The following is a 56,859-nucleotide window of genomic DNA, read 5'->3' as shown; positions in this document are numbered from 1 at the left end:
AGCGATCGAGAGATATCACTGAGAATACGGGGATGGGAGTGGTTATTTTCGCAATTGTCATTATCCTCAATAGCTATAGTGGGGTAATTGGCTATCTGATTTTAATGTGTGTTCCGTCTCACTCAAAGACACTAGTTGGTAGCTCTTAACTATAGAGTGATAGATGCGTCCTGCTTCTGTATCAGCTTAAGAAACAGAGTAGCGAAATTTGTAACTCATTAAGTCGCGTGAATACTGAATTAACAGAGAAACTTAAATATGCCTAACGTTGAAATTGATAAAAACGAACTTCATGCTAGAAACGAAATGTGGCAAGCATTTTTGACTGCTTGGCCTTATGAACGGGTTATGGCTATGACCCTCGAAGAATACAGTAATCCGGGTAGTAAAGACTCTTTTAGTTACTGGATTGAGTTCGGTACAACCAATTTAGGCTCAATTAAAGGGGGAGACTCAAGTAAGTTTGGGATCTATCGCCGAAAAAGTGCTCCTAAGGGCGAGCGTCCTCATATAGTCCACGGTGAAGCCTATAGTTGGAAAAGGAACTTAGGTGAAACGGAGCAATTAGCTTTCCAAGAAATAAAATCTCAACTTATACATGTCATTGATGCAGTGAAACGTGGTGATCTGGATGTTATTCAAGATTCGCCCTTACCAAACACGATAAAGTGGAAAACGGCTTTTTTGTATCAAGACCAAAGTTCTCCTAAGGTACTCGCCATTTTTAAAGAAGCGGTTTTTCAGCGCGCTTGTAAGAGCTCTGATATCACCATTGCTCAAGCGAATAATGAATTGTTGGCATGTAAGCCAGAAGGTGTAGATGCTGCGAGTTATACATATCACGTATGGAATTTAAACCAACCGCCAGAAGATGAAATAATTGAACAGCTAAAAGAACACTTAACGCTGGATATTCTTAATGGAATGAACAATGACAAGCTAGAGCTGCTCCACACGTTGACGGAACTTGCTAACGAATCATCACTCGATATCTATCCGACTACAAAGACCGATCAACTTAAAATTGGTCGTCAAGGTAAGCCTGTTGAAGGCAAAGCGTCTGCCACTTTTGCTATTCTCAACTTTTCAAAGCGAAACATTGAAGTAGCGATTGGTGAGCGCAGAGAAAATCTAACGCTGGCGTTGATCGATGAGTTAGAGAAAACTCTGCCAGAGTTCGTGGAAGCCAACCCTGTAGAAAGAGCAGGGCATTGGCCATGTGATTATTTGTTAACAGAGGAGCATGTGTTGACAGAGAAGCGCACGTCGACATTAAAAAGTGAAGAGTTAGATAGAGCGGCAAATCTATCAAACGAGCTCATCGTTCCTATGAATCAAATTCTTTATGGCCCACCAGGCACCGGTAAAACTTACCATCTACAGCAGATTGAAAAACAGTACATAAGTCAGGACTTACATTCTGAATTGTTGAACAAACGTTACAGCATGACAACGTTCCACCAGAGTTATGGTTATGAAGAGTTTATTGAGGGCTTAAAGGCTGAAACAGATGAAAACGGTAACATTAGCTATTCTGTGGTGCCGGGTATATTCCTTAAACTATGTCAACGAGCGAAAGCGGATCCAAACCATCGCTATGCTATTTTTGTCGATGAAATTAACCGCGGTAACATTTCAAAAATCTTCGGGGAGCTCATCTCATTAATCGAGCTCGATAAGCGCGCAGGTTGTTCAAATGAAATGTCTATCAAGCTGACTTATAGTGGTAAAGAATTTAGCGTACCTGCCAACGTTGACATTATCGGCACCATGAATACGGCAGACCGTTCGTTAGCAATGATGGACACAGCGTTGCGCCGCCGTTTTGATTTTGTCGAAATGATGCCTAACCCCGGTCTGCTCCAAGGGTGTGTTGTAAAAGGAATCAATATCGAGCGACTTTTGATCGTTCTAAATCAACGTATTGAGATACTCTATGACCGTGAGCATATGCTGGGCCACGCCTTTTTTATGCCGGTAAAACACGCTTTAGAGAATCAAAGCGAAGATCAGGCGTTTGAGGAGCTGGTTTCAGTCTTTCAAAATAAAATCATCCCGCTACTGGAGGAGTATTTCTTTGAAGACTGGGAAAAAGTCCGTTTGGTATTGGCTGATAACCAAAAGCAGTCTCAACCCGATTTACAGTTTGTAAAGAAAGCTGAACTGAAAAACGCCGATTTGAACGTCTTATTTGGTAAGAACCACGAGCTTGATCAATACGGGCAAACTCAGGTGCGTTATTCATTGGCCAAGCCTGAAGACACAATGTGGCACAAGGTTAATACCTATGTCGCAGTGTATGACGATGTGAGCGTGTTCGGTACAACGGCTGGCTCACACGGCACCGACTCTAATGAACCAGCCCCTAATAATACAGAGCCAAAAATGGGTGAAATGGATGCTTACGACTTAGGTAAGTCATAAATCATGCATACCACTGTTTTTGAATATGGCTGTTTGTGTGCAAATCATGAAGGGGAAGTGTATGGCTTTACCCTTATCTCACCAGAGAGTTTTGAGTATTTAGAACAACTGTGCCTTGGTCCTGCTAACCGAGAAACCGCTCAGCTTCTTCAACTTCGTGTTCGGCATGGAATAAAGGTACTTCAGGTTAAAAATTATGTGGGTGTTTTGTGCACCCCAGCGGGTGAACACATTGAGATCCTACCTAAAGTAGGAAAGAAATCAGAGTGTACTGAGAAGGGGATCAATCAGTCACGAGACATACTGTTGATGATGTTAAAACGGTTAGGGGAATTTCGATGCCTCTCGTCGTCAAACTCGAGTGTGATGTCTCGTGAAATGCCTCTGCTTGAAGTGTTTATTCGCCAATTTCTCGACAGTGTTAATCATCTAGCCAAGCGCGGTTTAAGAAGTGATTACTCCTCGGTTCAGGATAATTTGCCGTTTCAAAAAGGTAAGCTATTCGTCTCAAAGCAGCTTCGTCATAATTTGGTGAATAAGCATAAGTTCTTTGTTGAATTTGATGAGTTTTTGCAAGACAGACCCGCGAATCGCTTGATTCGCTCTGCGTTGAACAAACTAACGTCTATTGCGCGAACCGCTGGGAATCAACGTTTACTCTGTGAGCTTCAGTTTGCTTTTGCTGATATTCCTTTAAGTGTCGACATTAAACAAGATTTTATGCGCCTAAAAATGGACAGGGGGATGAGCGATTATCAAACCCCTTTAGCCTGGTCTAGGATCATACTAGAAGGTATGTCGCCATTAAGTATGAAGGGAGAGGCCCAAGCTCTATCGTTGCTGTTTCCGATGGAGACGGTGTTTGAAAGTTATGTTGCTTCGGTACTGAGCAGCGCACTGCCTGAAGGCGCGGAACTATCAACGCAAGCAAGATCTGAGTATTTAGTTTCTCACAATCGCCACGATCAGTTCATGCTAAAGCCAGACCTGATTGTGACTAAGCCGGACAAAGTTCAAATCGTGCTCGACACCAAGTGGAAGCTGATTGACGTTGATGCCCATAACTACGGTCTATCTCAGTCTGATTTATACCAAATGTTTGCCTATGGCCATAAATATTTGCCAAAAATAGGCGGAGATCTAGTATTGATTTACCCGGCTCATGATGAATTTGAAAAACCGATTGAGCATAGCTTAGATTTTAGCGACTCGTTAAAACTGTGGGTTGTGCCGTTTAAGCTTGAAGTGAATGGAACATGCCGAATAGTTTGGCCCGATTCATTTCAGCCCCTTTAGTCACGGCTTTCAACGTGACTTTCAACATTGTTTCTACATTAATTTTTGATGGCTTGATGGCGTTTCTCAAGCTTATGAACTCAATATTCAGGCAAGGCTTGGTTATTCTTTGGGTAAATTTGGTCCCATCACATAGTTTCTTTAAGGGTGCATAATGAGTAATAAAAAGAGAGCCAACAAAGCCATTCTCAAGCGTTATGAAGAGACTATTGATTCAATTCGTCAGCTTCATGTACAGCTATTCCCTGAAGAGTATGACGTTAACTACGACAGTAATGTAGAAATTAGGCAACGCAATAAAGGTATCAACCCGATGAGTGAGGATTACCAAAAGGAAGTGAATCTTCGCCGTAAGTCTATGGGCGTAGAGCCGTACATGGGTTGTGTGGGTGTGGGTGAAGTTGAAGGCCTAATTTCAAGTCAGCAGTATTGTCGAAACAAGCTTCAAAAATCAGTAGATAACTAAAAAGAGAAGAGATATATGTCATTTCGTTTTTTTCGCTCGTTTGGTGGCAGATGGCTGCGCTTCAACATTTCTAAACGAGGCGTGTCGTGTACCTTAGGTAAAAAAGGGTTAGCAACGGCAACCTTGAATAGCAGAGGTCAAATTACAAAGAACATTAATACCCCTGTACAAGGGCTTAGTTATCGAAAAACGACGTCACTCTCGAATAGAAAGAAGTCTAATTCAAACAAAGTATTAACCGAAGCGCAATCGGCTAAACGTAATTCTCGTCCGTTCGGCACACATAAATACAACCGGCGAGAGTTAGAAGCTTTGCATCTACAAGCAATCCAGAGAATTGCCAAATTAGAAGCTCAATTGGAAGCTAACGAGCACTCGCCTTCATAACCTTTACTTGCATCTATTACGAACCGTCCCTCGAATACTCTATTTGGAATCACCAAACATGGCATTAATTGAACCGAAACACATTGACCTAGTATTTACAGATCTAAAGCTGTATGGATTGCGTGGCAATTCGGCCCTATGGCGACTATTAAAGGATGAGTTAAGTAAGGCACAGAGAAACCTAACGAGCAATGAACTTATAAGTTGGGTACATAACTTTACTAAAAAACAGATCGTTACCTCGATCAAGGCTGAGTTAGAACAAGGCCAAGTAAACTCGCTTAATGAATGCCTACTGGGAGCCTGTGGAGACTTTGCCAAACTCAAGGTTTTACGTGATTTGGCTCAAGAAGATGACAGCAGCGCTGAAAATGAACCCAAGGACTTTACTTGGTTAGACGAGTTTATCGACATCCTTCTAACCAATGGTGATGTGGAACATGATATTTATGTAGAGGCCTTTAATCATGGTGGCATGTCCGGGGGCGGTTTCAATTTAGAGTGTTGGAAATTAAGTATGTTGCCAACGATTAAAGATCGCTGTCACCAAATAGAAGAAGGCTTGGACTTTCGCCAGCAGAATGACATAGAGGAATTGTTGTTCATTGGGGATGTCCACGGGCAAGTCAATAAACTCGATGAATTGCTCTCTCATTACGGTTGGGATGATGAGTCCGCGAAGTTGGTGTTTGTAGGTGATCTCATTGATAACTCGTTAGAGAGCGATGTTGATCATCGTTCACTGCTCAATAAAGTAAAACACTGGGTGGATGAAAAGAAGGCGTTTTGTCTTCTTGGTAATCATGAGTTCAATGCGATTGGGTGGGCTTTACAAAAGGGCGATGGCAGCTATTGTCGTGACCGCACTAAGACCGGCAACATTAAACAGCATCAATTGTTTGTTAAACAAGTCGGTGAAGACAGTGCTGAACATGAAAAATGGATTGAGTGGTTTAAAACGTTACCGTTGTACTTAAATTTTGGTGACATGACGGCTATTCACGCTTGCTGGCATAATGAGTCTATTCAGCAGTTGCGGCCTTATCTAAACGGTGATAATTCGTTAAAAGAAGAGCATTGGTATGATGCGTTCAATAGTGAACATGAATTATACCAACTTATTGAAATCTTGTTAAAAGGGCCTGAAGTGACGCTACCCAAAGGAAGCGTATTTTTAGATAAGAATGGCATTGAACGTAGCCAGATTCGTGTGGCTTGGTGGAAAAATGCCTACTCAGTGGACAATTGTCAAGATCTAGCCGTGGTATCTAAAGAACAGAGAGAACGCATACCAGCAGTTCAGCTAGCAAAGGGTTCAATGAAGTATAATCAGGCCCCATTAGTACCTGTTGTTATCGGTCATTACACATTAGAGCCAACACAGTTTCCTCAGACCTTAAGTGACAAAGTCATTTGTGTAGATTTCAATGCCGCTAAGAACGGATACCCATTGGTTGCCCTTCCTACGTGGAGTGACTTCTCTGAAAATATTCAAGAAAATACAGACTTCTGTTTTGTTGGTGAGCCAGCACCAAGCCGCATAGTCAGCAGAGGAGTCATGAGCATGCTTGATGGCATGGTAAAAGGTTGTCCCAAGATGATCCAAAACGATGAATTTGAAACGTATGTTTCTAAGACATTGTTGGAAGAGTGGGATCCAATTGGCGTTCATGACCCCGATTACTTCGATGAAGACTTGTCTGATGAATACAGCAGTTATGAAGAGATTGTCTCTCGACTCGCCCAGGCAGGTGATATTGAGTTATTGGCGGCATACCTAAAACTGACGGAACAACATGTCATTGGTATTGAAAGACAAAATGCGGAATATCAGTGTTCAAAGGTTGCTTATGAGCTGGTTAATAAATGGTTTGCGATCCAAGAAAGACTGAGGGTTGGTTGTTTTAGTTAAGTTAAATAAGGTGCAGTGGTTAGGCTATGGTGACTGATTTTATGTTAGTTAACGTGCTTTTCGAGAGGTACTTCGAACTCGATAATAAACCGACTCATAGCCTGACGCCAGTTTTGAATGGGGATCGTCAATTTCTTGCTGGCGGCTTTTGCTAGAGGCACTTTTCAAGCGTAATTCTATCCCATAGAGTTTTTGGATTTTAGCAAGTACTTTATCTGCTTTACCCTTACCTTGAAGCTTCATAGCATCCATGAATTTACGACGAGTATGAGCGAAGCAACTGACATTGGTGACTTGATGAAGCTCATCATAGGCGCCAATGCCACTTCAGCCGAGTCTGCGCCCGAACAGTATAGCCATATGTAACACTATTTATCTTCCTTGAGTACATTGATTGGTCTTTCATCCGCCTTGACCGCCACTTGTTGAAGCCAAAAAGGAGTCTATCAAGTTCGAATACACCTCATCTCCTTTTAGTTGGATAGTTATCTTATTACTCTTGCTGGTCAATTAGAATGGGGGTATGGCGCTTACCATCTAGCACTGATAAATGATTATTTTCTACTAAAAATCAAAGTTCAGACTAAAATCGAAGTAGCTTTTTTCTTTTGGGGCTTCATCGCTAAAGTAATAGTTGTACGAAATAGTAGGCTTAATACCGAGTATGTTTAATGTGATTCCTGGAGATATATATTGTTCAGGTTCATCGTTATGGTACCTTTCAAAATAATGGCTTACTTACTAAATCAGTATTATTCGCAACATTTGCTCCAATGTCGGCAATGGCAAGTGGTATTTTCCTGCAAGAGGCCGTTGTAGCGAACGCTGGTACAGTTGGAGCAGGTGACGGTGTCTATATTCAATCTGCTGCCGCCCAATGGCGAAACCTTGCGACGATGTCGCATATGGGTGAGCAGCTAACAACGGTTAATGTTTCTGTATTTGATTTGGAAATGAAATATAAACCTGAAGGATTAGGTTCAACAACCCCAGTTTTAGGAGGCAAGGCTAGTACGGTATCACCGACCCTTGGTATATTTCATTCTCAACAAATAAATGAAAAGATACATTTAGGTTTAGGAGTTGGAGTGGCTGATGGTTCTGCGCTTGACTATGGCACACAGTGGGCAGGAACTGTGCTTCTCAATGACATTGACCTTGCAGTGGCGCAAATTAACCCAAGTGTTGCTTACACGCTCGATGAGCGTTGGTCATTCGGTGCTGGTTTACAAATGAGTTGGGCAAGCCTTGAGCAGACAATGGGGGGAGGTCAGGTTTCTGTAGAAGAGTCATCTGACTGGGCATTTGGTTATAATTTTGGTGTTATGTTCCGTCATTCTGATGCTCTTGACTTTGGCTTCAGTTATCGTTCAAAAGTACAGCATGAGTTCGATGCAAAGGTTAAAGTTGAAGGAGACCTATTCGGTAAGCCGGATTCTGGGAAAGTTAATGCAGAAATCGATGTACCAGCCATTGTAGACTTTAGCATGCGTTATGGTGCCAATGCCGATCTAAACCTTCTTGCAAGCGTCCAATTCCACCGCTGGTCTGATTGGGACCAAACGACGTTTAATTTTGCAGGTGGCAGGAATATGAGTATTAATCGACAGTGGGATGACGTTTGGCATCTAGCATTGGGTAGTGACTATCGTCTTAATGACGATTGGCGTATAAAAGCCGGTATTTCCTATGAAACCTCTCCGCAAGATGATCCAAATATGCAGTGGGTCGACCTGCCTGTAGGCGAGCAATGGCGTTATTCAGTCGGAGCATCTACCGAGTGGAATGGTTACACGCTCGATATGTTCTACGAGTATGCGGATTTGGGTACGACAGATATTAATATTGCAGATCTGATGATAGGTAAATTTGATGGACGTATTCACTTTATTGGTATGAATGTAACCTTTTAATTTCTTTTCATCTCTCAGCCGCTTTTGGTAGCGGCTGTTCCTTGCCACAGCTCTATCAATCTATCCTAAAGATCGTACAACTCGCTCAATCAATTCACTTAACCATACTAGTTTAGGAGAGTACCGATGCGAAGTCTTCATCACTAATGCTACTTCTATATTAATTTGTAAGTCTGATTCTTGAGGAGCAAGGTGGTGATAGCGAAACGTATAACCAAAGTTCATCATTTGATCCATTAACTGCTGATTATCAATGATTACTGTTGCATCAATATCAGGTCGTACTGCTTGGTAATAATTGGTTTGCTCGTTTAACCCTGGGATAATCATTTTTATATACTCCCCACTCTCGTTACCTTCGAAGTAAGCAGAACCTGTATGAATTCGGCGTTGATAAAGAGTCTGAGGTTTATCTGAGAGGGTATGTAGTCCTACATCTACATCATTTTCAACAATTAAGCTTTCACTGAGTTTATTCCACGCTCTAAGTTCAATGAGAGCGCCTGTTTCTTTACGAATTTCATCAATTAGTAGTTTTCCACATTGAATAAGATAGGGTTCAACCATATGAACAGTGATACGCTCTAGTTTTTCTGGGAAAAATTCACTGGGTTCTAGAGCTTTATTGACTTGTTCGAATGCTATTCTTAATTTTGGTTCGATCGATATAGCATATGATGTAGGGGAAAGCCCTTCTCCACTTCTAGTAAACAGAGGGTCATCTAAGTTCTCACGCAATTGTGCGAGAACTTTTGAAACATATGATTGAGAGCGGCCTAATTTTTGAGCTGCTCTTTGCGTTGAGTGGCATTGCATTAATGTAAGAAACACATTCAAAGCATTGAAGTCGCGCATTATATAAAACTCTAATTGTTCCTTTCTATACTATGTATACTAGCTTACTACCTAAACAAAACATACACTTGAGAGTCATTTATTACTGATGAATACTGTAATTATTTCTTGTTGAGCGCTTTACATAGTAAAGGTGATTGTCTGCAGCTTTAAACAAGCTTTTCTCACAGTTCTCGTTATCACATAATGATGAACCACCGATGCTTACTGTTAATCTATCGCCATCAGGATGTGGTAGGTTCAGTTCTTGTACTTTAGACATTACATTTCGACAGATTTTTTCTAAGCCTAGCTTGCCAGTGTTTGGTAGGATGAAAGCAAACTCTTCTCCGCCATATCGAGTGACTATATCTGCAGGTCTTCTCGCACAAGCTTCCCCTAAGGGGAAGCTCAAGTATTAATAGCGAGAGATGGGAACTTTATTGAGAGTTACAGCGCTTTTTCTAAGCCCGTTAGGAATCGAGAAATGTCTTCTGCGCTGATGTCACGGTGAGTAACAAAGCGCACTGGGTTGCCTGGCGACATAGTAATGCCTTTTTCACCTAACTCTCGTGCGATGCGGTTGATATCAACAGACTCGTCTAACTTAGCGAACACGATGTTCGTTTGAATGAAATCAGGGTTAACCGAGAACCCCTCCAGCTTGCTTAGGCCAATCGCTAGGTTTTTTGCGTTTTCGTGGTCAGCTTTAAGCTGAGTAACGTTCTCAGTCAGCGCCATTTTACCTGCTGCAGCAAGGATGCCTGCTTGGCGCATACCGCCACCGACTATTTTACGTAGTCGACGTGCTTTAGCGATGTACTCTTTACTACCAAGTAGCAGAGAGCCAACTGGAGCACCCAAACCTTTCGATAAACAAATCGTCATCGAATCGAAGTGTTTTGCGATCTCTTTAACGTGAACGTCTAACGCGACTGCCGCATTGTATACGCGTGCGCCGTCTAAGTGCATTTGCAAACCATGTTGGTTTACGAACTCACGAGCTTCCGCTAGGTAAGACATTGGCAGTACTTTGCCATTAATCGTGTTTTCTAGGCTTAGAAGTTTAGTACGAGCGAAGTGGCTGTCGTCCGGTTTAATAGCAGCGGCAAGCTTTTTGAAATCAAGAGTGCCGTCTGGGTTGTTTTCGATTGGTTGAGGTTGAATCGAACCCAGTACCGCAGCGCCGCCGGCTTCGTATTTGTAGTTGTGCGCTTGTTGGCCACAAAGATATTCATCACCACGTTCACAGTGTGCCATTAATCCAAGAAGGTTGGCTTGCGTGCCTGAAGAGGTGAACATAGCGGCTTCAAAGCCTGTTTCGTTGGCTGCCCACTGCTCAAGTTCGTTTACTGTTGGGTCATCACCATATACATCATCACCGACTTCTGCGTTTGCCATTACATCGCGCATTGCTTGTGAGGGTTTAGTTACGGTATCAGAACGAAAGTCCATGTTTCTCTCCTAGAGTGTTATAGGTAGCCGCAGAGTTGGGCTTTACTTAAACAAGCGATAGTTTTTGTATCGGTGATTTGATCGTGTCGTATTTTGTCGTGCAGTTCTTCCAAGCTCAGCTCGATCACTTCTATGACTTCATCCTCGTCACATTCAAAGCGGGTAGTGAGGCTAAGGTCTTTTGCAACGAATAGATGCTGTATCTCATCGCAGAAGCCAGCTAAAGGCGTAACTTGCCCTAAGCTTTGAAAAGAAGTTGCACTGTAACCTGTTTCTTCTTCCAATTCGCGCTGCGCGCATTCAAGGGGTGTCTCATCTATTTCCATGGTGCCCGCAGGTAACTCTAGAAGCCACTTTTTGAGAGAAGGGCGAAATTGGTTAATGAGGATAATCTTTCCAGACGAAGTGATAGGAAGAATAACGGCCGCGCCAGGGTGGTTGATTGTTGTATGTTTTACCACGACGTTCGTAGGGAGCGTCACGTTCTCTTCTATAAGAGAAATACTTTTCCATTGATGGATAACTTTACTCATGCAGTCTGGCCACATTCCTTGCCAATTTGTCGATAACTGAAGACGTGCACCACCATAACGTCTATGGTGTCGAAAATAAAAGAAAAATTGGGTTTAGTTACCGATTTCGTTTTGCGCCGTTCGTGATGTTACTCTCATATTTGGAATCTATGATTACATGAAAATTACGACCCTAACCATCTGATATAAATGCAACTCAATAATAAAATACACTTGTAACAAAGTGCTAACAAATGTATAAAAACATATCTACACTCTCAACAGTTAAAAGATTTCCGGAGTAACGCATGAACCCTTCTATTTCCTCACATGCTGACAAAGCGCTACTCTCTGAAAGAATCAATAAATTAGCGCATGCTCTATCCGATGGTGTCTATGAAAGAGAAGACACGATTAAGCTTTGTTTACTGGCGGCTCTCGCCGGCGAAAGTGTATTCCTATTAGGCCCTCCGGGCATCGCAAAAAGTCTTATCGCTAAGCGCCTAATCCAGGCTTTTGATAACAGCAGCTATTTCGAATATCTGATGACACGTTTCTCTACGCCTGAGGAAGTGTTTGGCCCGCTAAGTATCCAAGAATTAAAAGACAACGGTCGTTATGTAAGACTGACCGAAGGTTATCTACCAACCGCACAAGTTGTGTTCCTTGATGAGATCTGGAAAGCAGGCCCTGCAATCCTAAACACGCTGCTTACTGTAGTGAACGAAAAAACCTTCAAAAACGGCAGCGATATTGAACGTGTGCCAATGCGTTTGTTGGTTTCTGCATCTAATGAACTCCCAGACGAAGACAGCGGTCTAGAAGCCCTTTATGACCGTATGCTGGTTCGCGTGTTTGTAAACCGTATTCAAAACAAACAAAACTTCAAATCGATGTTGACGACTGGCACGTCTCAAGAAGCAGTGATTCCAAAAGGTTTGGCGATCACTGACATTGAATATCACCAATGGCAGAAAGAGCTCGACAAGCTAGAGCTGACTGATAACTCGTTTAACAAGCTGTATGAACTGAAAACCATGCTTGAGGAAACAGTTAAGAAGCAAGGTTCAGCATCAGAGTCTGACTTGTACGTATCAGATAGACGATGGAAGAAAGCCGTTAAGCTATTGAAGGCGAGTGCTTTCTTTAGCGGTCGAGACAGTGTGAACCCGCTGGATATCATGCTTCTGCAAGATTGTTTATGGCACAGCCCAGAATCACGTGATGTGGTTCGTAGTGTGGTTAAAGACTTTGCATTGAACCGTGCGTTCGATCAGCAAGAGTCAAAAGCGCAAATCGAAATGTCTCGTGAAGAGCTTGAAGAAATTCAGGACGACGTTGAATCGACGCTGTCTGTGTCTTTATCGATGGAGTCTACCAGTGGCTTGCTACGCAAAGACGTTTACCAGAATGATATCAAGAACGCGAAGATGTACAGCGTGGGTAGCGCGTACAACTTAGTGAAATTGGTTCTGCTGCAAAGCAACATGTCAGTTTCTGAATCTGAGAAAGGCGATAGTCGCTGGGTATACGTAGCCAAAGACGATTTTGACCGTGTGCTTAAAGAAGGCCATGGTGATATTTACGGTTACGTGAACGAAAACAAAAATCTCTGTCGTTTGAAGCTGGATCTTGATGCTTCGAACCAGTTGGTTATCAAAGATATCGCGAATCGCTCGGTATTAGTCAGTGTCGTGACAACTGACGGTTTGGACCAAGAGCTTTACAACAAGTGGCTAACTGGCGCAGAGAGAGCGTTAGAGCAACTCACAGAGGCCGAGTTCAAGTTGAAACGAGTGCGTACTGAGTTCCATGATGCGTTGCCACATAACTACATTGACCCAGAGCTCCCTAAAGCGATGGAATCAAGCTTACAAGCGGTTACACAAGACTTGGAAACCACAAAGGTGAAGAGTAGCAAGATCGCACAGCGCATTAAGTTTATGAGTCAGTACTTCGAGTAAGGGGAGACAAGTATGTTAGGAGCAGACGGCTTAAACCTTGCTTTAATGGTTGCTGACTCAGGCATCATAGATACAGCGATGAATGATCTCATCGCTCGTTCTCAGGTCATGATGGCGGCTGAGAACAAGGGCGTGAAAACGTCGGTAAAAAACCACTTGGTAAAATGGCGCGGTAAAGTGAAAAAACGCGTTACCAAGGTGTGTGAGACCGACCGATTCCAAGAAGAAATAGCACTTTATCAAGAAGTTATTCATTGGGATGAGCCTCAGTTTTTTGATGAGATTGACAGTGTCATCAAAAAATTGGAGTGGCACTCAGCGTTTTACCTTCAAGCCAGACGCCTGATGGAACACAACAAGGGCGTTTATAATGCGATGTTCCCACACTATTTCTGCGACCAGTGGTATCAATCACTGTCCGACGCGATCAAGCAAGCGCAAGTTACCGAACTTGAAACCAGCAAAGAGAAAGTATTAGCCGATCTATACCAGCGCATGGAAACCATGAAAAACATGGATAAAGTGACCGAGTCTGGTGATGAAGGCAGCGTAGGGCGCTTGTGGGATATGGCATCGGCTAAGTTAAGTAAAACTGACTTAACCGTAATGAAGCGCCATGCTGAATTCTTAAATAAGCATAAAGGCCTACAAGAGATCGCCGAAAAACTTGGCCGCATGGCTGGTGAGGAAGATGATCCTTCGCTACACAAAGCTCCTGTAGAAGAACTGCAGATGGTCGAAGAGAAAAGCGATGAAGCGGTTGATGACATTGTCGGGATTCACGAAAGTGATGACCTCAACAAGATGCTTCCAAACGAGACCATGTTCCTAGCTTATCCTGAACTCGAAGTAATCTTCTACAAGCATTTGGCTGACAAGCGCTTACTCAGTTACCGTTCGCAGGGTAAATCTCGTACGTTACGCAAAGTAAAGGCGCAGAAGCCGGATAGCAAGAACGTTGATATTGAGAAAGGCCCGTTCATTGTTTGTGTGGACGCTTCTGGCTCGATGAGCGGCTTCCCAGAGCAATCTGCCAAAGCAATGGCTTATGCCTTGATGCAAATCGCTCTCGCGGAAGAACGAGACTGCTACGTGATTCTTTTCTCTTCTGAGCAGATCACCTATGAGCTAACACGACAAGATGGCCTGCGTGAGGCAAGTGATTTCTTAAGTTACTCATTCCACGGCGGTACGGATTTAGAGCCTGTGTTGATGAAGTCGATTGATTTAATGACGGGTGATAAGTACAAAAACGCAGATTTGATTGTGCTTTCTGATTTTATTGCGCCTAAGCAGTCAGACGAGATGATCGCTCAAGTCGAAAAATTGAAAGAACACAAAAATCGTTTTCATGCAGTGAGCTTATCTAAATACGGTAACCCTCAACTCATGACTATGTTTGACCATTGTTGGGCATATCACCCAAGCTTGGTTGGTCGTTTCATGAAGAAGTGGTAACACCAATACACCTAAATTGAATTCATTTTGCTGTGTGTTTTTTGATAGAAGAGATCGAACATGCAGCAATTTGATTTAAATGTCAGCAAACGGAATTTAAATTCACTTTTTTGTTTGACTATCTCCTCTCAATCCGTAAAGTAGGCACCCGAACACAGCGGAGCGGCTTACTTAAGTCCCTAAAGTGTTGAATTAAAAAGGCGCCTTGGCAGAGTGGCTATGCAGCGGATTGCAAATCCGTGGACCTCGGTTCGACTCCGGGAGGCGCCTCCATTATCTCTCTAGTTTCTAGAGTTGAATAATGAAAATGCGATACTAGCTCAGTTGGTAGAGCGCAACCTTGCCAAGGTTGAGGTCATCGGTTCGAACCCGATGTATCGCTCCAAATTTTGTCATGTTGATTTATTTCGACATTAAGATGGTGTTTTACTTTTCAGTAATCGGCATCGCAATAAAGAATTGCGCGCCCTGGTGGTGGAATTGGTAGACACAAGGGATTTAAAATCCCTCGACGTTCGCGTTGTGCCGGTTCAAGTCCGGCCCGGGGCACCATCTATTTGATTGTTACCTTTTGTTGGTGATTTTCAAAAGAGTTGTTCTCTTAAAACACTATTGAAGGCGCCTTGGCAGAGTGGCTATGCAGCGGATTGCAAATCCGTGGACCTCGGTTCGACTCCGGGAGGCGCCTCCATCATTCAGAAGAAACCAGTCCTAGCGGCTGGTTTTTTCGTTTCTGACTTCCCCAAAAACTTCCTACCTGCTCATTTCAATGTTTATCAAAGAAATCCTTATTGCGTATATACTTGCTCATCAAGTGGTAAGAGAAAGGTCTTATCAACCAACTAAAAATAGAACGTCCAAGGCGAATAAACGTTGGGGTGTTCTCATAGATTCTGCCGTTGTAGAGCCAAAGTACCTTTCCTACATGCCAATACAGTAAAGGTACGGGCGGCATGAAGGTTACGATGTCGATATCACAACAGATGCGGTAAGTCTTCTTACTCAAGTGATAGTGTTTTCGAAAACTCCAATCACCGATCGCAGGTTGCCCAAATGTCACGATTCGCTTAATGCAGCCTGGATACTTTTGATCAAAGTAATCAGCGAAGACACAACCGATAGCGCCACCGGAAGAGTGACCAGTAATAGACACTCTCTTACCTTGCTCTATTAGAGGTGTGAGCGTAGCTTCCAAGCGTTCAATAACGGTTAAGCCAAGCCTATCTTCATTACGACTTGGCTGACTTTCCTGAAACATTAGATGATAGAAGCCAGCATGCACACGATAATTGAGCCCAATTCTTTTGCAGCTTCTTGTCCATAGAGCAAAGGTGAGTAACCAATCTGAGATGCTGTGCGATCCTTTGATAACCACAACCACTTCATCTTTGTCGCTGCTCCACAGCACTCGAATCATGGTTTTGCCAAACTGGTTCTTTATGATGCGTTGTCCATTTGGGTCAAAACCATAGCTAGTTTGCTTAAATACTCTAGGGTAGGCGAGGTTACATAGAACGGCGTAGCGTTCATATTGGTATCGTTTTAATGGCTTCACATGTTTGCTTCTTAATAAGAGTTACTTAGAACTCTAGTCGTTGAATGTGAAAAGCACATGAAAACACCATTTACTTGATTCGTTGAAGAAAAATCGAAATAGGTCGCTGTCGCCTAAGTTAATCCTAGTTAGTAAATAGCGTTGTAAAACTAGAGAACAACGTATAAGAACCGTACAAGCTGCACTAAATTTATTCTTTGGAGAGTGATAATTAATCACTTGAATTAAAAGATAAAATTTATTGTTGACGAATTTTATCCATCCGTTAAAGTACACCTCGTTCTCACGGCTTAGGTCGCTGAGAGATGGTGTTTTTACGTTTCAGTAATCAGCATCGCAAGATTGCGTTGCCCTGGTGGTGGAATTGGTAGACACAAGGGATTTAAAATCCCTCGGCGTTCGCGCTGTGCCGGTTCAAGTCCGGCCCGGGGCACCATCTATCTTGCTTCTACTTTTGAGTAGAGTGATGAACAAAGAGTTGTTATCTTAAATCACTATTAAAGGCGCCTTGGCAGAGTGGCTATGCAGCGGATTGCAAATCCGTGGACCTCGGTTCGACTCCGGGAGGCGCCTCCATTCTCTCTTTTATTTTAGAAAGCTGATGAATGAAAATGCGATACTAGCTCAGTTGGTAGAGCGCAACCTTGCCAAGGTTGAGGTCATCGGTTCGAACCCGATGTATCGCTCCAAATTTTGTAATGTTGATTAATTTCGACATTAAGATGGTGTTTTACTTTTCAGTAATCGGCATCGCAATAAAGAATTGCGTGCCCTGGTGGTGGAATTGGTAGACACAAGGGATTTAAAATCCCTCGACGTTCGCGTTGTGCCGGTTCAAGTCCGGCCCGGGGCACCATCTATTTGATTGTTACCTTTATTGGTGATGCTCAAAAGAGTTGTTCTCTTAAAACACTATTGAGGCGCCTTGGCAGAGTGGCTATGCAACGGATTGCAAATCCGTGGACCTCGGTTCGACTCCGGGAGGCGCCTCCACTATTCAAAGTTAAAAGGCCAGCAGAAATGCTGGCCTTTTTGCTATCTGAAATTCTAAACTCTCATGCTATCTCCAAACTCCCACGTATGCTCATTAATCAGTAGCACCTCTAGGAACAAGCCTTATCTGATCACTTTCATTGCCGGTCTTTTCCTTATGTAAACCTATCATTTGCTGAACAACCAACAGCATCTGTTAACCAATTGTGCCGTTTGTGAGTGGAATTAGTGGGGAATGGAAAAGGGCGACTGTCTTTTGCGTCATTAAGTTCTTCATATTTATACATAGTTGCTCATGATCCTGTAACGCTTTCATGAGTTATTACACTTATTATGACTACAAATGAAAATGATTGTCATTTAACTGCGTTACTGCTAACCTAATGTGAAACTTTACAACATCTTATCTAATGCACGAAAGTGTATATGAAACCTCGATAAACCTTATTAAACCTACGGTTATTCGTTTGCTTCGTATGATAGATCAGCAGATCTACCTCTTTTGTTCTACCCCTTTTGGGTAGTTCGATTTCGTAATTGATTTACATCATATTTTCATTTTCTTTCATAATTCATTATTCGCTCAGTTAAGAAATATATAACCTTCAGGAATTCTTATGAGCAAGATGAAGCTAGTCGTAATCGGTAACGGGATGGTCGGTCATCGCTATATCGAAGATTTAGTCGAGAAGACAGATGTTGCTAACATGGACATCACGGTGTTCTGTGAAGAGCCTCGCGTAGCCTATGATCGTGTACACCTTTCTTCTTATTTTTCACACCATACTGCGGACGAACTTTCTTTAGTTAAAGAAGGCTTCTACGAGAAACACGGCATCAACATGCTGATCGGCGAACGTGCTATTAACGTTAACCGTGAAAAGAAAACAGTTTACTCAAGCACTGGTCGTGAAATCCAATACGACAAACTCATCCTTGCTACAGGTTCATTCCCATTCGTACCGCCAATCAAAGGCAACGAAGGTAAAGACTGTTTTGTTTACCGCACAATTGAAGATCTAAAAGCTATCGAAGCTACGGCTAAGAACTCTAAGTCTGGTGTTGTTGTTGGTGGTGGTCTACTTGGCCTTGAAGCGGCAGGTGCACTTAAAGCACTTGGTGTAACCACACACGTTGTTGAGTTTGCTCCTAAGCTAATGGCTGAGCAGCTTGACCAAGCGGGTGGCAACCAACTTCGTCAAAAAATCGAACGTATGGGCGTTAACGTACATACAAGCAAGAACACGCTTGAGATTGCTCCTGAAGGCACTGAAGCTCGCAACGTAATGCGTTTTGCAGACGGAACAGAGTTAGAAACTGATTTCATCGTATTCTCTGCTGGTATTCGCCCACAAGACAAACTTGCTCGTCAAATGGGTCTAGGTATTGCACCTCGTGGCGGTATCGAGATTAACGATCACTGTCAAACGACAGACAAAGATATCTACGCAATCGGTGAGTGTGCGTCTTGGAACCAAACGTTCTACGGCCTTGTTGCTCCTGGTTACAAAATGGCGACAGTTGCTGTTGACCACGTTGTTGGCAACGAAAGCACATTTGAAGGTGCTGACATGTCTGCGAAGCTTAAGCTTCTAGGCGTGAAAGTAGGCTCTATCGGCGATGCAAACGGTCGTACTCATGGCTGTAAGAGTTACGTTTACCAAAACGAAGAACAAGAAGTTTACAAGCGCCTAATCGTTTCTGAAGATAACAAGAAGCTTCTTGGTGCCGTAATGGTTGGTGATACGTCTGACTACGGTGATCTTCTACAGCTTATGCTGAACGAAATCGACCTACCAGAACACCCAGATGCACTGATTCTTCCTGCGCACGCTGGCGCTGAAAAGCCAACACTTGGCGCAGACTCGCTTCCTGAATCTGCAGTTATCTGTTCTTGTTTCGATGTGACTAAAGGCAAGATCGCTCAAGCGGTTGCTGAAGGTCATCACACAATCGGTGATATCAAAGCGGTAACAGGCGCAGGCACTGGTTGTGGTGGTTGTATTCCACTAGTGACTTCAGTATTAAACGCTGAACTTGCTAAAGCCGGTGTTGAAGTGAAGAACGACGTGTGTGAGCACTTTGCTTACTCTCGCCAAGAGCTTTTCCATCTAATTCGCATCGAAGAAATCAAAACGTTCGATGAGCTACTAGAGAAATACGGTAAAGGCTACGGCTGTGAAGTATGTAAGCCTCTAGCGGGTTCTATCCTCGCTTCTTGCTGGGGTGAACACATCCTTAAGCCTGAGCTAGTGAAACTGCACGATACCAACGATAACTTCCTAGGTAACATGCAAAAAGACGGTACTTACTCTGTTATCCCTCGTATGGCGGGTGGTGAAGTAACGCCTCAAGCACTAAGCGTTCTTGCTGATGTTGCTGCAGAATACAACCTGTACACCAAGATCACGGGTGCACAACGTATCGGTCTGTTCGGTGCTCAGAAAGATGACTTACCAGCTATCTGGAAGAAGTTAATCGCTGCAGGTTACGAAACAGGTCAAGCTTACGCAAAAGCACTTCGTATGGCTAAGACATGTGTTGGTTCAACTTGGTGTCGTTACGGCGTTCAAGATTCAGTGGGCCTAGGCGTGATGATCGAGAACCGTTACAAAGGTATCCGTACTCCTCATAAGATGAAGTTTGGTGTGTCTGGTTGTACTCGTGAGTGTGCTGAAGCCCAAGGTAAAGATTTAGGTATCATCGCAACTGACGCGGGTTGGAACATGTATGTGTGTGGTAACGGTGGTATGAAGCCTCGTCACGCAGACTTACTTGCAAGCGACCTAGACCAAGAAACGCTGATCAAATACATTGACCGTTTCATGATGTTCTACATCCGCACGGCTGCTCCACTGCAACGTACTTCGGTATGGATGGACAACCTAGAAGGTGGTGTTGATTACCTACGTGAAGTGATTGTAGACAACAAGCTTGGCATCAATGACCAACTTGAAACTGACATTGCTGGCCTAGTAGATAACTTTGCTTGTGAGTGGACAGATACAATCAACGACGAAGCTCAACTTAAACGCTTTGCACACTTCATCAATGCTGATGACCGTGATGAAAACGTTGTGTTTGTTGATGATGGCCGTGAACAACACCGTCCAGCGACATTTACTGAGAAACACCCTGAAGCCATTACTTCAAAGCATCAGGGCGACATCATTCACGTAGAATCTGTTTAAGGGGAGACGACATCATGGCATTTACCAAAGTTTGTAAGATCGAAGACATTATCCCAGGTACAGGTGTTTGTGCGTTGGTTGGTGGTGAGCAAGTAGCGGTCTTCCGCCCAACGAAAGCTGAAGAAGTATTCGCGATTAGCAACACAGACCCTTACTTCCAGTCTAACGTGTTATCACGTGGTCTGATTGTAGAGCACAAAGAAGAGCTTTGGGTGGCAAGCCCGCTCAAGAAGCAACGCTTCAACCTGACAACAGGTGCGTGCATGGAAGACGAGAACTTCAACGTGAAAGCGTACAAAGCTCGTGTTACCAAAGGTGCTGTAGAAATCTCTGCTTAATCTTTGGGTGAGTAAGATTTGATAGTTCAAGGGTTCTAGTTCTCGATATTGCCTTAACTCGGTAACTAGAGCCTTTTCCTATCCAATTTTAACTTTTAATTTTACTTTTTTAAGGACAACATTATGTCTCCTGATTACAAACCAGCTGAATTCGTTCAAACGATGATTGATGTGGGTGAAGCGAAAACTAAAACAAGTACTCGCGATCTTCTGATTCGAAGCACTATGGCTGGTATCATCCTTTCTCTAGCGGTTGTTGTTGCTATTACAGCAATGGTACAAACAGGCGTTGGCCTTGTTGGTGCACTCGTGTTCCCAGTTGGTTTCGTTATTCTAAGTGTTATGGGTTACGACCTAGTAACTGGCGTTTTCGGCCTTGCTCCTTTAGCTAAATTCGACAACCGCCCGGGCATCACTTGGGGCCGTATTCTACGTTGTTGGGGTATTGTTGGTCTTGGTAACCTTATCGGTTCTTTGATTGTTGCTTTCCTAGTGGCTGTGTCATTAACAGGTAACTTCTCTCTAGAGCCAAACGCTGTTGCTCAAAAGTTCATTGCTGTTTCTACAGGTCGTAGCTTAGGTTTTGAAAACATGGGCATGGACGGATGGATCACGTGTTTCGTACGCGGTATCTTCTGTAACCTAATGGTATGTCTAGGTGTGATTGGTAACATGACAGCGCGCACTGTGTCTGGCCGTGTAGCAATGATGTGGTTCCCAATCTTCATCTTCTTCGCACTAGTATTTGAGCACACAGTTGTAAACATGTTCCTATTCCCACTGGGTATGATTCTTGGCGCTGACTTCGGTATCGCAACATGGTTGAACTTCAACCTTATCCCAACAATCCTAGGTAACATCGTTGGTGGTCTACTAATGACATGTGTTCCTCTATACCTAACTCACGCTAAAACAGCTCCTTCTCTAGGCGCTAAGTAATTCTGAATACGGTGAAACGTAATTTAGTATGAGATTTAAAGCCCCAACGAAATGTTTGGGGCTTTTTTAGTTCAAATGCCTTAAGCATCATCAAGGTGTTGATTAGTATTAAATACCTGCAATAGATCGTTTTGTTATAATTACTTCTATCTTCGTTAGTATTTAAACTGAATATTTATATCAACACCTGATAGTCTAAGGGTTAAGGATTTGGATAAGTCATCATGAATACAGTGACTTATCACATAGATTGAAGCTTGAGATAAAACAAGCAAACCTTCGGAGCACAGCATGTCAGAAGTATCGTCATCGAATGTTAAAGAAGTAAACAAAGGATTTGTTTCATTGGTAGGTGCAGGTCCGGGCGACCCAGACTTACTTACGCTAAAAGCGGCACGAGTGATTCAACAAGCAGACGTGTTGGTATATGACCGCTTGGTATCAAAAGATATCTTGGCGATGGCTAACCCAGACGCAGAAATGCTGTATGTGGGTAAAAAGCTTGATCATCACTGTGTACCGCAAGATCAGATCAACCAATTATTGGTTACTAAAGCCCAAGAGAATAAGCATGTAGTACGCCTGAAAGGTGGTGACTCATTTATCTTTGGCCGTGGTGGGGAAGAGTGTGAAACTCTGGCTGAGAATGATGTGAGATTTGAAGTTATTCCTGGTATTACCGCAGCCGCTGGTGCTACGGCTTATGCGGGCATCCCGTTGACGCACCGTGACCACGCGCAAAGCGTCCAGTTTATTACCGGTCACTTAAAGAAAGATGGCGAAGATATCGACTGGCAATCTCTTGCTCAACATAATCACACGATCGTGTTCTACATGGGTTTAAAAGAGAGCCCGAATATTCAGAAGAACTTGCTTGATAACGGTATGCGAGCAGATATGCCTGTCGCTATTATCGAAAACGGTACTCGCAAAGAACAGAAGGTGTATCGAGGTGGATTGAGTGACTTAGCTAACCTTGCGAGTGTAGCTAAAAGCCCGGCTTTGATCGTTGTTGGCAGTGTGGCTCAGCTTCATGAAAAACTCGATTGGTTTAACAAGTAACCAAGTCACACTCGATAAAACTGTTTTGAGTTAAATACTGCAGCGGCTGCTTTGTCGCTGCATTTCTTGTTGGCGCATTGGCATTTCGTCGATGATATTGGTGATTTTCTGCCAGTCTGTCTTACCATTCCATCTGTGCTTCTCTTTTCCGTCTTTACCAATCAATACCGCAGTGTGTGACCCTTTAGGGATCTCATAAACGCTGGTTACTGCCTCTAGGTTAAACTCTTCTTCTAACCAAGTGGGTACGGTGTAGCCACTCTCTGCAATCACCATGATAACCACATCACGTTCGTCCAATTGGCAGTTGTTGATCAACACTTCGTTTAGAAACTCTTTGACCACTGAGTCCTCTGTTGGCGCGAAATAGATGACGCTTCGGTGTGGGAGTGGACTGGAATGAGAATAAGCTGGGTAGGCAAGCACTGAGTTGATGGTTAAGCTCATAATTAACACCGTACTGATAGTTAGAACCTTTATAACACTAGACCAAACGTTCGAGTGATTGGCTGCTTGTGCCGCTTTGGTTGTTCCCATGCGTGTGCACGATTTGTGTGTTTGTCGGTGTAGCATAGCCAACCTCCTTTTAATACGCTAAGCCTGAGTACGATTCAGTTGTGACGTGAATGAAGCCCACGAAACGAGTCGCCATCTAACAGCAGAACGAATCGACTTACTTTAAGCATAGTTAGATTTACGCCAAAGGTGTTTACGTCACCACTAAATATACTCAGGTTTACGTTAACGATAACCAACAGGTTCATTTTTATTGAGTAAAGCGACTCGCATTTTACAATTGAATAGAATAGGGTATACGGAAAATCTAAAGGTATGAATTTATGGAAAACATAGCAATTTTGGTCGACGTTCAGAACGTTTACTACACGACTCGCGATAAATACCGTTCTAACTTCGACTATAACCAGTTTTGGTATGTTGCCACGGAAGGGCGTAACGTGGTTGCCGCCAATGCTTACGCAATCTCTAGCCAAGATCCTAAACAGCGTCAATTTCATCATATCCTTCGCGGTGTCGGCTTTAATGTAAAGTTAAAACCATTTATCCAGCGCCGAGATGGCAGTGCAAAAGGTGACTGGGATGTTGGTATCGCTTTAGATGCTATAGAACTCGCGGAAACGGTTGATACGATCGTTCTAGTATCTGGAGACGGTGATTTTGAAATCCTCGTAGAGCGAATCAAGGAACGTTTTGGTAAGCCTGTCGAGGTGTACGGTGTTCCGGGATTAACTGCTCAAAATCTTATCGATTCTGCCTCAAAATTTGTACCGATTGAAAAAGATTTCCTTCTTTAGGGTTAATCTCTCATTTTATAATTGAAATCAATAATAACGATAATTAAAATGCAAACTATTATTATTTATCGGTTTGTATGATGTCGCGCGTTTTAGTTGTTGATGATGATATTCAGTTGTGTGAATTATTGGGTGAAGTGTTAGAAAATGAGGGGTATCACGTTGATACTGTTCATTGCGGTGAGTCCGCGCTTGAGTTTATTCAATCGAACCCTGTCGATTTGGTTTTACTCGATGTAATGCTTCCTAACCTAAGCGGTATTCAAGTAGCAAGACGTATTTGTCAACGTTTTGCTACTCCCATTCTTATGTTGACCGCGCTTAATGATGACGCTTCAATGCTCGATGGCTACCAAGCGGGCGCCGACCAATACATTGCCAAACCTTTCAATGTCCCTGAACTCCTGACTCGTATAAAGGTGATTTTACGCCGAGTAGGCTTTGAGCGTCAGAGACAATCTTTAGCGTCATCTAACCATGGCTTGTGTGAACAGCTCTCTCGTTTACCGTTAACTGGCACTGAAAAAGATCTGCTTGATTATCTAATCAAAAATGACGGTATCGTTGTATCCAAGTCAGATCTGCAAATACATGTTTTGAAGAAAGAGCTTTGCCCCTTCGACCGTAATTTAGACATGCACATTAGTAATATCCGTCGAAAATTGGTGCAAGCAGGCTTATCTAAACAACACATCAAAACCGTTCGTGGTAAAGGTTACAGCTACCTAGAGTCGGTAGGAGCATGAGTGCCAAGCTGATACGCTGCCCGGATTTTATCGCTAAGCGAAAAGATGGTTTAACCTTTCAACTGTTTAGTTATCTGACAGTGATTCTAGTGAGCATTTTGATCCTGCAAGGTGTGGCGGAAAGAGCCTTGATGAAGGCCTTGTTGAAGGTGCCTGAATCCGTCAAAGCTGAAATGCTCGACCTTGCTTATCAAGCTAACGTGCTGATCGAAGAAGGGGACATGGATGAACTTGCCGATTGGGGTAACGCTCAACGCTATTATCTTTTTGTTATTGATAAAGATAACCGTCCAATCACACATCGACACATGCATCCGCACTTCGAATTTAAACTCAAGTACCTGCGTACCTTAGATCATCAGCTCAGTGACCGTGTGAGTAAGCCTATTTTTGGTTTGCCACTGGATAACGGTAAAACACTAGTGATTCAACTACCTCATCAATTCCACCCCGCTAAATCCTTTGCGCCTTATTCCTATATGTTAAAAGCGGTGATTGCTCTGATCGTGTTGTCGCTGTTCTCTATTATTATGGCGAAAAGCCTGCAACAGCCACTCGATCGTTTAAGAGAGGCCAGTCGAAGGCTCGCACAAGGGGACTTCTCGGTAAGTGTGGTCTCTGAACTCGATTCAACCACGCGAGAATTTAATGAACTCGCTCACGACTTTGACCATATGACGTTTGAAATCAAATCATTGGCCGAAAAGCAGCGTCGTTTGATTCGTGATGTCTCTCATGAACTTAGAACGCCATTGGCAAAACAAAATCTCGCATTACATCTTCTACGTAGTAAGGTCGATGATAAGAGCATTGGATTACTTGAACGGATGGAAAGTGAAACAGAAGAGATGAACAAGCTGGTGGGTGAGATCCTCGAATTCAGCCGACTAGAAACGTCTCGTTATGATTCCAAATTAACTTTAATGCACCTTGAACACTATTGTTCGATGCTGATTGCTCAGATGCAAAACGATTTAAAGCCAAACCAAACCCTAGTCGGTGATTTGTTAACGCCAACATCGATGGTCAATGTTGATGAGAGGCTGCTTCTAAGAGTTATTGGCAATCTGGTCGGTAACGCCATTAAATACGCAGGTGAACATGCTCATGTTGTCGTGACTACGTATGAACAAACGACAGATAAACGTTACAGTGTCATATCTGTAGAAGATGATGGTGATGGCATTCCAGATAGCAAGATTGCAGGTATATTCGATCCGTTTACACGCATAGAGTCAGCTCGAGACAAACAGTCTGGTGGTTACGGCCTAGGGCTTGCGATTGTTAAAGAAGCGATGGGTGTGATGAATGGGCACGTTACTGCTGAGAATAGAGAAGGTGGGGGACTCAGGGTCAATCTTATGTTCCCAATCGACGAGTAACTTAAGTACTTTTTCTAGAGATAGTTAATACCGAATACGAATTCAAAAAACGATACTCAATAAAAAACGCCACTGCATCTGCAGTGGCGTTTCTGTTTATACGCTTTTTCTGAGTTAAGGTGTAGCCATTAATTACACCTTAGCTCGAAGGCAAGAGCGTAGCGAAACTAGATTATGCCTGTTGGCGTGATAGCTTAACTTCTTCTTCTTTCTCACCTGCTGCAGGGTCGTTGAAGCGAGACTCATCAAGAGCGCCTTCAGACTTAGCAACGATGATAGATACGGCACTATCACCTGTGATGTTTACAGCGGTACGGATCATGTCTAGAAGACGGTCAACACCCATGATTAGAGCGATACCTTCAAGCGGTAGACCAACTTGGTTCAATACCATCGCTAGCATAACAAGACCAACACCAGGAACACCTGCAGTACCTACAGACGCCAGTGTCGCCGTTAGGATAACCATTAGGTAATCACCCATTGAAAGGTCGATGTTGTATGCTTGTGCGATAAACGCCGTCGCAACACCTTGCATGATAGCAGTACCGTCCATGTTCACAGTCGCACCTAGTGGTACTGTGAAAGACGCTACTTTGTTGTCTACGCCCATACGGTTCTTAGCCGTTTCCATGGTTACTGGAATCGTTGCATTTGAAGATGCTGTTGAGAATGCAAACATGATTGCATCTTCCATCTTACGTAGGAACGTAATCGGGCTAAGGCCTGTGAATCCTTTAAGCATTGCGCTGTAAGTCACCAGACCGTGTAACAGTAGGGTACCTGCAAGTACTAAGAAGTATTCTGCTAGGTTCCAAATCGCACCCAAGCCAAGGCCAGAGAACAGCTTCGCCATTAAGAAGAACACGCCGTAAGGAGCAAGGTTCATCAGCAAAGCAACAAGCTTCATGATAACTTCGTTTAGGTCTGCAAATACAGCAGCGATACGTTCACCGGGTTTACCAGCAGCACTAATAGCAATACCGAATAACACAGCAAACACGATTACTTGAAGTGTCTTGCCCTCAGCCATCGCCTGAATAGGGTTGGTTGGGAACATGTCGATGATTACTTGGCCAAGAGAAGGGGCATCCGCTGATTTAAAAGAGCTCGCAGCAGTCAGATCCGCACCAGCACCAGGTTGGAACAGGTTACCGATCGTCAATGCTAGAGTGATAGCAACGGCTGTAGTACCGATATAAAGTGCAAGCGTTTTGCCACCCATACGGCCAAGAGTTGATAAGTCTTTAAGGGAACTTGTACCACATACTAGTGAAACGAAAACTAGTGGGACAACAAGCATTTTTAAACTGGCGACAAAAATTTGTCCGCCCACTTCAAAGAGTCCGTTAACGATGTAGTTGTTAACAAATCCACTTTCTGCAAAAAGGGATTGAATGGCAAATCCCGTGAATATACCTACGACCATACCGAGGATTACTCGACCAGTCAGAGACATAGGTTTCTTGGTATTCATTTAGAACACTCCTTATTATTTATAACTTTGATACCTTTTCAAAGTGAGCAGGAGATTAGCAGTCGGATAATCAATTCGAAAAACAAAAAATGAGTTTGGAATTATAGATGTGATCAAAATCACTGATAATTGTGTAAATTAAACAAATAAAAACAAAATAATTCACCATTAATTTACATCCATCGAGGGTTTTATACATAAATTTGTCGTTTCAAAGGTAGTAAATAAGAAGATATGATTTTCTTATCAATCTTCACGTCTTCAATTGACTGAGCCTATATCCGTGTTTCAAAAAATTCGGTGGAGATAGCCACTCGATTTACGTCAATGAGCCTTAACTATCTGTATTGAATTGGTTTTGTTGATCTCTTCAAATATGGCTCGCTGATAGGCCTTTACAAAACTTTACGAATGCAAAGAATGTAAATTTAATGCAAATGGTAATAGTTATCACTTATATTCACTCCCGAAACAATTCAGTGGTACCGGTAACGGTTCAGCGAACACATCGAATAAAGAACAAAGTGTTCGTCTAAAAGAATAAAAGCGGAGTAAAGGACATGTTTTCAAAGAGCCCATTGGCTTTAGTGATCGGCGCAGTATTAGCTTCACCAGCAGTATTGGCAGAAACAGTAAAAACAGACGAGCACATGGTTGTTGAAGGTCGTGACTACGGTTACAAAGCCGACACGAACACAACAGCAATGCGCATGGAGGCGACTCAATTAGAGACTCCAGGACAAGTTTCAGTAATCGATGAGCAAATCATCGATGAACAGCGTGCAACAACGCTAGGTGACGTTCTTAAGAATGACGCGAGTGTAAGTGCGGGTGGTACAAGCCGTAACCGTGAGCGTTTCTCTCTACGTGGTTTCTCAGTAGAAAGCTCTTCGGGCTTCCTTAAAAATGGCCAGCAACATTGGTCTCACTACCGTCAGCCAATCGAATTACTTGAGCGTGTTGAAGTACTTAAAGGACCTTCTGGTCTTCTTTACGGTATTTCTGCACCAGGTGGTTTGATCAACATGGTAAGCAAAAAGCCTACTTATGATACACAAGTAAGCTTAAGCCAAGACATAGGCTCGAATGATCATACTCGTACAACTCTAGACGTAAGTGGCGCCCTGAACGATGCAGAAACGCTACGTGGTCGTGCAATTCTATCTAAAGAAAGCTACGGCTCTTGGAGAACATACGGTGACGGTACTGAACCACAAACAGAGCGTTTTATTGGTGGTGTCTTCGTTGATTACGATGTAACTGAAGACGTAATGGTTTCTGTTCACTACGACAAGACCAACGACGAAGGCAGCGTAGATTCTGGTGCACTATACACACTAGACGGCAACCGAGTGGGTAGCGACAAGCATATCTGGGATGCGCAGTGGTCACAGATTGAAAACGATGTTGAGAACGTAGGTTTTGATATTGCTGCTAACCTGACTGACACATGGTCTTTAAAAACAGGTTTCAACTACCAAGATTTTGAACGTATCGATATGGAAAGCTACCCAAGCTTTCAAAATATGAACCCTGATGGTACCGGTACGGTAACTCAAGGTGGTAACTACCGTCACGATAAATGGCGTTTCAGAACCGCTTACGTCGATCTAACGACAACCGCTGATCTTGCTGGCACAGAGCACCAGCTATTATTCGGCGCTAACTGGTTAGGTTACAGCTATTACCGTGGTATGGATCGTTTCAGCAGCGGCGAATACGCACCAGATGCAACGGTACCAGCACCGTCAGTGGGTCCAACATCGCTAGGCAAGATGAGTACTTACGATACTTGGGGTTTCTACATTCAAGATCTGATTACTATCAATGACGAATGGCAAGTTCTTGCGGGTGCTCGTTTCGACCGTAAAGTAAGTGAAGGCGTTGCAGAAGAAAACGTAGCACCTAAGCTTGGCGTGATTTACCACCCAGCATCAAACGGTAGCATTTACGCTTCTTACTCTGAAAGCTTTGAACCACAAGGTGTTGTCTCTAGCGGTAGCCGTAACTACACCAACGATGGCGAACTTCTTGATGCCGCGACGGGTGTTTCTTACGAAGTCGGTACTAAGTGGGAACTGATGGACGAACGTCTATTCGTTTCTGGTGCGGTATTTGATATTACCCAAGAAAACATCTCAATGGATGTAGAAGACACTTCATCAGGCGATTGGACGAAAACACAAGGTGGCGAACAAGTTCACCGTGGTGCTGAGTTAGCCGCGCAAGGCTTTATCTCAGAAAAATTCTCTATGTCTGGTTCTGCAATGTACTTAGATGCTGAAATCACTAACCATGAAACGTATGAAGGTAACCGTCCGGTTGACGTACCTGAGTTTGCAGCAAGCGTTTGGTCTACTTACGCAGCAACAAACGAAGTTGATGTGAACTTAGGTCTTATCTACGAAGGTTCTCGCTACGGTGATAGTGCGAATACGTTCAAGAAAGATGGCTATGCTCGTGTCGATATGGGTGCAGCATACACGCTTAAGTACGACGACTCTCTAGACTTCGTTGCTCGTCTAACCGTTGAGAACGTATTTGACAAAGAATACTTAGCGGGTGGTGGTTCAACTTCTTCGAACCACCAATTTGCAGAAGACGTAGTAATCGGCGAAGGCCGCAACTACATGGCGACTTTACAGGTAAAATACTAATTTGTTAGTAGGGTGCGATTGGTAGCCTAAATGGTAAGGGGAAAGTTTCGACTTTCCCCTTTCGTGATTCTGCTATTTGGTAAAATATCCCTAGTAATGTGAGTGACTTTTAATGATAATGAGAGTGCTTATCAATAAAATTCATTTGACCTTCTTCTTATAGTAAATGACTACAATTATGAATCTTTTAAAATCTAGCCTAGCGCTTGCCATCAGTTTGGTTGCAACGTCTTCTATGGCAAACAGCTTGGATCAAGCTCAATCAATTCAAAACAAGACCAATAACGCGTCGGCTTCGAGTCAAAAGGTTATTGATAAAAGCTCACAAGCGACTTTAATGCTGCAAGCTGAGATTGAGCGTCTGCAAGAAGAAGTTAAAAACCTAGAAATCTATCACGATCACCTTGCTGCATTAGTTGTGAGCCAAAACCAAGAAGCTCAAAGCATTGAAGAGCAGATCGAAGAAATCAAATACACACGCCAAGGTGTCGTGCCATTGATGTATCAAATGATCGATGGCCTTCAACAGTTGGTAGAGAAAGACGTGCCGATTAAGAAAGAACAGCGTCTAGAAAGAGTAGAAAAGCTACAAGCAATGATGACTCGTGCTGACGTAAGTGATGCTGAGAAATACCGTCGCATCCTAGAGGCATACCAAATCGAGATGAACTACGGCATTAAGCTGGGTGTTTACCAAGGTCGTGTCGCATTGGCGAGTGATAAAACAATCGAGGCAGATGTTCTGCACCTAGGTCGTATCTCTTTAGTTGCTCGTAACCTAAATGGCAGTCAATACTGGGCTTGGAATCAAACAGAAGCTCAATGGCAAGAACTTGATTCCTCTATGAAGTCAGAGCTAGATAAAGCGTACGAGATTGCTGGCCAACAAGCTGCTCCAAGCTTGATTACTTTACCTGTTTCTTTAACTGTTGCGGAGGTTAAGTAATGAACTTAAAACCATTAGCAGCATTGCTTTGCATGACATTACTTTCATTTTCTGCATTTTCTGCATTTTCTGCTTCAGACTCGACGGCTCAGCTCATTAACAAAGCAAAATCAGAGAACCGTGCCCAGGCTTCTCACAACGTCGTTCGTGAAGCTGACTTCAAAAAGACTGAACAAGAGCTTAAAGCGATCAAAGCAGAGCTTGAAGCGAAACGTACATCAGTTCAAAACGCGACAGACGTTCTTACTAAAACTTTTAGCGATAATGAAAACAAGCTTGCTCGTTTAGAAGAAAAATTGCGTTTAGAAACGGGTAGCCTTGGTGAGTTATTCGGTGTCGTTCGTCAAAACGCGAAAGAACTAGGCGCAGAGCTTAGCTCAACAGTAAATAGCGTTGATCGCGCTGAGCACACCGCGACTGTTGACCAAATTATCGATGCTAAATCCCTGCCATCAATGCCACAGCTTTCTGGTCTGTGGATGAGCATGGTTGAGCAGATTCAAGCGAGTTCTGAGCTTAGCAAATCTCAAATTGCGTTCATTAATGGTGAAGGTAATACAAATAAGGTTGACGCTTACCGCCTAGGTTCGATTGGTCTTGTTACAGAGCAAGGCTATGTAAGCTGGAACACTCAGCGTGAAGATGCGATCGCTTATCTTAAACAACCACAAAATGGTCCAACGTTAGCGTCACTTTCTTCGTTATCGAATGGTGAAGTATCTAACGTGGTTGTCGATCCTTCTCGCGGGTTTATGTTGGAGCAATTAGCACTTACGCCAAGTTTAACTGACCGCCTACAAGCGGGTGGTGTGGTTGGTAAAGTGATTATTGGCCTACTAGCTATTGGTCTAATCATCGCCTTAGTTCGTGGTGTTTCATTAGCTATCGCACGCCAGAAAATCCGTGCGCAACTTAAGAACCCTGAGCAAGCGGGTAATAACCCACTAGGCCGTGTTCTTGCTGTGTACAACAAAGAACAAAACCAAACGGTTGAAGCGTTAGAGCTGCGACTTTTAGAAGCGGTAGTTGATGAGCAGACTCACCTAGAGAAAGGCCTATCGATGCTTAAGCTATTGGCGGCACTAGCACCGATGTTAGGTCTTTTAGGTACAGTAACCGGCATGATCGAAACATTCCAAGTGATCACACAGTTTGGTAATGGCGACCCTAAAGTAATGGCGGGTGGTATTTCGATGGCACTTGTAACGACGGTACTTGGTCTGGTTGCGGCAATGCCTCTTCTACTGGCACACAACATTCTTAGCACTCAAGCAGAGAACATTCGCAATATTCTTGAGAAGCAGGGTATTGGTCTAGTTGCTGAGCAGGCTGAAAAGACCGTTGAATCAAACGCTGTTGTTTCACCAGTTGGGACTGCTGCGTAATGGATATTTTGTCGGGTTCTCTATTACCAGCGAGTTGGTTAACGAGTGACTGGCTGCTGTCTTTATCAAGCTTTATGGAGCAGGGCGGATTCGTCCTGTGGTGGCTAGCGGCTGTCGTCCTAGTGTATTGGGTGCTTGTGGTAGAACGTGTGCTTTATCTTGCGTTCTACTTTCCTAAGCAACGCCAAGCTTGGATAGCGAAATGGCATGAAAGAGAAGATCACTCTTCTTGGCATGCTAAAGCCATACGTGAAGGTTGGTTAGGGCAAGCGAGTATCTTGCTTAACCAAAACTTGAATTTTATTAAGCTGTTAGTCGCTATTTGTCCAATGTTGGGTTTGCTAGGCACTGTAACCGGTATGATCTCTGTTTTTGATGTTATGGCGACACAAGGCAGCAGTGACCCTAAATTGATGGCTTCAGGTATCTCGTTAGCAACGCTGCCAACCATGGCAGGTATGGTTGCTGCATTAGCGGGCATGTTTGTCCATGCACGTTTAGCGAAAGTGTGTAACCGCTTAGAATTAAAATTAGAAAAATCTTTAAGGAGTCAACGATGAGACTCGGTCGACGTCATTCTAAAAACGAAGAGGCTCAAATAGACCTTACTTCGATGCTTGATATTGTCTTTATCATGCTTATTTTCTTTATTGTGACCAGTTCATTTGTTCGTGAATCAGGGGTAGAAGTCAATCGCCCACAAGCTTCTAACGTAGTTAGCCAAAAGGATGCGGGCATCTTTGTCGCAATTACATCTGCAAATGACATTTTCATTGATAAGCGTGTCGTTGATGTTGAACGTGTACAAGCGACGTTAGAGCACTTGTTGCTAGAACAACCTGATGCTTCTTTGGTTATTCAAGCGGATGAACACGCTTACAACGGTACTGTTGTTAAAGTGATGGATGCCGCGAAAGGTGCAGGTGTTAAAAACATTGCGCTTGCTGCTGATAAGCGATGATCTTGGAGGATCTTCATAAATGATTCGCCTATTTCTTGCTTTACCGCTAGCGGGTGCATTGGGTTTAGCTCTGTTTTCTTTTATGGCTTGGATGGTCGATAATGGCCACCAACGTTCACCAGACGATAGCGAGACGTTAAGTTTCAACATGGTAATGGTGGAACAAGAACAAGAAGTCCAAAGAAGACAACGTGCCGTCCCTGAGAAACCAGAAATGCCAGAGCCACCACCAGAAGCGCAAACGTCTCAGTCACAAGCTGAAGTCACGCCTCTGAATTCGATGTCTTCTTTTCCTTCATTGGATTTGAACACATCCATTGACGGCCTAGCGATTAATGCACCGACATTCTCTGATTTTGGGTCAAACCAACAGGCAATGCCTTTGTATCGAGTAGAGCCTCGTTACCCAGCGAAAGCGTTGAAGCGCGGCGCTGAAGGTTTTGTTAGTTTGTCGTTTACCATAGATGAAACAGGACGCCCAATCGATATTGAAGTGATTGAAGCCAACCCACGTCGCATGTTTGAACGTGAAGCGATACGTGCACTGAAAAAATACAAGTATCAGCCTAAGGTTGTGGATGGAAAATCAACCGCTCAATTTGGTCAAACATTTACCTTTGAATTCAAGTTGGATAAATGATGAAACAGATATGGATATTAATGGGCTTGTTATTATTGCCCCTTACGACACAGGCGCAAGAGCTATCCCAATATACTGCTATTCGTGTTCAAAAAGCGCATAAGCTTGCTCAAGATGAACAGGTTAAACAGGCGATTGAAGTACTTGCAGGTTTAGAGCTTTCTAAAGGTTACGACAAAGCGTACGTAGCTCGTATGTTGGGTGTGTTTTACTGGCAAGATGGCAAAACCGACACGGCAATCAAGCAGCTTACTTATGCGGTCGACAGCAATTTGCTGGTTGATGAGCAAGCTTGGATAACGAAGCGCATGCTGGCTGATTTGTTGTTGAACGATCAGCAGTTTAAAAACGCGCTTCCGCACTATTACGAGTTAGTGAAAACAGCGCCAGAAAAAGAAAAGAAAGACACGCTTTGGATGCGAATTGCACAAGCTGAATACCAAATTGAAAACTGGTCGAAAGTCTTAGTTGCCATCGGTAATCGAGACAAATTCAATTCAAAAGCAGAGTTGTCGCCTCTTTCGCTCAAACTGGGTGCGCAACTACAGTTAAAGCAATGGAAGCAATCTATTCCAACACTGAAAACCTTGATTGAACTTCAGCCAGAAAAAGACAACTGGTGGCGCCAACTTGTGGGCATTCAGTTAAGACTAGAGCGCAACCGCGATGCATTGAACACATTAGCGCTGGCGGATTTACAAGGTGTTGAGCTGAAAAACTCAGACCGCCGACTACTGGCTCAGCTTTATGCTAAACGTGGTATTCCAGAGCGTGCAGCACAAGAGATCGCAAAGTTAGATGACGCGAACAGCGACGTTCAACTTCTGACTGAGCAAGCAACCTACTGGCAGCTAGCGAAAGAGTGGGACAACGCGATTGAAGTGTGGACGTTAGCGTCGAAAAAAGACACGCAATATCATTGGAATGTGGCTCAGTTACTGGTTCAACAAGGTTACTACGATCGTGCTCTGGTTGTTTTGGATAAAGTGAAAGATAAGAACAAGCAAGCCGATGTTGCTTTAGCGAAAGTACGTTCATGGTACAAGCTAAAGAATCTTGATAATGCTCTTGCTCAAGCGAAACGTGCGAACAACATTGAGCCTTCTTCTGAAGCAAAAGGTTGGATTAAATATCTGACTCAGCTAAGAACGGTTAGTGATAACGGCAACGTCTAACAGCTGTTAACACAAAAGAAGACAAGAGAAAGTAGTCAATAGAAAAGGGTGTCATTTGATGGTTCAAATGACACCCTTTTTAATTTTTGGCGGTTAAAGCTTTTTGAACTTTATCGTTCCAGTGCGTCAGTTAAGGCTCGCACATCGTACCGCGGGACGTCGCACTTTGAATCACGCCGCTGGTATCAGCAACCCAATTAATAGTGCAGTCACGATAAGGGTTTTTGAATGCGTGTACTGTATAACCATTGTCTAACGGCCTCTTGGTTTCAATCCAAGCATAGTTTCGAGACGCCCAAAAACTGATAGGGCGTGATCGTTCGGTGAGATAACGTTCTTGTACATCGGTTATGTCTGAACCGATGTATTGTTGAATATGTTCTTCCGTGCTGATTATTTGGCTGGTACACGCCGTCGCTAGCGCAGCAAAAGCCAAAACAAAAATACGCATTTCAAATCCTTTTAAGCTTCATTAGCTATCATCAAACCAGTGATCAAATAGTCCCAACTTTCTATCCTTAAAGCCACAACTGTTACCTTAAACCCATCTCAATCAAGCGTGTTGAGATTGAGTTTTTTTGAGCTTTGACCCTGTTATCGATAACCTCTAATAGAACGAATCAAATCCCTTTAGTACACGTTAGCAAGAATATGCATACAGTTCGATTACTTCCCATGTAATGTTATGTAAATTTCCTTATGCCACTCGGCAAACGTAAACAATGTAAATTGAATGCCAATACGAATGATTATCAACTAAATTGTCGCCATAAAATTTATAGGTATTGGTTTGTATGTCGTTAAAAAGTAGGGCGGTTCAGTCATGGGCTCGTCGACTTCATGTTTATATTTCTATGGCGCTTCTGTTCGTGGTTCTTTTTTTCTCAGTGACAGGTATCACCCTGAACCGACCTGAGTTGTTTGAATCAAGCCAACCCAATATCCAACGCTCTACGCTAACGCTTCCTACGAGTTTATTTACGGTTCAAGACGGGCGTTTAAAAGCTGACGAGACAGCCTTTGAAACGTTTTTGTTTGAAGAAGCCAACCTTTCCGGCGTTCCTTCTGGTTTGGACATCTACGCAGAAATTGAAGACGGTGAGCTGCTCATCGGTGAAGTGTCTATGGACTTCAAAGGACCAGGCTACAACGCTTCCGTGTTTGTTGACGTTACGTCTGAGTTTGTAGAGGTCGAAACCACTAACTACGGCGTTATCGCATTGTTGAACGATCTACATAAAGGTCGTAACAGCGGTGAAGTATGGAAATGGTTTATCGATATCACTGCGCTATTGATGATCTTTTTTGTGCTGACTGGCGTGTGCTTACTGTTACCTAAGAAAAAGACGCTTAATACTTCCATCAAATGGACGGTGTTTGGGTCTGCAATCTCACTTGTTATCTATTTTGTCGCCGTGCCTTAACGCTTGATTCGATTGATGAATCGAATTGAAGAACGAACTTAAGGTTAAACGGATTTAAAAGGTTGTTAAACATGAAAAAAATGAACTGGAGCAAGGCGCTTCTTGCTTTATCTCTTTTGCCAAGCCTAGGTATGGCACAAGCGATTCCTGATACGGCAAAACTGGATGTCAGCTTTGAGCTTCCAAAGATTGATACCTCTATGTATGCGCGTCCTTATGTGGCGGTGTGGGTAGAGAATAGCGAGCGAAAGTCAGTGAAAACCATCGAGCTTTGGGTCGGTAAAGACGAATGGCTAAAGGATCTGCGTAGTTGGTGGAGAAAGGTTGGCCGTTACGATCGTGAACTGGTTGATGCTGTGACGTCTGCAACACGTCCTGCTGGTCAGTACCGTTTCGTTTGGGATGGCAAGAGCGACAGCGGTGAAACGCTAGAACAAGGCGAGTACACGGTTCATATCGAAGTGGTTCGCGAACACGGTGGCCGTAACTACCTTCGCCAAAAAGTATCACTCACAGATTCAAACGCATCTTACGAATTAAAAGCAACGGAAGAGACGGGTGAAATCACCATGAACTACATCGCTAAATAGTAAGTGCGAACAGTAACTAGTAAGTACGAACTAAAACCAAGCTGAACAGAATAGACAGTGGTCATCGTAGGCTCAGATAGAGCGACACGGCTAACAATTATAAATAATGGAATTAAACATGACGAAACAGACAAAAATCAAAGCGCTTGCTCTAGCGGGTGTGATGGCATTCGGCCTAGCAGCCACGACAACGGCACAAGCTCACCCACGTTGGATTTTGCCATCTCACTTCACTGTATCTAAAGAAGGTGGTGATTGGCTAACGTTCGACGTTACTGCGTCTCATGGTACGTTTGTTTTTGATAAGCCTGCTGGCAGCGAAAATGCGCATGTCATCATGCCTGATGGTCGCAGCGAGCGTCCTAACTTTGTTATTCGTGGCAAACGTCGTTCAATCTTCGACTTCTATTTTGAAGAAGAAGGTACACACAAAGTGGCGATCAACAACCAGCCATCTTACTACACGCAATACAAGGCCGGTCGCCGTGACACGGTGAAATGGATTAAAGCAAACAAAGCAGAGCGTGACTCTGTTCTGCCTGAAAAGTCCCGTGACGTGGTAACGCAAATCAGCTTCACTCGCGCAGAAAGCTACATCACAGTAGGTAAGCCAACGGATTCAGTGTTCAAAATTGAAGGCAAGCTTCTTGAAATGAAGCCTGCGACACACCCTTCAGATATCGTTGAAGGCGAACCAGTAACATTCCAGTTTTTCTACAACGGTGAAATCCAGAAAGACGTGAAAGCGGAGATTACTCGTGAAGGTACACTTTACCGCAACCACCAAGAGCAGATTGATGTGGTGAGTGATGAGAACGGTGAAATCACGTTTACTCCGGACGTAGCGGGTCGTTATGTAATGAAAGCGAACTACAAAGGTGAGTTGATTGACAACCCACTGGCAGATAAAGCAAGCGCGAACGTTCACCTAACGTTCGAAGCACTGCTTCAATAGTCTGTGATATCGGGGCTAGATCCCTGATTAATAACCAAAAAACTTAAGGGCTCATTTGAGCCCTTTATCGCTCAGTTTACTTCTGAGAATTTGCACTGTGGCTAGGGTACGAACCATGACAATAAAAACAAAACTTAACGCTTTAATGACTCCTTGCTTAGTACTGGGACTTGGTTTCGCTGCATTACCTGCGCAAGCACATTTTCCACTGATGAGCTGCTGGTTTGAAGGAAAAACTGTTGCTTGTGAAGCGGGTTATTCGGATGGCAGTAAAGCGATTGATTACGCGGTTGAGATGTACGATTACGAAGACAACTTGATTGCAAAAGAGATGACAGACAAACGTTCTATCGTTGAATTCCCACACCCTGACACTGAGTTCTACCTTGTGTTCGATTCAGGCCATGAGTTTCCCGTTGAAGTTGATGTTGTTGAGATCAGCGAAAAATGATGATTCAAAGCGTACGTGCTGATACGGGCGGTAGAGAGGGCAAATGGGTAGGACTGATCATTGTGTTCATCCTTTGCTTTGCAACCGTCACGATCCCATTTCATCAGGCAGAATCTCACGTTAAAGCAGTATTTGATCATCAAATTCTTGTGACTGATGTTGAACAAGAAAACTTGGCGATGCTATCAGAGCTGCGTTTGGCTCATGAAGAAATTCGTGATCTGCGCATGGACTCAGATGGTGAATGGCCGAGTGTTGCATCACTTAAAGATGAATGGGTTGCCCCGTTTGTAGAAGATCAGAGTTGGAAGCGCAAAGGCTCTCATGCTTGGGTACTGGACGAGCGAGGTTATTACTTCTCTACTCCAAGTGAATCTGCGACACCAAGTGTACAAGCTAAACCAACCGATCATGGTTCTGCGGATTCTTTTATTTTAAACGCGAACAGCGTTTCTCCTGAAATCTGGATCTTCTTGGGTGGTGTAGCGAAACAGCCCGCTACTTTTGACCAACACACGCTTGAGTCTACTGGTTGGAAAATGGTTGTGAACGAATCAGAAATTGAACAGCATCATGAAAGCGATGCTCACTAATAATAAGAGAATTACTATGCGAATTATGACTCTGTTCATGTCGTTATTAGCGGTGTTCATGGCACCCAATGCATTGGCAAAAGAATATAAGATCGACAGCGATAAGCTGACGATTGGTATCACGCTTCAGCCTTACTACAGCTACGTAAAAGCAGTAGTAGGCGACAAAGTGAACATTCTTCCTTTGGTTGACGCAGGTTTCAACCCACATAACTATTTACCACAACCCAATGATTTAAAACGATTGAGCCAGATGGATGCAATCGTAGTAAACGGTATTGGTCACGATGACTTCGCGCTTAAAGTGATTTCAGCAGCGCAACGTGATGACTTAGTGGTGATCGAAGCAAACAAAGAAGTGCCTCTACTTCCTGCTCTTGGTCAGTCTGTTGGTCAAGGTGCCGTTAATCCGCATACCTTTGTTGGGCTTTCGACAACGATTCAAAAGGTTTACACCATCGCGAGTGAAGTGTCTAAGCTCGACCCAGACAACGCTGCTTTTTATCGCAAGAATGCGCGTAAATACGCTAAGCAGTTCCGCTTTATGAAGCGTGATGCGATGTTGTCACTGGGCGAACTCGATACATCAGGTATGAAGGTCGCGACCACACATAATGCTTATGGCTACATCCTTCAAGAGTTTGGTGTGGATGTCGCAGCAGTAATCGAACCTGCACACGGTGTCGAGCCAAGTGCTAGCCAGTTGCAAGAGACGATCGAGAAGATCCGCGCATCAGGCATTGATGTTCTTTTCTACGAGCTAAACATGCCAAACCGTTTTGTTGACACGATTGAAGCGGAAACAGGCGTTCAGCTTTACCGTTTTTCTCACATGACGCACGGCGAATACGAAGACGATAAAGTAGAAGTTGAGATGAAGAAGAACCTTGAAACATTAATTGAAGCCATGAAATTTGCGGCGGCGAACCAAGCTAAAAGCGGGAACGCATAATGTTAGGTCCATCAATCTCAATTAATAAACTCGGTCTGCAATACGATAACAACGTAATTCTTGATGATATCTCGCTCGAACTTAAAGCGGGTGAGTGTCATGTGATCATGGGACCAAATGGAGGCGGTAAAACTTCATTATTGCGCTCTGTACTTGGCCTTACACCTTTCTCTGGTCAGATCAACATCCACTGGCCAGAAAAGCCGAGTATTGGTTACGTTCCGCAAAAAGCGACCTTCGAGTCTAGCTTGCCTTTGACGGTCATGGACTTCGTACTGCTTAATCAAACGCGAATCCCTCTATTTTGGCGTCGTAAATCTAAGCAACTGGATCTTGCACTCGCACAGTTAGATCGCGTTGGTATGGCGACTCGTAGCGACCGCCGCATGGGGCAGTTATCGGGTGGTGAGCAGCAACGTGTGTTGTTTGCGCAAGCATTGCTGGATAACCCAAGCCTACTCGTTTTAGATGAACCAACCACAGGTATGGACGAGCAGGGTGTTCGTTACCTTGAATCGCTGATTCGCGAGTGTGTTAATGAAGGTCGTACGATCCTTGCGGTACACCACGATGTCACGGCAGTGCGTCGACTTGAAGCGAACGTACATGTTGTGAATCGATTCTTGGTTGATAGTGGTCCACATGAAGAAGTATTACACCCGAGTAAAATCGAGAGCCTATTCCAGCACTACAGCAGTGGCTCTGCCATCACTAAATCTCAGGAGGTGACGTAATGGATTGGTTACGACAACTTGCCATTAGTGGTGTGGAAGCGGGCTGGTTATCAGACAGTTTCATGTATGCCTTCATGGTCAATGCTCTTGTTGCAGCGTTATTGCTTGGCCCTCTGTTAGGTGGCCTTGGTACTTTGGTGATTGCCAAGCGTCTGGCTTTTTTCTCAGAAGCCGTCGGTCACGCAGCATTAACTGGTATTGCTATTGGTGTTTTGCTTGGTGAGCCGCCAGAAAACCCAATCATTGGTCTGTTTAGCTTCTGTATGATCTTCGCTCTGCTTCTTCACTTTGTAAGAAACAGAACTAACGTACCATACGATACTTTAGTTGGTGTGTTTCTAGCGCTAGCACTAGCGGTCGGCGCGGCATTGCTGATGTACGTTGCTCGTAAGATCAACATCCACATGCTTGAAAACGTACTGTTTGGCTCGATTCTTACCGTAACAGACCAAGACTTAGCGATTCTTGCGGGTAGCTGCGCGATCATCATCTTGCTCTTGATACCGACGTTCAACCGCATTCTCTTGACTTGTATCAGCCCTGATATAGCAAAGGTTCGTGGTTACAACACCAGCTTTTACGATTACTTGTTTGTCATGATGATCACCTTAGTGACAATTGCAGCCGTAAAGATCGTGGGCGCGGTTTTAGTAGGTGCGTTATTGCTGATTCCAGGTGCGACCGCTCGATTGCTGACTAAACGTATGGGAAGCTTTGTACTGCTTTCGGCATTACTTGCAACAATCGCATGTTTGGTTGGAACTGTGTTGCCTATGGAACTAAAACTGCCCGTGCCATCGGGCGCGTCAATCATCATCGTTTCTGCAACGTTTTTCCTAGCAGCAACGCTATACCGAATTGTAAGAAAGGCGTAATCATGACTTGTTTAATGAATCGTATCGCTAGCTCAGTAAAAGCAACGGCTCAAGTGAGTGTACTTGGTAGTGTGTTAATGGCGGGTTCTGTGATGTCACTGAATGTGAATGCAGAAGATATCCTAACCAGTACACCTGTGACTTATGCATTGGCGACAGAGCTAACCAAAGGCACAGACATTACGACCGAATACCTGCCACCCAAGCGCTACGGTATTGACCGTCTGCCGAATTGGTTTGGTACCAAGGGTGCGAGTAAAGTGCTTCAATCCGGCGAAAAGGCAACCGTTGCGGTAACGCTATCATCGATCTGGCAAGCTGACCCTACGTTTGTATACGCAAGACAAGGGAATATCCGTTTGGTGGAAGTAGATGCGGCTCAAGCAATTACACCGCGTGCACAAGGCGTTGCGGCGCTTACATTGTCGAATGGTGATGTGTCTAAATACGCGTGGTTAAACCCGACTAACTTAACGCGTATGGCGGCGATTGTGGCTGACGACTTTAAGTTGCTGTGGCCGACACAAGCTGAAACGATTGATAGCAACTTACAACGTGTGATGTTGGATGTTCGTGAACTGATCAACAAGCAGCAAGCGGTATTGCTAAATAATGACGTAGATTCAGTATTGTTGCTTTCAGAAAGCTTGGAAGATTTCGCCTCTGGCAGCCAATTGTTTGTTGAAGAGCGTATGTTCAAAGCCGAGCTTGAGTGGACAGACGAAGACAAAGCCAAGCTTAAAGAGATGTTTTCAGAAGACGATGCTCTATGGTTAGTCACAGCGAAAAAGCCAAGTAACTTGATTAAATCGTTGGTACCGAATGAGCGTATTTTAGTGGTGGATTCTGTTGATCGTTGGGGTAGAGCAGGAATCAACACAAAAGCACCGTTTGCCCGTTGGGAAGTACAGCCATTCAAAGGCTAATCAGCGCGATTAAAATGGTAGGATCAAAAAAGCAGCCTAAAATAGAGGCTGCTTTTTTTGTTCTTGTCCGTTGACTCAGTTCGGAGAGTTGGACAAGAGGACTGCGAGTTTAAACTTACTCTGTAGCTTGTGTCTCTTCAGCTTCAACAGTTGCTTCGACTGAACCTTCAGCTTGCTCTTGAGCTGCTTTCGCTTGTTCTTCAGCTTCCATTTTTGCGCGGTCAGCTTTAGAAATGTAGCGAGGCTTGTTGCTACTATGCAGTTTAGAATTCGCCTGTTTCTGCTTCTTTTTTAGAATTTGATTAATTTTTTTCTTACGGTTCATTGCTGCATAGCCTTGTATTTAGTTTAGGCGGTGGAGGATAATCATTTTAGCTCTAGAACTCAATATTTACATGGTATTCAGCAAGGAAAATATCACTATGCAGGCAGTCGAGACCGAACGTTTAAGATTAAGAATGATCACACCTCAAGATGCGGCGTTTATTCAACGATTGTACAGCTCAGAAGATTTCCTGCGTTACATTGGTGATAAGGAAATCAACGACACAGAAAAGGCTGTGGAGTACATCGAAAACAACATCCTTAAGATGCATCAAGAGAAGGGTGTCTGCTTGTTGATGGTTGAAATCAAGGAGACTTCAACGCCAATTGGTATCTGCGGATTGATAAAAAGAGACACCTTAGAGTCGCATGATATTGGCTACGGTTTTGTTCCTGAGTTTTATGGTCAAGGTTTTGCCCAAGAAGCTGCGGAGGCGATAATTGAACAAGCTAAGCAGAATGCTGATATCGATCATTTAGTTGCCATCACAACCTCTGATAACATTCGAAGTATCGCACTACTGACTAAGTTAGGCTTTGTGTTCGAGCGAGTTGAAGATGTAATAAGCGGAAGCGTTAATCTCAACCTGTACGGTTTCTCATTAGGTAATTAAAACATGTTCCAACATAACAATATTCTACAAGGCGAGCTCGCAACGGAGTACAAAACCGTTATTGCGATGGTGCATATCTACTGCAAAGATCACCACGGTGAAGTTCGTCAGAATAACGCGTTATGTGAGGAGTGTGAGCAACTGTTGCGTTATGCCGAAACACGACTGGATAGATGTCCTTATGGCGACGCAAAACCGACTTGTAATAAGTGTCCGATTCATTGCTATAAACCGGATCCGAAAGAGCAAATGCGTTTAGTGATGCGCTATGCTGGGCCAAGAATGCTACTTAAGCATCCTATTTTAGCGATTCGACATCTGATTCATGAAAAACGCAAAGTACCGGAAAAGCCATTGCCGAATGTGTCGAACCGCCATATTCGAATGAATAAGGAGTAACTGGCGTTTCCAAGTGGTTGCTGAAGAAACGAAAAGGTCTGATTTCTCAGACCTTTTTGTTTTTTATCTTCTTGTTCAGAAGGCATCTAGCTTCATGAGGTTAAGCCGCTTGTGGTTCTTCGTAGGTCACCGTTAGGTTGTTGATCCAGCGGCGGCTCAAGTAACGGTGTGAACAGATAGCCAATTTCACCACTTCTTCTACTAACATCAGACCATAGATGTATTTGAAGTCCCATCCAGCGACAAACGCGCCATAAACACATACTGGAATGCCCACCATCCACATCGCGATGAAATCCATACGAAGGCAGAACGCATTATCACCACCAGCACGAATAATACCGTTAATGATCACCATGTTGAGCATGCGAATTACAACTGCAAAGCACATGATCATCATCGCTGGCGAAGCAAGCGGGTATAAAGCGTCTGTGGTCAGGTTTAGCCATGATAGAACATGCTCTTTACCCATAAACAGCATCAAACCGACAACCGCACCAAAACCAACCACGGCTTTAATGAACGTCAGCCCCATGCTCATAGCGTCATCAAACTCATCACGACCGAGTGAATGGCCAAGTAGCACTGAACACGCTACAGAAATACCAAAGAATATCGAGTAACACAGCGACTCAAAAGGCGCGAGCATTGAGAATACCGCGAGCTCCGTTGTACCCATATGACCAAAGATCATTTGGTAAGCCATGGTACCCATTGCCCATAACACCGCATTCATGGTTAATGGCAGCGCAATACGACGGTAAGACAACCACAATGACGGACGATGTGGTGAGCTAGGCGTGGTTAACAACCAGTGGTTACGCATACGCATGTAGCCATACATCAAGCCCACTTGAATCAAGCGCGCTAGGGTTGTTGCCAATGCCGCACCTGCAACGCCCATCGCTGGAATACCGAAGGCACCTTTGATGAGCACGAAGTTAAGTGCGATGTTGAGAGCAATCGTGACCGCACCAAGCAATAGTGGTGTTACAGTGTCACCTGATGAGCGCATACTTGCTTCTACCACGACCACAATGTGAGTCAGCAGCAGAACTGGGAATCCATACCAAAGGTAAGTTGCGCCAAGTTCAATCACGGTTTGATCGCTGGTTTGCAACATCATCAAAAATTGGGAACCAAGAGTGATGATTGCAGTCACAGGCAGCAGAACTTTTAAGCCAAATACCATCGCGATAGATGACACTGTGCGCGCACTTTTACGGTCGTTCTTTCCCCAATATTGAGCGACTAATGTTCCGTTTGCTGAGGCCAACCCTGCCATAATCATAATAGCAACGAAGTGCCATTTTGATGCAATTCCCACAGCGGCAGCTGCTTCCATGCCAAAATCACTGACCATTAATACGTCAGCAAGGGCAAGAATAGCAACCAGCGCGCTTTGCAAAGCAACAGGCAAACCAAGTTTAACGATACGAGGTAAGATGCTCTCTGGCTTGTTGTTCATAGATGAGTTAGGGTTGATGTTAGTTGTCATAAGCTCTCCGATTTATGGCAGAACTATAGTGATTTGAGCGAAGTAACAACATGTTTAAAAAACAACAAAACCTGTGCGAATCCGTCATTGATATCATGAAGCCTAAATCAACGTGGCAAGATGATGTTTTTCTCGCGGAACAATGTAAAGAACGTTTTTTAACCGTTGAAGATATCCCGGAAATGAAAAGCTGTGGTGTCTACATGGGTGGTATGGCAAAGCTGCATGACGCGTATTGGGTTGAACGTGAATCTGTCAATGTTCATACTTTGATTTTTACACAAGAAGGGGGTGGGCTCCTTACCACTGCAACCTCAGTACAAGCGATTACGCCATACACGCTGGTGGTTCTTCCTGCTGGAACCCCATTTCGCTTTGAACTCGATCCTCAATACAACTATTGGAAAATGGCGTGGATGCTAACGCCTGATACCCCTCAGTGGCAACATATCGCGAGCTTGGGTCAGAGCATTGTCCCTTTCGGCGAGTGCGAACAAATCTGGTCACTAATGAACTTGGTTCACTTTGAAATTGGTGGCAGGGCAAGTTACAGAAAGCTGCTGATGAGCGAAATCATCCGCACGTTAACAGGGTTTGAACCTAAATCGACCAGCACCACGGCACGTGTTCAGGCGTTATACAACGAAATCGAGAGCAGTCTGCATTTAGCGTGGACAGTAGCAGGCATGGCCGAGCGTGTGTTTATCAGTGAAGAACAGTTAAATCGAGTCACGAAGTCGCTGTTTAATGTTTCTCCGCGCAGCAAATTGATTCAGCTGAGAATGGACAAAGCGACCAGTTTGTTGAAGCAGCAAGATTGGTCGGTGTCAATGATAGCCAATCGTCTGGGTTATAAAGACCCATATAACTTCTCACATCGATTTAAGAAGCATTTTGGTCTATCACCGAGCCAATATCGTAAAAGTCATCGCCTGATACGCTAACTTTAAAACTCGTGAATAAAAAAGGGCGCTTCCTTCAGACTTATCGTCTTTGATGAAGAGCCCCTCAGTGTATCGTTTAATCTTAAGTGATTAGAATCGATTACTCGCCAGCGATTTGCAGTGGAGAGCGTTTAAGGCTTGCGATCAGCATGTAGATCGTTGTCGCTAGCAGAGACGCGAACAGGTAAGTGAATAATCCTGCTTGAGAATCCATGAAACTGTCTGCCACAATTGGACCCGCAACTGAACCGATGCTGTAGCAAAGCAGCATGATTTGAGTCACTGACACCAAGTAGCTTGGATCTAAATTACGGCAGCCCAAGTTAATTGCAATTGGGTAAAGTGCGAACGTCGCCATGCCTAGCACGAACAGGCTCATGCCTAGTACGTAGAAGTCATGATTGATCGTTAGTACGCCAATGCTTGCAACTCCTAGTAGGCAAAACAGAGCCATTAACAACACTTGACCTACATGGTGGGATAACCAAGTCACCATCGGTTGTACAGCCATACCCCCCATGATCACTAAAGCCATCAAACCACCAATGTCTTCATGCGCAATGTTACGTTGAGCAAGCTCTACTGGCATTAAACCGTAAATAGCACCCAGTGTAAGCCCAGACACGATACATCCAATTAAAGCGCTGTGGCTCAATTTGCTGACCTGTTTTAGAGACAGAGACTGAGCATCGTGAATCTGTGGTGGTGTTGCTTGTCCGTACATCAGCACAATGATCGCACCAAATAGCAGAGTGAACATCGCGATAAAAGGTACGCCGCCAGTGATACCTAGGTAACCAATACCTAGCTGACCAACTGCAGAACCGCCGTACAGAGAACACATGTAAATCGCTAGGCGTTTAGCACGTTGTGATTCGTCACCGCTCATAAGCCATGATTCAACGATTACGAAGATGCCCGCTACCGCAACACCAGCAACAAAACGAGCCAATAGCCATACCGCTTGATGTGAGATCAATGGCAATACGAGGATCGTTGCAATGAACACGCTCAGTGCCACTACGAATGCGTCTTGATGACCAATACGAGCAATGGCGCGCTCAATCAATAACGTACCCGCTAGAAGACCTGCGTAAAAGGCACTCGCCAACCAACTCGATAGATTACTGTCTAGGCCATATTCAGACAGCATTAATGGCAAAGAGCTCATTAAGTAGCCTGAAGCGATCGCGTAGAAAGACAGTGCAATAACTGGAACGGTTATGCGAGTTGTTGGTTGGATGTTGTCCAATGCAGGAGCCTCCGAAAGTGTGAGAAACGATGAATTTTCCGCGACTATGGGGGAGAAACTGAATTGGGTAAAACGAATAAAAATGGTCGTTAAGATAAAAGAAATTTATCGACTAACGAAACTAAAATACCGCTGCCCGAAGGGTTCGAGCTGGGCGCCCCCGCAAAAAGCGTTTTACTCTTTGTTGAGGGGGATTTGCTTAGAATGACTAGGCTACTTCCCCCTCGCCGCGATTAAAACGCTTTTGACTAGGCGTTCCCACCCGAACAAAATTTAACCACGAAAGGTCAACGCGCCCTAGTGATTGGACGAGATTTTATGTGGTCAAAAAGCCGTTAAGCCTTTGTTCATCGGTCGTTTAATGGATAAGGCGATAACATATTAATTATTGTCACTAGAATCTAATTGAATGCGTTATTTTTTATTAGACCGCTTCTTTACGGTATTGGCGTGGCGAGCTTCCACTCCATTTGCGAAAGGCATGACGAAAGTTCGCGCTATCTGAAAATCCGACACGCTCAGAGATTTCCTCAATGCTCATTTTGGTGGACGATAGATAGTGTCGCGAAAGATGAAAGCGAACATGGTCGAGTATCTTCTGGTAGCTGGTATCGGCTGCTTTAAGATGACGGCGCAGTGTGCGGGAAGACATCCCCAGTTCTGACGAGATTGATTCTATCGATGGATAACTTCCTGGCCTCTCAAGCAACATTTGCGAGACCTTTTCTTTAAGGCTGGTGGATGAACTGACTTTTGCCAACATGTCGTCACATGATTTAAGACACATCTGCAATGTGATGGTATTTGCAGTGGGAAGAGGCGAGTACAAGCTGGTTGCATCAAATTGCCATTCGAGGCGGTCACTATTGAATTCAACAGGGCAACGAAAAACTTCTGTATAAAGATCACCGTATTCTGGCTTCGGATAAGGGAAACGGATCACTTGTGATGGAAAGCGCTGTTGCAGCACTTCTTCACACAGGCTTTGAATCGCTGAGAACCAATATTCGCAACAAAATGGCAGCACGGAGTCTAAGTCGATCAGCTGTTCTGCTCTGAAGTATCCAACGTTATCTTCGACCGACATGGTTTTTCTGAGTACTGGACCAGCAAGTTTCAGATATTTAAACCCAATCAGCAAAGCATCTAATAGCGTTTCGCTACTGAATACTGCATAACCTAGAACACCAAAGTCGCTAAACCGTGCTTGTTGGCCGACTCTTAACCCTAAACCGCCTTCGTCAGTATTCGCTAGTGCATTGCTAAACACCGCCAACTTTTGCGCCAAAGTAATGTGCGTGTCTGGCGTGTTGAGCTGAAGGTCATCAATGTTACTGCCTTCCAACAACGCTTCGATATTAAGCGCGGGTGACATATAGCGATGCAGTAATTGAAGATCAAGAATACCGAATGCTTGCATATCGGGTTCGTAGACTGCGGTGTATTCCATAGGATGCCTCTTGTTGAATATCGTCATCTTAACCGAACTTTTAACATTTACGCCTGTTGCTTGTTCTCACTTTCCCAAGCTTGTTCAAACTTTTGCTTTATGTATGCAAGGTTTTACAAGGTCTGATTGAGCTATGTCCGAATATCACCGGTTTTTGTCTTTTTGAAACCTGTTAGAAATGTTATCAAAATGTTGTAATTTGATGGGTTGCACATTGGAGCGTCTCAACATGTTGCTCAATTCCTACTATATTGCGCAATAAATACTCTTACCTACATTACACGCCAATGTGCAGGCTCTGATAGCAACAAAGACAACACTTATTACAACGATTAAAACGTCTAAGGCGAATGTGACCGCTAGGTCTAGCCAAATAAGGAGATCATGGATGCACAATCTTGCTGTTAACTTGGAACGCAGCGCTTCGCTGTTTCCAACTAAAGCCGCTCTGCGTATGGGCACGGATGAAGTCAGCTTCGCTCAGTTGGAACAACTTGCTGGGAAGGTAGCTGCCAATTTAGAACGACTTGGGTTAAAAAAGGGCGATAAGGTTGCGCTGTCGTGTCCTAATGTGACTTATTTCCCCATTGCTTATTACGGCATTCTAAAAGCGGGCTGTGTCGTAGTGCCTTTAAACGTGTTGTTTAAGGCCAGAGAGATCGCTTATCACCTCAATGACTCTGATGCGAAAGCCTACCTTTGTTTTGAGGGCAGTGAAGAGTTACCCATTGGGCGCTATGGATTAAAAGGTTTTGCGCAGGCAGATAACTGCGAACATTTCGTGGATATGCCAATACCAAGCGGCGCAACATCCACTCTGTCAGAAAACCATGATCATCAAGAAACGATTGCAGATTGGCTGGCACAGCCTTTGGATGCGTATGAGTCTGTAGCTTGTCATGGCGATGATACCGCAGTCATCCTGTATACCTCGGGTACCACAGGCCAGCCAAAGGGCGCTGAGCTTTCACACACCAACATGCAAACCAATGCGATGTCGTCACAGTATCTTATGAGATTGGAATACAGCGACACGACCATGGCTACGCTTCCTCTGTTCCACAGTTTTGGCCAAACCGTCATGATGAACGCGAGCGTGTTGACGGGTTCAACCATGGTCCTGATTCCGCGCTTTGAGCCATCTCTGGTGATCGATCAGATCATTAATCACAAAGTGAGTGTCTTTGCTGGCGTTCCTACTATGTATATCGCGTTGCTAAAGGCGGGAGAAGAGTCTCCTGATAGTTCAGAAAAAACAAGCAAACGGTCTGAACAGGTTAAACATAGCTTAAGGCTTGGCGTGTCTGGTGGTGCTTCCATGCCACTTGAGGTTATTCGTCAGTTTGAGTCTCGCTTTGAATTACCGGTATTGGAAGGATACGGGCTATCTGAAACGGCGCCAGTCGCGACTTTCAATCACATTGATGGTGATCGTCTGTCGGGCAGTGTTGGTCAGCCGCTGTGTGGTCACCTTATCAAGATTACTGATGTACAAGGCAACTCCGTCGCAATGGGAAAATTGGGCGAAGTGTGCATTAAGAGCCCAAGTGTTATGAAAGGCTACTATCAACGACCGGAAGCGACGGCAGAAGCGATCCGAGATGGTTGGTTTTTAACGGGTGATATCGGGCGCGTTGATGAGCACGGTAACTTGTTCATTGTTGATCGTGTGAAAGACATGATCATCCGAGGCGGTTACAACGTTTATCCGAGAGAAATCGAAGAAGTATTGATGTGTCACCCTGATGTGGAAATGGTAGCGGTGGTCGGTGAGCACCATGATCAGCTCGGTGAAGAGATTCATGCCCACGTGGTGCTTCACGAGCATACACAATGTGATAGCAAAGCCTTGATGGCTTGGTGTCGTGAGCAACTCGCGGATTACAAATATCCTCGTAAAGTGTTCATTCGTAATGCGTTACCCATGACGGCAACAGGTAAAATATTGAAGCGAGAGTTGCATCCTCTAGAAGTTGCGGAGGCAATCAATGGATAACTATGACTTTATTATCGTAGGCGGAGGCTCCGCAGGTTGTGTGATGGCTTCTAGACTGTCTGAAGATCCCAACACGACCGTTTGTTTGTTGGAAGCTGGTGGCAAAGACACGAGCCCATTTATCCATACTCCAGTGGGTGTTGTGGCGATGATGCCAACCAAGCTCAACAACTGGGCTTTCGAGACCGTTAAACAGCCGGGTTTAAATGGTCGTAAGGGCTATCAACCGAGAGGTAAGACACTCGGTGGTTCTAGCTCTATCAACGCCATGATGTACGCCCGTGGACATCGCTATGACTACGACACTTGGGAAAGCTTAGGTAATGTTGGCTGGAACTATGAATCGTGTCTGCCTTACTTTAAGAAAGCAGAAAATAACGAAGTCCACCAAGATGAATATCACGGTCAAGGTGGTCCATTGAATGTGGCAAACCTTAGGTCGCCAAGCCCAATGTTGGAACGCTATTTAACCGCGTGTGAATCGATAGGTGTTCCTCGCAATGAGGACATCAACGGTGCCGCTCAGTTTGGTGCAATGCCGACGCAGGTGACTCAGCTGAATGGTGAAAGATGTAGTGCTGCCAAGGCGTATTTAACACCGAATCTATCGCGTCCCAACCTCACTGTGGTAACTAAAGCAACCACACATAAGGTCTTGTTTGAAGGCAAGAAGGCGGTTGGTGTCGAGTATGGTTCTAACGGCAAGCGTTATCAGATCCAATGCAACAAAGAAGTCATTCTATCCGCTGGCGCCTTTGGTTCCCCCCAATTGCTGTTGCTCTCGGGTGTCGGCGCTAAAGCTGAGCTAGAGACGCATGGCATCGAACAGGTTCATGAATTGCCTGGAGTGGGCAAGAACCTTCAAGACCATATCGACTTAGTCCATTCGTACAAATGTAGTGAAAAGCGTGAAACATTTGGTATTTCGCTGCATATGGCCTCTGAAATGACCAAAGCTTTACCGCTATGGCACAAAGAACGCCGCGGCAAGATGAGCAGTAATTTTGCAGAAGGGATAGGTTTTCTTTGTTCAGAAGACCATATTGCCGTGCCGGATCTAGAGTTTGTATTTGTGGTTGCTGTGGTTGATGACCATGCCCGAAAAATACATACCAGTCATGGGTTTACGTCCCATGTCACCTTGCTACGCCCGAAAAGCGTAGGCACGGTAACGCTCAATAGTAGCGATCCGTATGATCCGCCTAAGATCGACCCTGCTTTTTTCAGTCACCCCGAAGACATGGACGTCATGATTAAAGGCTGGAAGAAGCAGTATCAAATGCTAGAAAGCGAAGCGTTCGATGATATCCGTGGCAATACTTTTTATCCTGTCGATGCCAATGATGACAAGGCTATCGAGCAAGACATCCGTAACCGCGCTGATACCCAATATCATCCTGTTGGAACCTGTAAAATGGGACCTAGTGGTGATTCATTAGCTGTGGTGGATAGAGATCTTAAAGTCCATGGGTTGAACAACTTAAGAGTCATTGATGCGTCGGTTATGCCAACATTAGTCGGGGCCAATACCAATGCGCCAACCATAATGATTGCTGAGAAAGTCGCTGATCAGATTAAAAGCCAATATAACTTGGATAAGAAAGGCAGTCTAATTAAGCAAGGCGCGAATGAAAGCACAGAACAGGAAATGACGGGTTAGAAACACAGATTAGAAATAACAGGTGGATTTACAATAGGTTAAGGAGCCTTATCCATTAAGGGGCCTTAACCTATTTTGTTTGTTGATTACTGAAAGAATCGAAACAAACTTACTTAGTTAAAGCTTGATTAAGCCATTGATCAAATTGACCTTTTGGTAACGCACCGTTGATCGTGTCGACACGTTTACCGTCCTTAAATACCATCACAGTAGGAATACTTCTGATTTGGTACATTGCCGCAAGCTGCTGCTGAGCTTCGGTATCAATCTTAACGAATCGAACATCTCCAGAGCGCTCTTTTGCGACGTCGCTGAACACAGGGGCGAAGCCCACGCATGGGTTACACCATGTTGCCCAGAAATCGACAACCACAGGCTGTGAACTGTTCAAAATAGATTGGAAATTCAATGATGTGCCTTCGATTGGCGCGCCATCTAGTAATGCGTTTTTGCATTTACCACAAGTTGGGCTTTCTGAAATTCGTTCTGAAGGAACTCGGTTTACGCCACCGCAAGAAGGGCAACGTGTGTTGAATGTAGACATAACTTTCTCTTTTTATTGCAACTCCGTGTCTAACGCGATTTACGAATCACGCACGGAACGCTTATACTGTTTAAAACAAGAATACGATACTTAAATAAAAACAAACAATAAACAGGTAAATGATGACAAAATTTTACGCCGAGATTACTGGCTGGGGAAAGTGTCTGCCACCAGCCGTGCTGTCCAATGATGATTTAAGCACTTTCATTGATACGTCTGACGAGTGGATTCGTACTCGAACTGGTATCGAAAACCGTCGTATCAGTCATGTAAATACCTCTGAACTAGCGACTGTTGCTGCTCAACACGCAATGGCGTGTGCTGGCCTTACTGCCGAAGATATCGACCTCGTGATCATCGCAACGTGCAGCCCTGACTCTCTTATTCCAAATACTGCGTCTAAAGTTCAACAGAACCTAGGCATCAAGAGCGCAGCGGCTTTTGACCTTAATGCGGCATGTACTGGCTTTATTTACGGTGTTGAAACTGCGACTCGATTAATTCAAGCGGGCAACTACCGCAATGCGATCGTTGTGGGCGCAGAACGTCTTTCATTCTTCATTGACTGGACCAAGCGTGATACTGCGGTTCTATTCGGTGATGGCGCTGGCGCTGTGGTTCTATCTCGCACTGAAGAGCAAGTTGGCCTGCAAGAAGCTCAAATCGGTTGTGACGCGGAAGGCCGCGATATTTTAGCAGTACCAAAGTTCGGTACTTCTATGGATCGCTTCGCTGCTGATAACGGTTACTGGGACTTTGATTTCGTAGGTAAAGAGATCTTCAAACGTGCGGTTAAAGGCATGGGTGCAGCAGCACACACAGTATTGAGCCGCACTGGTATCTCAACAGACAACATCGATGTTGTGATTCCACACCAAGCAAATATCCGAATCATTCAAACTCTGTGTGATATGGCGGGCATTGAACGTGAGAAAGCGTTCGTGAACATTCAAAACTACGGCAACACGTCGGCTGCGACTGTGCCGATTGCATTGTGTGAATCATTAGAGCAAGGCTTTGTTAAACCTAACTCAAACATCCTTGTAGCGGCATTCGGTGCCGGTTTAACTTGGGGTGCTGGTCATATTAAATGGGGTAGCAGAGTTGAACCGTTAGGCCAATCGGACGCTAAGCTGCCAGAAGCGGATAAGTCGGCTTTAGAGCTTTTAGAAAGAGCCATTTTACACTGTAAAACGCGTCCTAATTCTGAGAACGAGTAGCAGCATGGTGCAAGTTCGTTTTATGACAGAAGCCGACCTCGATGGGGCGGCTTTAGTTCACCAAGCTACTTTTGTCCGACAGCAAAGCTCAAAATATTGGTTACAATGTAACTTAAATGCTGCGCCACGCTTTCTTAACTTCGTTGCCGAGAACGAAGGCAAGATTGTCGGCTACATTATTTGGGTGCAAAAGAGTGGGTTTAGACCTGAAGCTGTTTTGGAACTAGAGCAACTTGCTGTGTTACCGAGCGCGCAGGGGCAAGGATTGGGTAAAAAGCTGGTTCTAGACTCCTTGCCGCAAGTGAAGCAGAAGCTAGCAGAGCAAGGCTCGACACTAAAACATGTATTAGTGACCACCAGAGCAGACAACTTTGCACAAAAGCTTTATCAATCAACGTTGGGCGCAGAAGTCGAAACGACGATTTCGAACCTGTACTCTGCGGATGAAGTGCTTATGATAGCTCGCAATGTAGGTGAGCGAATCTGATCGCTGAGTTTTAAAACTAATTATAATCAGCGGTATAAATCGATTTACGTTTTATTAGGGACTTCTACAGTCCCTTTTGTTATTTCTTAGGAAGTGTTTTGAAGAAAGTTTTAGCAATTGGCTACGTATGGCCAGAACCGAATTCATCGGCGGCTGGCAGCCATATGATGTCTCTTTTACGTCTATTTAAGAGACAAGGTTGGTCTGTTGAGTTCGCAACGCCAGCTCAAGAAACCGAGCACATGATTGATCTCTCTGAAGAGGGCATCACAAGCCAATCTATTCAGCTAAATTGCGATAGCTTTGACCAGTACATCGAAGAGTTGCAACCGGACGTTGTTATGTTTGACCGTTTCATGATGGAAGAGCAGTTCGGTTGGCGTGTTGAGAAGGTATGTCCGAATGCCTTTAAGTTACTGGATACGGAAGACTTACAGTTTCTGCGTAATGCTCGACATGAAGCTGTTAAGAAAGAGACAGAGTTAACGAAAGAGCACCTGTACAGTGATTTGGCGAAACGTGAAATTGCCGCGATTCTACGCTGTGATCTTTCGTTGATCATCTCAAGCTACGAGATGGAATTGCTGCAATCTGAGTTCAATATCGATCCAAAGTTATTACATCATCTACCTTTCATGGTTGATCTCACTACGCTGCCTGAAAGTACGAAAAGCTATGAAGAGCGTAAGCATTTCATGACGATAGGTAACTTTAGACATGCGCCTAACTGGGATGCTGTGCTTCAGTTACAGAAGATTTGGCCGAAGATTCGTAAGCAGTTACCTGACACTGAACTTCATATTTACGGATCTTATCCGCCTCCGAAAGCAACGGCTTTGCATAACCCTAAAACCGGTTTCCATATCAAAGGTTGGGCGAAAGACGCTCAAGAAGTGATGGAAGATGCGCGTGTTTGTGTTGCTCCATTACGTTTTGGTGCTGGCATTAAAGGCAAGCTGCTAGATGCGATGAAGCTACAAACTCCGAATGTAACCAGCGAGATCGGCAGTGAAGGCATGCTACCGCAAGGCGAACTGCAATGGCCAGGTGCAGTTGCTGATGATATCGACGAGTTTGTTGAACATGCTGTCACTCTCTATAAAGATGAAGAGAGGTGGCTCAAGGCTCAAAGCCAATGTTACTCAATTCTTGAAGCACACTACGAGCAGAATCAACTGGGTGACAAATTGATCGAGCGATTGACTACGCTAGATTCTGAACTTGAATCTCATCGACTGGATAACTTCTTTGGTTCGATGCTAAAGCACCACAGCATGGCAAGTACCAAGTATATGTCTCAGTGGATAGCTGAAAAGAACAAGGCTAAGTAACTGTTATACAGCTCAAATGAAATCATAAGCCCTTAGGTTAACGCCTAAGGGCTTTTTTTGTGGTTTTGTACTGGTTGGATAGTAAATCAAACAAACATAAGCATAAGCGAGGGAATTTACATTAGCATTGACTAATTTATATTTATTAGTAAACTCTAATTTATGGGTTGTTATGAGTTTATGATGTTTGTGGATAGGAGAGGTCTGTGCTTAATTTGATTCCTTGGGATGCTTTTTTCGGTGGCATGTTGTTAGGCGT

At 44.1% G+C, this 56,859-nt stretch carries 55 protein-coding genes, 9 tRNA genes and 1 pseudogene (2 of these 65 only partly in view); 51 read left to right on the top strand and 14 right to left on the bottom strand.

Annotated elements, in window-relative coordinates; translation table 11 throughout:
- The 6 genes from L1D22_RS10455 to L1D22_RS10430 all read left to right on the top strand — a co-directional run.
- A protein-coding gene (locus L1D22_RS10455; RefSeq protein ID WP_239829704.1) for a hypothetical protein crosses the window boundary here: on the top strand, nt 1–149 show its final stretch. The gene continues 193 nt to the left of window position 1, outside the view; only the last 149 of its 342 coding nucleotides appear in the window; its start codon lies off the left edge, out of view; the stop codon is at nt 147–149.
- Nucleotides 150–258: 109 nt separating this feature from the next.
- Nucleotides 259–2,424 carry an AAA family ATPase gene (locus L1D22_RS10450; protein WP_239829703.1) on the top strand — a complete coding sequence of 722 codons (2,166 nt, stop codon included), beginning with the start codon at nt 259–261 and terminating at the stop codon, nt 2,422–2,424.
- A 3-nt stretch (nt 2,425–2,427) separates the two neighbouring features.
- Complete coding sequence (locus tag L1D22_RS10445; RefSeq protein ID WP_239829702.1) at nt 2,428–3,720, top strand: McrC family protein; 1,293 nt, start codon at nt 2,428–2,430, stop codon at nt 3,718–3,720.
- 154 nt (nt 3,721–3,874) lie between these two features.
- Nucleotides 3,875–4,186 (top strand): hypothetical protein, encoded by a 312-nt coding sequence (locus L1D22_RS10440; protein ID WP_239829701.1) that lies wholly within the window; start codon nt 3,875–3,877, stop codon nt 4,184–4,186.
- 15 nt (nt 4,187–4,201) lie between these two features.
- Nucleotides 4,202–4,573, top strand: coding sequence for a DUF4236 domain-containing protein (locus L1D22_RS10435; RefSeq protein WP_239829700.1), 372 nt, complete (start codon nt 4,202–4,204; stop codon nt 4,571–4,573).
- Nucleotides 4,574–4,631: 58 nt separating this feature from the next.
- Complete coding sequence (locus L1D22_RS10430; protein WP_239829699.1) at nt 4,632–6,485, top strand: metallophosphoesterase; 1,854 nt, start codon at nt 4,632–4,634, stop codon at nt 6,483–6,485.
- A 141-nt stretch (nt 6,486–6,626) separates the two neighbouring features.
- On the opposite strand, the pseudogene L1D22_RS10425 reads toward L1D22_RS10430, so the two are convergent.
- Nucleotides 6,627–6,916 (bottom strand): annotated as a pseudogene (locus L1D22_RS10425) (transposase); the annotation flags it as partial.
- A gap of 342 nt (nt 6,917–7,258) precedes the next feature.
- Here L1D22_RS10425 and L1D22_RS10420 point away from each other — a divergent pair.
- Nucleotides 7,259–8,398 (top strand): outer membrane protein transport protein, encoded by a 1,140-nt coding sequence (locus L1D22_RS10420; RefSeq protein WP_239829698.1) that lies wholly within the window; start codon nt 7,259–7,261, stop codon nt 8,396–8,398.
- Between the two features lie 60 nt (nt 8,399–8,458).
- Here the strand turns inward: L1D22_RS10420 and L1D22_RS10415 are convergent, their stop codons facing one another.
- The 4 genes from L1D22_RS10415 to L1D22_RS10400 form a co-directional block, all read right to left on the bottom strand.
- Nucleotides 8,459–9,253 (bottom strand): LysR family transcriptional regulator, encoded by a 795-nt coding sequence (locus L1D22_RS10415; RefSeq protein WP_239829697.1) that lies wholly within the window; start codon nt 9,251–9,253, stop codon nt 8,459–8,461.
- 82 nt (nt 9,254–9,335) lie between these two features.
- Entirely contained in the window at nt 9,336–9,647 is a 312-nt protein-coding gene (locus L1D22_RS10410) for a GGDEF domain-containing protein (RefSeq protein WP_239829696.1), read from the bottom strand.
- Between the two features lie 35 nt (nt 9,648–9,682).
- Nucleotides 9,683–10,687: a low-specificity L-threonine aldolase gene (gene ltaE / locus L1D22_RS10405; RefSeq protein WP_239829695.1), complete on the bottom strand. Its 1,005-nt coding sequence runs from the start codon at nt 10,685–10,687 to the stop codon at nt 9,683–9,685.
- A 17-nt stretch (nt 10,688–10,704) separates the two neighbouring features.
- On the bottom strand, nt 10,705–11,220 hold the full coding sequence (locus L1D22_RS10400; RefSeq protein ID WP_017632335.1) for an NUDIX hydrolase: 516 nt from the start codon (nt 11,218–11,220) through the stop codon (nt 10,705–10,707).
- Between the two features lie 287 nt (nt 11,221–11,507).
- On the opposite strand from L1D22_RS10400, the gene L1D22_RS10395 reads away from it, so the two are divergent.
- From L1D22_RS10395 to L1D22_RS10370, 6 genes are all read left to right on the top strand, one after another.
- Nucleotides 11,508–13,163, top strand: a complete 1,656-nt coding sequence (locus L1D22_RS10395) for an ATPase RavA domain-containing protein (RefSeq protein WP_017632334.1) — start codon at nt 11,508–11,510, stop codon at nt 13,161–13,163.
- Between the two features lie 12 nt (nt 13,164–13,175).
- Complete coding sequence (viaA, locus tag L1D22_RS10390) at nt 13,176–14,621, top strand: ATPase RavA stimulator ViaA (protein ID WP_132788140.1); 1,446 nt, start codon at nt 13,176–13,178, stop codon at nt 14,619–14,621.
- A gap of 199 nt (nt 14,622–14,820) precedes the next feature.
- Nucleotides 14,821–14,894 (top strand) — tRNA-Cys (locus tag L1D22_RS10385).
- Between the two features lie 36 nt (nt 14,895–14,930).
- Nucleotides 14,931–15,006: transfer RNA gene (locus tag L1D22_RS10380), tRNA-Gly, on the top strand.
- A gap of 80 nt (nt 15,007–15,086) precedes the next feature.
- Nucleotides 15,087–15,173, top strand: a tRNA-Leu gene (locus L1D22_RS10375).
- Nucleotides 15,174–15,238: 65 nt separating this feature from the next.
- Nucleotides 15,239–15,312 (top strand) — tRNA-Cys (locus L1D22_RS10370).
- 75 nt (nt 15,313–15,387) lie between these two features.
- Here L1D22_RS10370 and L1D22_RS10365 read toward each other — a convergent pair.
- Nucleotides 15,388–16,176 carry a lipase gene (locus L1D22_RS10365; RefSeq protein ID WP_239829694.1) on the bottom strand — a complete coding sequence of 263 codons (789 nt, stop codon included), beginning with the start codon at nt 16,174–16,176 and terminating at the stop codon, nt 15,388–15,390.
- A 349-nt stretch (nt 16,177–16,525) separates the two neighbouring features.
- On the opposite strand from L1D22_RS10365, the gene L1D22_RS10360 reads away from it, so the two are divergent.
- The 9 genes from L1D22_RS10360 to cobA all read left to right on the top strand — a co-directional run bounded on the left by L1D22_RS10360 (nt 16,526) and on the right by cobA (nt 22,699).
- A tRNA-Leu gene (locus L1D22_RS10360) sits at nt 16,526–16,612 on the top strand.
- Nucleotides 16,613–16,678: 66 nt separating this feature from the next.
- Nucleotides 16,679–16,752: transfer RNA gene (locus L1D22_RS10355), tRNA-Cys, on the top strand.
- 37 nt (nt 16,753–16,789) lie between these two features.
- Nucleotides 16,790–16,865: transfer RNA gene (locus L1D22_RS10350), tRNA-Gly, on the top strand.
- Between the two features lie 80 nt (nt 16,866–16,945).
- Nucleotides 16,946–17,032: transfer RNA gene (locus L1D22_RS10345), tRNA-Leu, on the top strand.
- Between the two features lie 63 nt (nt 17,033–17,095).
- A tRNA-Cys gene (locus tag L1D22_RS10340) sits at nt 17,096–17,169 on the top strand.
- 617 nt (nt 17,170–17,786) lie between these two features.
- Nucleotides 17,787–20,360 carry a nitrite reductase large subunit NirB gene (gene nirB / locus L1D22_RS10335; protein WP_239829693.1) on the top strand — a complete coding sequence of 858 codons (2,574 nt, stop codon included), beginning with the start codon at nt 17,787–17,789 and terminating at the stop codon, nt 20,358–20,360.
- 14 nt (nt 20,361–20,374) lie between these two features.
- Nucleotides 20,375–20,698: a nitrite reductase small subunit NirD gene (nirD, locus tag L1D22_RS10330; RefSeq protein ID WP_017066844.1), complete on the top strand. Its 324-nt coding sequence runs from the start codon at nt 20,375–20,377 to the stop codon at nt 20,696–20,698.
- Nucleotides 20,699–20,821: 123 nt separating this feature from the next.
- Nucleotides 20,822–21,637 carry a formate/nitrite transporter family protein gene (locus L1D22_RS10325; RefSeq protein WP_239829692.1) on the top strand — a complete coding sequence of 272 codons (816 nt, stop codon included), beginning with the start codon at nt 20,822–20,824 and terminating at the stop codon, nt 21,635–21,637.
- Nucleotides 21,638–21,928: 291 nt separating this feature from the next.
- Nucleotides 21,929–22,699 (top strand): uroporphyrinogen-III C-methyltransferase, encoded by a 771-nt coding sequence (gene cobA, locus L1D22_RS10320; protein ID WP_239829691.1) that lies wholly within the window; start codon nt 21,929–21,931, stop codon nt 22,697–22,699.
- Nucleotides 22,700–22,729: 30 nt separating this feature from the next.
- On the opposite strand, the gene L1D22_RS10315 is transcribed toward cobA, so the two are convergent.
- Entirely contained in the window at nt 22,730–23,236 is a 507-nt protein-coding gene (locus tag L1D22_RS10315; protein WP_239829719.1) for a DUF4174 domain-containing protein, read from the bottom strand.
- Between the two features lie 302 nt (nt 23,237–23,538).
- On the opposite strand from L1D22_RS10315, the gene L1D22_RS10310 reads away from it, so the two are divergent.
- From L1D22_RS10310 to L1D22_RS10300, 3 genes are all read left to right on the top strand, one after another.
- Nucleotides 23,539–24,012 carry an NYN domain-containing protein gene (locus tag L1D22_RS10310; RefSeq protein WP_004731130.1) on the top strand — a complete coding sequence of 158 codons (474 nt, stop codon included), beginning with the start codon at nt 23,539–23,541 and terminating at the stop codon, nt 24,010–24,012.
- Between the two features lie 80 nt (nt 24,013–24,092).
- Nucleotides 24,093–24,758: a response regulator transcription factor gene (locus tag L1D22_RS10305; protein ID WP_017630134.1), complete on the top strand. Its 666-nt coding sequence runs from the start codon at nt 24,093–24,095 to the stop codon at nt 24,756–24,758.
- Nucleotides 24,755–26,140, top strand: coding sequence for a sensor histidine kinase (locus L1D22_RS10300; RefSeq protein WP_239829690.1), 1,386 nt, complete (start codon nt 24,755–24,757; stop codon nt 26,138–26,140). Before L1D22_RS10305 ends, L1D22_RS10300 begins: the two co-directional genes overlap by 4 nt.
- A gap of 172 nt (nt 26,141–26,312) precedes the next feature.
- Here the strand turns inward: L1D22_RS10300 and L1D22_RS10295 are convergent, their stop codons facing one another.
- Nucleotides 26,313–27,617, bottom strand: coding sequence for a dicarboxylate/amino acid:cation symporter (locus L1D22_RS10295; protein ID WP_239829689.1), 1,305 nt, complete (start codon nt 27,615–27,617; stop codon nt 26,313–26,315).
- 560 nt (nt 27,618–28,177) lie between these two features.
- On the opposite strand from L1D22_RS10295, the gene L1D22_RS10290 reads away from it, so the two are divergent.
- From L1D22_RS10290 to L1D22_RS10260, 7 genes are all read left to right on the top strand, one after another.
- Entirely contained in the window at nt 28,178–30,274 is a 2,097-nt protein-coding gene (locus tag L1D22_RS10290; protein WP_239829688.1) for a TonB-dependent siderophore receptor, read from the top strand.
- 178 nt (nt 30,275–30,452) lie between these two features.
- Nucleotides 30,453–31,220, top strand: coding sequence for a DUF3450 domain-containing protein (locus L1D22_RS10285; protein ID WP_239829687.1), 768 nt, complete (start codon nt 30,453–30,455; stop codon nt 31,218–31,220).
- Nucleotides 31,220–32,605, top strand: coding sequence for a MotA/TolQ/ExbB proton channel family protein (locus tag L1D22_RS10280; RefSeq protein WP_239829686.1), 1,386 nt, complete (start codon nt 31,220–31,222; stop codon nt 32,603–32,605). The genes L1D22_RS10285 and L1D22_RS10280 overlap by 1 nt, the downstream gene beginning before the upstream one ends.
- Nucleotides 32,605–33,165 carry a MotA/TolQ/ExbB proton channel family protein gene (locus tag L1D22_RS10275; protein WP_010429842.1) on the top strand — a complete coding sequence of 187 codons (561 nt, stop codon included), beginning with the start codon at nt 32,605–32,607 and terminating at the stop codon, nt 33,163–33,165. The genes L1D22_RS10280 and L1D22_RS10275 overlap by 1 nt, the downstream gene beginning before the upstream one ends.
- A complete protein-coding gene (locus L1D22_RS10270) occupies nt 33,162–33,566 on the top strand; it encodes a biopolymer transporter ExbD (RefSeq protein WP_004739212.1) in 405 nt (134 codons plus the stop codon). Before L1D22_RS10275 ends, L1D22_RS10270 begins: the two co-directional genes overlap by 4 nt.
- A 19-nt stretch (nt 33,567–33,585) precedes the next feature.
- The gene (locus L1D22_RS10265) at nt 33,586–34,206 is read left to right on the top strand and encodes an energy transducer TonB (RefSeq protein WP_239829685.1); all 621 of its coding nucleotides are present in this window, start codon (nt 33,586–33,588) and stop codon (nt 34,204–34,206) included.
- A gap of 20 nt (nt 34,207–34,226) precedes the next feature.
- Nucleotides 34,227–35,381: a hypothetical protein gene (locus tag L1D22_RS10260; protein ID WP_239829718.1), complete on the top strand. Its 1,155-nt coding sequence runs from the start codon at nt 34,227–34,229 to the stop codon at nt 35,379–35,381.
- Between the two features lie 130 nt (nt 35,382–35,511).
- On the opposite strand, the gene L1D22_RS10255 is transcribed toward L1D22_RS10260, so the two are convergent.
- Nucleotides 35,512–35,832 carry a hypothetical protein gene (locus tag L1D22_RS10255; protein WP_239829684.1) on the bottom strand — a complete coding sequence of 107 codons (321 nt, stop codon included), beginning with the start codon at nt 35,830–35,832 and terminating at the stop codon, nt 35,512–35,514.
- Between the two features lie 343 nt (nt 35,833–36,175).
- On the opposite strand from L1D22_RS10255, the gene L1D22_RS10250 reads away from it, so the two are divergent.
- The 9 genes from L1D22_RS10250 to L1D22_RS10210 all read left to right on the top strand — a co-directional run bounded on the left by L1D22_RS10250 (nt 36,176) and on the right by L1D22_RS10210 (nt 42,881).
- Nucleotides 36,176–36,805 carry a PepSY-associated TM helix domain-containing protein gene (locus L1D22_RS10250; protein ID WP_017062546.1) on the top strand — a complete coding sequence of 210 codons (630 nt, stop codon included), beginning with the start codon at nt 36,176–36,178 and terminating at the stop codon, nt 36,803–36,805.
- Nucleotides 36,806–36,876: 71 nt separating this feature from the next.
- Complete coding sequence (locus L1D22_RS10245; protein WP_239829683.1) at nt 36,877–37,395, top strand: DUF2271 domain-containing protein; 519 nt, start codon at nt 36,877–36,879, stop codon at nt 37,393–37,395.
- A 118-nt stretch (nt 37,396–37,513) separates the two neighbouring features.
- Nucleotides 37,514–38,350 carry a DUF4198 domain-containing protein gene (locus L1D22_RS10240; RefSeq protein ID WP_239829682.1) on the top strand — a complete coding sequence of 279 codons (837 nt, stop codon included), beginning with the start codon at nt 37,514–37,516 and terminating at the stop codon, nt 38,348–38,350.
- A gap of 115 nt (nt 38,351–38,465) precedes the next feature.
- On the top strand, nt 38,466–38,801 hold the full coding sequence (locus L1D22_RS10235; RefSeq protein WP_048662828.1) for a hypothetical protein: 336 nt from the start codon (nt 38,466–38,468) through the stop codon (nt 38,799–38,801).
- Entirely contained in the window at nt 38,798–39,394 is a 597-nt protein-coding gene (locus L1D22_RS10230) for a hypothetical protein (RefSeq protein WP_239829681.1), read from the top strand. The genes L1D22_RS10235 and L1D22_RS10230 overlap by 4 nt, the downstream gene beginning before the upstream one ends.
- A gap of 16 nt (nt 39,395–39,410) precedes the next feature.
- Nucleotides 39,411–40,346, top strand: a complete 936-nt coding sequence (locus L1D22_RS10225) for a zinc ABC transporter substrate-binding protein (RefSeq protein WP_102361645.1) — start codon at nt 39,411–39,413, stop codon at nt 40,344–40,346.
- Nucleotides 40,346–41,080 carry a metal ABC transporter ATP-binding protein gene (locus L1D22_RS10220; protein ID WP_239829680.1) on the top strand — a complete coding sequence of 245 codons (735 nt, stop codon included), beginning with the start codon at nt 40,346–40,348 and terminating at the stop codon, nt 41,078–41,080. The genes L1D22_RS10225 and L1D22_RS10220 overlap by 1 nt, the downstream gene beginning before the upstream one ends.
- Nucleotides 41,080–41,955, top strand: coding sequence for a metal ABC transporter permease (locus L1D22_RS10215; RefSeq protein ID WP_065206162.1), 876 nt, complete (start codon nt 41,080–41,082; stop codon nt 41,953–41,955). The genes L1D22_RS10220 and L1D22_RS10215 overlap by 1 nt, the downstream gene beginning before the upstream one ends.
- A 2-nt stretch (nt 41,956–41,957) precedes the next feature.
- Nucleotides 41,958–42,881 carry an ABC transporter substrate-binding protein gene (locus L1D22_RS10210; RefSeq protein ID WP_239829679.1) on the top strand — a complete coding sequence of 308 codons (924 nt, stop codon included), beginning with the start codon at nt 41,958–41,960 and terminating at the stop codon, nt 42,879–42,881.
- 115 nt (nt 42,882–42,996) lie between these two features.
- Here the strand turns inward: L1D22_RS10210 and L1D22_RS10205 are convergent, their stop codons facing one another.
- A complete protein-coding gene (locus L1D22_RS10205; protein ID WP_239829678.1) occupies nt 42,997–43,206 on the bottom strand; it encodes a DUF2986 domain-containing protein in 210 nt (69 codons plus the stop codon).
- A gap of 97 nt (nt 43,207–43,303) precedes the next feature.
- Between L1D22_RS10205 and L1D22_RS10200 the strand changes: the two genes are divergently transcribed.
- Both L1D22_RS10200 and L1D22_RS10195 read left to right on the top strand, forming a co-directional pair.
- Nucleotides 43,304–43,819, top strand: coding sequence for a GNAT family N-acetyltransferase (locus L1D22_RS10200; RefSeq protein WP_239829677.1), 516 nt, complete (start codon nt 43,304–43,306; stop codon nt 43,817–43,819).
- A gap of 3 nt (nt 43,820–43,822) precedes the next feature.
- On the top strand, nt 43,823–44,218 hold the full coding sequence (locus tag L1D22_RS10195) for a nitrous oxide-stimulated promoter family protein (RefSeq protein WP_239829676.1): 396 nt from the start codon (nt 43,823–43,825) through the stop codon (nt 44,216–44,218).
- Between the two features lie 100 nt (nt 44,219–44,318).
- Here the strand turns inward: L1D22_RS10195 and L1D22_RS10190 are convergent, their stop codons facing one another.
- On the bottom strand, nt 44,319–45,716 hold the full coding sequence (locus L1D22_RS10190; RefSeq protein WP_239829675.1) for an MATE family efflux transporter: 1,398 nt from the start codon (nt 45,714–45,716) through the stop codon (nt 44,319–44,321).
- A 50-nt stretch (nt 45,717–45,766) separates the two neighbouring features.
- On the opposite strand from L1D22_RS10190, the gene L1D22_RS10185 reads away from it, so the two are divergent.
- Nucleotides 45,767–46,660: an AraC family transcriptional regulator gene (locus L1D22_RS10185; protein WP_239829674.1), complete on the top strand. Its 894-nt coding sequence runs from the start codon at nt 45,767–45,769 to the stop codon at nt 46,658–46,660.
- A 100-nt stretch (nt 46,661–46,760) separates the two neighbouring features.
- Here L1D22_RS10185 and L1D22_RS10180 read toward each other — a convergent pair whose 3' ends face one another.
- Nucleotides 46,761–47,912, bottom strand: a complete 1,152-nt coding sequence (locus L1D22_RS10180) for an MFS transporter (protein WP_239829673.1) — start codon at nt 47,910–47,912, stop codon at nt 46,761–46,763.
- Here L1D22_RS10180 and L1D22_RS10175 point away from each other — a divergent pair.
- Nucleotides 47,902–48,120 carry a hypothetical protein gene (locus L1D22_RS10175; protein WP_239829717.1) on the top strand — a complete coding sequence of 73 codons (219 nt, stop codon included), beginning with the start codon at nt 47,902–47,904 and terminating at the stop codon, nt 48,118–48,120. The genes L1D22_RS10180 and L1D22_RS10175 overlap by 11 nt on opposite strands.
- Nucleotides 48,121–48,336: 216 nt before the next feature.
- Here L1D22_RS10175 and L1D22_RS10170 read toward each other — a convergent pair whose 3' ends face one another.
- Nucleotides 48,337–49,362: an AraC family transcriptional regulator gene (locus L1D22_RS10170; protein ID WP_239829672.1), complete on the bottom strand. Its 1,026-nt coding sequence runs from the start codon at nt 49,360–49,362 to the stop codon at nt 48,337–48,339.
- A 388-nt stretch (nt 49,363–49,750) separates the two neighbouring features.
- Here L1D22_RS10170 and L1D22_RS10165 point away from each other — a divergent pair, with 388 nt between their 5' ends.
- Nucleotides 49,751–51,358 (top strand): long-chain fatty acid--CoA ligase, encoded by a 1,608-nt coding sequence (locus L1D22_RS10165; protein ID WP_239829671.1) that lies wholly within the window; start codon nt 49,751–49,753, stop codon nt 51,356–51,358.
- Entirely contained in the window at nt 51,351–53,018 is a 1,668-nt protein-coding gene (locus L1D22_RS10160) for a GMC family oxidoreductase N-terminal domain-containing protein (protein ID WP_239829670.1), read from the top strand. The genes L1D22_RS10165 and L1D22_RS10160 overlap by 8 nt, the downstream gene beginning before the upstream one ends.
- A gap of 109 nt (nt 53,019–53,127) precedes the next feature.
- On the opposite strand, the gene trxC is transcribed toward L1D22_RS10160, so the two are convergent.
- On the bottom strand, nt 53,128–53,562 hold the full coding sequence (gene trxC, locus L1D22_RS10155; RefSeq protein ID WP_008224637.1) for a thioredoxin TrxC: 435 nt from the start codon (nt 53,560–53,562) through the stop codon (nt 53,128–53,130).
- A gap of 122 nt (nt 53,563–53,684) precedes the next feature.
- Between trxC and L1D22_RS10150 the strand changes: the two genes are divergently transcribed.
- The 4 genes from L1D22_RS10150 to L1D22_RS10135 form a co-directional block, all read left to right on the top strand.
- Entirely contained in the window at nt 53,685–54,782 is a 1,098-nt protein-coding gene (locus L1D22_RS10150; RefSeq protein ID WP_017097618.1) for a ketoacyl-ACP synthase III, read from the top strand.
- A 22-nt stretch (nt 54,783–54,804) separates the two neighbouring features.
- On the top strand, nt 54,805–55,269 hold the full coding sequence (locus L1D22_RS10145) for a GNAT family N-acetyltransferase (protein ID WP_239829716.1): 465 nt from the start codon (nt 54,805–54,807) through the stop codon (nt 55,267–55,269).
- A gap of 98 nt (nt 55,270–55,367) precedes the next feature.
- The gene (locus L1D22_RS10140) at nt 55,368–56,600 is read left to right on the top strand and encodes a glycosyltransferase (RefSeq protein WP_239829669.1); all 1,233 of its coding nucleotides are present in this window, start codon (nt 55,368–55,370) and stop codon (nt 56,598–56,600) included.
- A gap of 206 nt (nt 56,601–56,806) precedes the next feature.
- Nucleotides 56,807–56,859 carry the 5' end (the start) of a YeeE/YedE family protein gene (locus tag L1D22_RS10135; protein WP_239829668.1) on the top strand. The gene runs 409 nt beyond the window's last position, so 53 of the gene's 462 nt are visible here — the first part of the coding sequence; its start codon is at nt 56,807–56,809; its stop codon lies beyond the right edge, outside the window.

Origin of the sequence: Vibrio sp. Isolate34 (genome assembly GCF_022397915.1) — a bacterium.
Lineage (GTDB): Bacteria > Pseudomonadota > Gammaproteobacteria > Enterobacterales > Vibrionaceae > Vibrio.
This window is presented reverse-complemented; position numbering and strand designations above follow the sequence as displayed.

What these genes read in the sequence shown, in the direction of transcription:
- L1D22_RS10305 (WP_017630134.1), top strand. Translation starts at nt 24,093, where the DNA reads ATGTCGCGCGTTTTAGTTGTTGATGATGATATTCAGTTGTGTGAATTA.
- trxC (WP_008224637.1), bottom strand. Translation starts at nt 53,562, where the DNA reads ATGTCTACATTCAACACACGTTGCCCTTCTTGCGGTGGCGTAAACCGA.
- nirB (WP_239829693.1), top strand. Translation starts at nt 17,787, where the DNA reads ATGAGCAAGATGAAGCTAGTCGTAATCGGTAACGGGATGGTCGGTCAT.
- L1D22_RS10420 (WP_239829698.1), top strand. Translation starts at nt 7,259, where the DNA reads ATGTCGGCAATGGCAAGTGGTATTTTCCTGCAAGAGGCCGTTGTAGCG.
- L1D22_RS10230 (WP_239829681.1), top strand. Translation starts at nt 38,798, where the DNA reads ATGATGATTCAAAGCGTACGTGCTGATACGGGCGGTAGAGAGGGCAAA.
- L1D22_RS10275 (WP_010429842.1), top strand. Translation starts at nt 32,605, where the DNA reads ATGGATATTTTGTCGGGTTCTCTATTACCAGCGAGTTGGTTAACGAGT.
- L1D22_RS10325 (WP_239829692.1), top strand. Translation starts at nt 20,822, where the DNA reads ATGTCTCCTGATTACAAACCAGCTGAATTCGTTCAAACGATGATTGAT.
- L1D22_RS10145 (WP_239829716.1), top strand. Translation starts at nt 54,805, where the DNA reads ATGACAGAAGCCGACCTCGATGGGGCGGCTTTAGTTCACCAAGCTACT.
- L1D22_RS10295 (WP_239829689.1), bottom strand. Translation starts at nt 27,617, where the DNA reads ATGAATACCAAGAAACCTATGTCTCTGACTGGTCGAGTAATCCTCGGT.
- L1D22_RS10300 (WP_239829690.1), top strand. Translation starts at nt 24,755, where the DNA reads ATGAGTGCCAAGCTGATACGCTGCCCGGATTTTATCGCTAAGCGAAAA.
- L1D22_RS10270 (WP_004739212.1), top strand. Translation starts at nt 33,162, where the DNA reads ATGAGACTCGGTCGACGTCATTCTAAAAACGAAGAGGCTCAAATAGAC.
- L1D22_RS10265 (WP_239829685.1), top strand. Translation starts at nt 33,586, where the DNA reads ATGATTCGCCTATTTCTTGCTTTACCGCTAGCGGGTGCATTGGGTTTA.
- L1D22_RS10150 (WP_017097618.1), top strand. Translation starts at nt 53,685, where the DNA reads ATGACAAAATTTTACGCCGAGATTACTGGCTGGGGAAAGTGTCTGCCA.
- L1D22_RS10415 (WP_239829697.1), bottom strand. Translation starts at nt 9,253, where the DNA reads ATGCGCGACTTCAATGCTTTGAATGTGTTTCTTACATTAATGCAATGC.
- L1D22_RS10240 (WP_239829682.1), top strand. Translation starts at nt 37,514, where the DNA reads ATGACGAAACAGACAAAAATCAAAGCGCTTGCTCTAGCGGGTGTGATG.
- L1D22_RS10245 (WP_239829683.1), top strand. Translation starts at nt 36,877, where the DNA reads ATGAAAAAAATGAACTGGAGCAAGGCGCTTCTTGCTTTATCTCTTTTG.
- L1D22_RS10395 (WP_017632334.1), top strand. Translation starts at nt 11,508, where the DNA reads ATGAACCCTTCTATTTCCTCACATGCTGACAAAGCGCTACTCTCTGAA.
- L1D22_RS10440 (WP_239829701.1), top strand. Translation starts at nt 3,875, where the DNA reads ATGAGTAATAAAAAGAGAGCCAACAAAGCCATTCTCAAGCGTTATGAA.
- L1D22_RS10165 (WP_239829671.1), top strand. Translation starts at nt 49,751, where the DNA reads ATGCACAATCTTGCTGTTAACTTGGAACGCAGCGCTTCGCTGTTTCCA.
- L1D22_RS10285 (WP_239829687.1), top strand. Translation starts at nt 30,453, where the DNA reads ATGAATCTTTTAAAATCTAGCCTAGCGCTTGCCATCAGTTTGGTTGCA.
- nirD (WP_017066844.1), top strand. Translation starts at nt 20,375, where the DNA reads ATGGCATTTACCAAAGTTTGTAAGATCGAAGACATTATCCCAGGTACA.
- L1D22_RS10215 (WP_065206162.1), top strand. Translation starts at nt 41,080, where the DNA reads ATGGATTGGTTACGACAACTTGCCATTAGTGGTGTGGAAGCGGGCTGG.
- ltaE (WP_239829695.1), bottom strand. Translation starts at nt 10,687, where the DNA reads ATGGACTTTCGTTCTGATACCGTAACTAAACCCTCACAAGCAATGCGC.
- L1D22_RS10255 (WP_239829684.1), bottom strand. Translation starts at nt 35,832, where the DNA reads ATGCGTATTTTTGTTTTGGCTTTTGCTGCGCTAGCGACGGCGTGTACC.
- L1D22_RS10450 (WP_239829703.1), top strand. Translation starts at nt 259, where the DNA reads ATGCCTAACGTTGAAATTGATAAAAACGAACTTCATGCTAGAAACGAA.
- L1D22_RS10185 (WP_239829674.1), top strand. Translation starts at nt 45,767, where the DNA reads ATGTTTAAAAAACAACAAAACCTGTGCGAATCCGTCATTGATATCATG.
- L1D22_RS10205 (WP_239829678.1), bottom strand. Translation starts at nt 43,206, where the DNA reads ATGAACCGTAAGAAAAAAATTAATCAAATTCTAAAAAAGAAGCAGAAA.
- L1D22_RS10175 (WP_239829717.1), top strand. Translation starts at nt 47,902, where the DNA reads ATGTTGTCCAATGCAGGAGCCTCCGAAAGTGTGAGAAACGATGAATTT.
- L1D22_RS10280 (WP_239829686.1), top strand. Translation starts at nt 31,220, where the DNA reads ATGAACTTAAAACCATTAGCAGCATTGCTTTGCATGACATTACTTTCA.
- L1D22_RS10235 (WP_048662828.1), top strand. Translation starts at nt 38,466, where the DNA reads ATGACAATAAAAACAAAACTTAACGCTTTAATGACTCCTTGCTTAGTA.
- L1D22_RS10435 (WP_239829700.1), top strand. Translation starts at nt 4,202, where the DNA reads ATGTCATTTCGTTTTTTTCGCTCGTTTGGTGGCAGATGGCTGCGCTTC.
- L1D22_RS10200 (WP_239829677.1), top strand. Translation starts at nt 43,304, where the DNA reads ATGCAGGCAGTCGAGACCGAACGTTTAAGATTAAGAATGATCACACCT.
- L1D22_RS10400 (WP_017632335.1), bottom strand. Translation starts at nt 11,220, where the DNA reads ATGAGTAAAGTTATCCATCAATGGAAAAGTATTTCTCTTATAGAAGAG.
- L1D22_RS10195 (WP_239829676.1), top strand. Translation starts at nt 43,823, where the DNA reads ATGTTCCAACATAACAATATTCTACAAGGCGAGCTCGCAACGGAGTAC.
- L1D22_RS10225 (WP_102361645.1), top strand. Translation starts at nt 39,411, where the DNA reads ATGCGAATTATGACTCTGTTCATGTCGTTATTAGCGGTGTTCATGGCA.
- viaA (WP_132788140.1), top strand. Translation starts at nt 13,176, where the DNA reads ATGTTAGGAGCAGACGGCTTAAACCTTGCTTTAATGGTTGCTGACTCA.
- L1D22_RS10190 (WP_239829675.1), bottom strand. Translation starts at nt 45,716, where the DNA reads ATGACAACTAACATCAACCCTAACTCATCTATGAACAACAAGCCAGAG.
- L1D22_RS10290 (WP_239829688.1), top strand. Translation starts at nt 28,178, where the DNA reads ATGTTTTCAAAGAGCCCATTGGCTTTAGTGATCGGCGCAGTATTAGCT.
- L1D22_RS10170 (WP_239829672.1), bottom strand. Translation starts at nt 49,362, where the DNA reads ATGGAATACACCGCAGTCTACGAACCCGATATGCAAGCATTCGGTATT.
- L1D22_RS10210 (WP_239829679.1), top strand. Translation starts at nt 41,958, where the DNA reads ATGACTTGTTTAATGAATCGTATCGCTAGCTCAGTAAAAGCAACGGCT.
- L1D22_RS10445 (WP_239829702.1), top strand. Translation starts at nt 2,428, where the DNA reads ATGCATACCACTGTTTTTGAATATGGCTGTTTGTGTGCAAATCATGAA.
- L1D22_RS10250 (WP_017062546.1), top strand. Translation starts at nt 36,176, where the DNA reads ATGTCGTTAAAAAGTAGGGCGGTTCAGTCATGGGCTCGTCGACTTCAT.
- L1D22_RS10430 (WP_239829699.1), top strand. Translation starts at nt 4,632, where the DNA reads ATGGCATTAATTGAACCGAAACACATTGACCTAGTATTTACAGATCTA.
- cobA (WP_239829691.1), top strand. Translation starts at nt 21,929, where the DNA reads ATGTCAGAAGTATCGTCATCGAATGTTAAAGAAGTAAACAAAGGATTT.
- L1D22_RS10260 (WP_239829718.1), top strand. Translation starts at nt 34,227, where the DNA reads ATGGGCTTGTTATTATTGCCCCTTACGACACAGGCGCAAGAGCTATCC.
- L1D22_RS10160 (WP_239829670.1), top strand. Translation starts at nt 51,351, where the DNA reads ATGGATAACTATGACTTTATTATCGTAGGCGGAGGCTCCGCAGGTTGT.
- L1D22_RS10220 (WP_239829680.1), top strand. Translation starts at nt 40,346, where the DNA reads ATGTTAGGTCCATCAATCTCAATTAATAAACTCGGTCTGCAATACGAT.
- L1D22_RS10315 (WP_239829719.1), bottom strand. Translation starts at nt 23,236, where the DNA reads ATGGGAACAACCAAAGCGGCACAAGCAGCCAATCACTCGAACGTTTGG.
- L1D22_RS10310 (WP_004731130.1), top strand. Translation starts at nt 23,539, where the DNA reads ATGGAAAACATAGCAATTTTGGTCGACGTTCAGAACGTTTACTACACG.